Annotated in this window: 55 protein-coding genes, 1 tRNA gene and 2 pseudogenes (1 of these 58 only partly in view); 32 read left to right on the plus strand and 26 right to left on the minus strand. The window is 72.1% G+C overall.

Annotated features, from left to right (window positions below):
• Window positions 1-307 precede the first annotated feature (307 nt).
• Together ACFYVL_RS21595 and ACFYVL_RS21600 are read left to right on the plus strand one after the other, a co-directional pair.
• Window positions 308-976 carry an endonuclease domain-containing protein gene (locus ACFYVL_RS21595; protein ID WP_389247140.1) on the plus strand — a complete coding sequence of 223 codons (669 nt, stop codon included), beginning with the start codon at window positions 308-310 and terminating at the stop codon, window positions 974-976.
• Between the two features lie 454 nt (window positions 977-1,430).
• Entirely contained in the window at window positions 1,431-2,294 is an 864-nt protein-coding gene (locus tag ACFYVL_RS21600) for a nuclease-related domain-containing protein (protein WP_389247142.1), read from the plus strand.
• Between the two features lie 11 nt (window positions 2,295-2,305).
• Here ACFYVL_RS21600 and ACFYVL_RS21605 read toward each other — a convergent pair whose 3' ends face one another.
• The 4 genes from ACFYVL_RS21605 to ACFYVL_RS21620 all read right to left on the minus strand — a co-directional run bounded on the left by ACFYVL_RS21605 (window position 2,306) and on the right by ACFYVL_RS21620 (window position 4,633).
• A complete protein-coding gene (locus ACFYVL_RS21605) occupies window positions 2,306-2,794 on the minus strand; it encodes an NUDIX domain-containing protein (protein WP_389247144.1) in 489 nt (162 codons plus the stop codon).
• Window positions 2,795-2,813: 19 nt separating this feature from the next.
• Complete coding sequence (locus tag ACFYVL_RS21610) at window positions 2,814-3,533, minus strand: hypothetical protein (protein ID WP_389247146.1); 720 nt, start codon at window positions 3,531-3,533, stop codon at window positions 2,814-2,816.
• A 5-nt stretch (window positions 3,534-3,538) separates the two neighbouring features.
• Entirely contained in the window at window positions 3,539-4,027 is a 489-nt protein-coding gene (locus ACFYVL_RS21615; protein WP_389247148.1) for a helix-turn-helix domain-containing protein, read from the minus strand.
• 234 nt (window positions 4,028-4,261) lie between these two features.
• A complete protein-coding gene (locus ACFYVL_RS21620) occupies window positions 4,262-4,633 on the minus strand; it encodes a GntR family transcriptional regulator (protein WP_389247150.1) in 372 nt (123 codons plus the stop codon).
• A 150-nt stretch (window positions 4,634-4,783) separates the two neighbouring features.
• Here ACFYVL_RS21620 and ACFYVL_RS21625 point away from each other — a divergent pair.
• The 15 genes and pseudogenes from ACFYVL_RS21625 (at window position 4,784) to ACFYVL_RS21695 (ending at window position 12,693) form a co-directional block, all read left to right on the plus strand.
• Window positions 4,784-5,140 (plus strand): annotated as a pseudogene (locus ACFYVL_RS21625) (hypothetical protein).
• Window positions 5,141-5,164: 24 nt separating this feature from the next.
• Window positions 5,165-6,499 (plus strand): FtsK/SpoIIIE domain-containing protein, encoded by a 1,335-nt coding sequence (locus tag ACFYVL_RS21630; RefSeq protein ID WP_389247152.1) that lies wholly within the window; start codon window positions 5,165-5,167, stop codon window positions 6,497-6,499.
• 86 nt (window positions 6,500-6,585) lie between these two features.
• Entirely contained in the window at window positions 6,586-6,777 is a 192-nt protein-coding gene (locus ACFYVL_RS21635; protein ID WP_389247154.1) for a hypothetical protein, read from the plus strand.
• An 82-nt stretch (window positions 6,778-6,859) separates the two neighbouring features.
• Window positions 6,860-7,030 (plus strand): hypothetical protein, encoded by a 171-nt coding sequence (locus ACFYVL_RS21640; RefSeq protein ID WP_389247156.1) that lies wholly within the window; start codon window positions 6,860-6,862, stop codon window positions 7,028-7,030.
• Window positions 7,030-7,722, plus strand: a complete 693-nt coding sequence (locus ACFYVL_RS21645) for a DUF2637 domain-containing protein (protein WP_389247158.1) — start codon at window positions 7,030-7,032, stop codon at window positions 7,720-7,722. The genes ACFYVL_RS21640 and ACFYVL_RS21645 overlap by 1 nt, the downstream gene beginning before the upstream one ends.
• A gap of 14 nt (window positions 7,723-7,736) precedes the next feature.
• Complete coding sequence (locus tag ACFYVL_RS21650; RefSeq protein WP_389247160.1) at window positions 7,737-7,925, plus strand: mobile element transfer protein; 189 nt, start codon at window positions 7,737-7,739, stop codon at window positions 7,923-7,925.
• A 21-nt stretch (window positions 7,926-7,946) separates the two neighbouring features.
• Window positions 7,947-8,102, plus strand: coding sequence for a hypothetical protein (locus tag ACFYVL_RS21655; RefSeq protein ID WP_389247162.1), 156 nt, complete (start codon window positions 7,947-7,949; stop codon window positions 8,100-8,102).
• Between the two features lie 21 nt (window positions 8,103-8,123).
• Window positions 8,124-8,435, plus strand: coding sequence for a SpdD protein (locus tag ACFYVL_RS21660; RefSeq protein ID WP_389247163.1), 312 nt, complete (start codon window positions 8,124-8,126; stop codon window positions 8,433-8,435).
• Between the two features lie 15 nt (window positions 8,436-8,450).
• Complete coding sequence (locus ACFYVL_RS21665) at window positions 8,451-8,681, plus strand: hypothetical protein (protein ID WP_389247165.1); 231 nt, start codon at window positions 8,451-8,453, stop codon at window positions 8,679-8,681.
• A 90-nt stretch (window positions 8,682-8,771) separates the two neighbouring features.
• Window positions 8,772-8,966 (plus strand): hypothetical protein, encoded by a 195-nt coding sequence (locus ACFYVL_RS21670; protein WP_389247167.1) that lies wholly within the window; start codon window positions 8,772-8,774, stop codon window positions 8,964-8,966.
• Window positions 8,966-9,151 (plus strand): hypothetical protein, encoded by a 186-nt coding sequence (locus tag ACFYVL_RS21675; RefSeq protein ID WP_389247168.1) that lies wholly within the window; start codon window positions 8,966-8,968, stop codon window positions 9,149-9,151. Before ACFYVL_RS21670 ends, ACFYVL_RS21675 begins: the two co-directional genes overlap by 1 nt.
• Window positions 9,148-9,855, plus strand: coding sequence for a DNA methylase (locus ACFYVL_RS21680; RefSeq protein WP_389247170.1), 708 nt, complete (start codon window positions 9,148-9,150; stop codon window positions 9,853-9,855). The genes ACFYVL_RS21675 and ACFYVL_RS21680 overlap by 4 nt, the downstream gene beginning before the upstream one ends.
• Window positions 9,852-11,237, plus strand: a complete 1,386-nt coding sequence (gene repSA, locus ACFYVL_RS21685) for a replication initiator protein RepSA (RefSeq protein WP_389247173.1) — start codon at window positions 9,852-9,854, stop codon at window positions 11,235-11,237. The genes ACFYVL_RS21680 and repSA overlap by 4 nt, the downstream gene beginning before the upstream one ends.
• A gap of 2 nt (window positions 11,238-11,239) precedes the next feature.
• On the plus strand, window positions 11,240-11,437 hold the full coding sequence (locus ACFYVL_RS21690; RefSeq protein ID WP_389247175.1) for a helix-turn-helix transcriptional regulator: 198 nt from the start codon (window positions 11,240-11,242) through the stop codon (window positions 11,435-11,437).
• The gene (locus tag ACFYVL_RS21695) at window positions 11,437-12,693 is read left to right on the plus strand and encodes a tyrosine-type recombinase/integrase (protein WP_389247177.1); all 1,257 of its coding nucleotides are present in this window, start codon (window positions 11,437-11,439) and stop codon (window positions 12,691-12,693) included. Before ACFYVL_RS21690 ends, ACFYVL_RS21695 begins: the two co-directional genes overlap by 1 nt.
• 306 nt (window positions 12,694-12,999) lie before the next feature.
• Here ACFYVL_RS21695 and infA read toward each other — a convergent pair whose 3' ends face one another.
• From infA to ACFYVL_RS21725, 6 genes and pseudogenes are all read right to left on the minus strand, one after another.
• The gene (gene infA / locus ACFYVL_RS21700) at window positions 13,000-13,224 is read right to left on the minus strand and encodes a translation initiation factor IF-1 (protein WP_389247179.1); all 225 of its coding nucleotides are present in this window, start codon (window positions 13,222-13,224) and stop codon (window positions 13,000-13,002) included.
• A complete protein-coding gene (locus ACFYVL_RS21705; RefSeq protein WP_389247181.1) occupies window positions 13,221-14,012 on the minus strand; it encodes a GNAT family N-acetyltransferase in 792 nt (263 codons plus the stop codon). Before ACFYVL_RS21705 ends, infA begins: the two co-directional genes overlap by 4 nt.
• A 253-nt stretch (window positions 14,013-14,265) precedes the next feature.
• Entirely contained in the window at window positions 14,266-15,723 is a 1,458-nt protein-coding gene (locus ACFYVL_RS21710) for a TQXA domain-containing protein (RefSeq protein WP_389247183.1), read from the minus strand.
• A 552-nt stretch (window positions 15,724-16,275) separates the two neighbouring features.
• Window positions 16,276-16,659 (minus strand): annotated as a pseudogene (locus tag ACFYVL_RS21715) (single-stranded DNA-binding protein); the annotation flags it as partial.
• Window positions 16,660-16,788: 129 nt separating this feature from the next.
• Window positions 16,789-18,699: a GTPase gene (locus ACFYVL_RS21720; protein WP_389247185.1), complete on the minus strand. Its 1,911-nt coding sequence runs from the start codon at window positions 18,697-18,699 to the stop codon at window positions 16,789-16,791.
• Complete coding sequence (locus tag ACFYVL_RS21725) at window positions 18,696-20,276, minus strand: dynamin family protein (protein WP_389247664.1); 1,581 nt, start codon at window positions 20,274-20,276, stop codon at window positions 18,696-18,698. The genes ACFYVL_RS21720 and ACFYVL_RS21725 overlap by 4 nt, the downstream gene beginning before the upstream one ends.
• Window positions 20,277-20,605: 329 nt before the next feature.
• Here ACFYVL_RS21725 and ACFYVL_RS21730 point away from each other — a divergent pair.
• A tRNA-Arg gene (locus ACFYVL_RS21730) sits at window positions 20,606-20,678 on the plus strand.
• A gap of 173 nt (window positions 20,679-20,851) precedes the next feature.
• Here ACFYVL_RS21730 and ACFYVL_RS21735 read toward each other — a convergent pair.
• On the minus strand, window positions 20,852-21,547 hold the full coding sequence (locus tag ACFYVL_RS21735; protein ID WP_389247187.1) for a hypothetical protein: 696 nt from the start codon (window positions 21,545-21,547) through the stop codon (window positions 20,852-20,854).
• Window positions 21,548-21,933: 386 nt separating this feature from the next.
• Between ACFYVL_RS21735 and ACFYVL_RS21740 the strand changes: the two genes are divergently transcribed.
• Window positions 21,934-23,151 carry a glycosyltransferase gene (locus tag ACFYVL_RS21740; RefSeq protein ID WP_389247188.1) on the plus strand — a complete coding sequence of 406 codons (1,218 nt, stop codon included), beginning with the start codon at window positions 21,934-21,936 and terminating at the stop codon, window positions 23,149-23,151.
• Window positions 23,152-23,205: 54 nt separating this feature from the next.
• On the opposite strand, the gene ACFYVL_RS21745 is transcribed toward ACFYVL_RS21740, so the two are convergent.
• The 3 genes from ACFYVL_RS21745 to ACFYVL_RS21755 form a co-directional block, all read right to left on the minus strand.
• Window positions 23,206-23,676 carry a DUF1772 domain-containing protein gene (locus tag ACFYVL_RS21745; RefSeq protein WP_389247190.1) on the minus strand — a complete coding sequence of 157 codons (471 nt, stop codon included), beginning with the start codon at window positions 23,674-23,676 and terminating at the stop codon, window positions 23,206-23,208.
• Window positions 23,677-23,749: 73 nt separating this feature from the next.
• A complete protein-coding gene (locus ACFYVL_RS21750; RefSeq protein ID WP_389247192.1) occupies window positions 23,750-24,640 on the minus strand; it encodes an ABC transporter permease in 891 nt (296 codons plus the stop codon).
• Window positions 24,637-27,402, minus strand: a complete 2,766-nt coding sequence (locus ACFYVL_RS21755; protein WP_389247194.1) for an alpha/beta fold hydrolase — start codon at window positions 27,400-27,402, stop codon at window positions 24,637-24,639. Before ACFYVL_RS21755 ends, ACFYVL_RS21750 begins: the two co-directional genes overlap by 4 nt.
• 141 nt (window positions 27,403-27,543) lie before the next feature.
• On the opposite strand from ACFYVL_RS21755, the gene ACFYVL_RS21760 reads away from it, so the two are divergent.
• From ACFYVL_RS21760 to ACFYVL_RS21775, 4 genes are all read left to right on the plus strand, one after another.
• On the plus strand, window positions 27,544-27,954 hold the full coding sequence (locus ACFYVL_RS21760) for a GNAT family N-acetyltransferase (RefSeq protein WP_389247196.1): 411 nt from the start codon (window positions 27,544-27,546) through the stop codon (window positions 27,952-27,954).
• Between the two features lie 201 nt (window positions 27,955-28,155).
• Complete coding sequence (locus ACFYVL_RS21765) at window positions 28,156-29,094, plus strand: putative protein N(5)-glutamine methyltransferase (RefSeq protein WP_389247198.1); 939 nt, start codon at window positions 28,156-28,158, stop codon at window positions 29,092-29,094.
• A 69-nt stretch (window positions 29,095-29,163) separates the two neighbouring features.
• On the plus strand, window positions 29,164-29,832 hold the full coding sequence (locus ACFYVL_RS21770) for a polysaccharide deacetylase family protein (protein WP_389247200.1): 669 nt from the start codon (window positions 29,164-29,166) through the stop codon (window positions 29,830-29,832).
• A 111-nt stretch (window positions 29,833-29,943) separates the two neighbouring features.
• Window positions 29,944-30,636, plus strand: coding sequence for a VC0807 family protein (locus tag ACFYVL_RS21775; protein ID WP_389247202.1), 693 nt, complete (start codon window positions 29,944-29,946; stop codon window positions 30,634-30,636).
• A 90-nt stretch (window positions 30,637-30,726) separates the two neighbouring features.
• Here the strand turns inward: ACFYVL_RS21775 and ACFYVL_RS21780 are convergent, their stop codons facing one another.
• The 4 genes from ACFYVL_RS21780 to iolC are packed head-to-tail and all read right to left on the minus strand — an operon-like array spanning window position 30,727 to window position 35,947.
• Complete coding sequence (locus ACFYVL_RS21780) at window positions 30,727-32,226, minus strand: CoA-acylating methylmalonate-semialdehyde dehydrogenase (RefSeq protein ID WP_389247204.1); 1,500 nt, start codon at window positions 32,224-32,226, stop codon at window positions 30,727-30,729.
• Between the two features lie 13 nt (window positions 32,227-32,239).
• On the minus strand, window positions 32,240-34,153 hold the full coding sequence (gene iolD / locus ACFYVL_RS21785) for a 3D-(3,5/4)-trihydroxycyclohexane-1,2-dione acylhydrolase (decyclizing) (protein ID WP_389247206.1): 1,914 nt from the start codon (window positions 34,151-34,153) through the stop codon (window positions 32,240-32,242).
• 28 nt (window positions 34,154-34,181) lie between these two features.
• A complete protein-coding gene (gene iolB / locus ACFYVL_RS21790) occupies window positions 34,182-35,021 on the minus strand; it encodes a 5-deoxy-glucuronate isomerase (protein ID WP_389247208.1) in 840 nt (279 codons plus the stop codon).
• On the minus strand, window positions 35,018-35,947 hold the full coding sequence (gene iolC, locus ACFYVL_RS21795) for a 5-dehydro-2-deoxygluconokinase (RefSeq protein ID WP_389247666.1): 930 nt from the start codon (window positions 35,945-35,947) through the stop codon (window positions 35,018-35,020). The genes iolB and iolC overlap by 4 nt, the downstream gene beginning before the upstream one ends.
• 185 nt (window positions 35,948-36,132) lie before the next feature.
• Here iolC and ACFYVL_RS21800 point away from each other — a divergent pair, with 185 nt between their 5' ends.
• The 5 genes from ACFYVL_RS21800 to ACFYVL_RS21820 all read left to right on the plus strand — a co-directional run bounded on the left by ACFYVL_RS21800 (window position 36,133) and on the right by ACFYVL_RS21820 (window position 39,793).
• Window positions 36,133-37,056 (plus strand): sugar phosphate isomerase/epimerase family protein, encoded by a 924-nt coding sequence (locus ACFYVL_RS21800; RefSeq protein ID WP_389247210.1) that lies wholly within the window; start codon window positions 36,133-36,135, stop codon window positions 37,054-37,056.
• A 221-nt stretch (window positions 37,057-37,277) separates the two neighbouring features.
• Entirely contained in the window at window positions 37,278-38,330 is a 1,053-nt protein-coding gene (locus ACFYVL_RS21805; protein WP_389247212.1) for a helix-turn-helix transcriptional regulator, read from the plus strand.
• Between the two features lie 111 nt (window positions 38,331-38,441).
• Window positions 38,442-38,864 carry a peptidase M23 gene (locus tag ACFYVL_RS21810; protein ID WP_389247214.1) on the plus strand — a complete coding sequence of 141 codons (423 nt, stop codon included), beginning with the start codon at window positions 38,442-38,444 and terminating at the stop codon, window positions 38,862-38,864.
• A gap of 54 nt (window positions 38,865-38,918) precedes the next feature.
• Entirely contained in the window at window positions 38,919-39,287 is a 369-nt protein-coding gene (locus ACFYVL_RS21815) for a peptidoglycan-binding protein (protein WP_389247216.1), read from the plus strand.
• A gap of 308 nt (window positions 39,288-39,595) precedes the next feature.
• Window positions 39,596-39,793, plus strand: coding sequence for a helix-turn-helix transcriptional regulator (locus ACFYVL_RS21820; protein ID WP_389247218.1), 198 nt, complete (start codon window positions 39,596-39,598; stop codon window positions 39,791-39,793).
• Between the two features lie 125 nt (window positions 39,794-39,918).
• Here the strand turns inward: ACFYVL_RS21820 and ACFYVL_RS21825 are convergent, their stop codons facing one another.
• Window positions 39,919-41,139, minus strand: coding sequence for a cation:proton antiporter (locus ACFYVL_RS21825; protein WP_389247220.1), 1,221 nt, complete (start codon window positions 41,137-41,139; stop codon window positions 39,919-39,921).
• Window positions 41,140-41,332: 193 nt separating this feature from the next.
• Between ACFYVL_RS21825 and ACFYVL_RS21830 the strand changes: the two genes are divergently transcribed.
• Entirely contained in the window at window positions 41,333-41,656 is a 324-nt protein-coding gene (locus ACFYVL_RS21830) for a heavy-metal-associated domain-containing protein (RefSeq protein ID WP_389247222.1), read from the plus strand.
• 124 nt (window positions 41,657-41,780) lie between these two features.
• A complete protein-coding gene (locus ACFYVL_RS21835; RefSeq protein ID WP_389247224.1) occupies window positions 41,781-44,051 on the plus strand; it encodes a heavy metal translocating P-type ATPase in 2,271 nt (756 codons plus the stop codon).
• 503 nt (window positions 44,052-44,554) lie between these two features.
• Here the strand turns inward: ACFYVL_RS21835 and ACFYVL_RS21840 are convergent.
• Window positions 44,555-45,850, minus strand: a complete 1,296-nt coding sequence (locus tag ACFYVL_RS21840; RefSeq protein WP_389247226.1) for a citrate synthase — start codon at window positions 45,848-45,850, stop codon at window positions 44,555-44,557.
• A gap of 133 nt (window positions 45,851-45,983) precedes the next feature.
• Entirely contained in the window at window positions 45,984-48,308 is a 2,325-nt protein-coding gene (locus ACFYVL_RS21845; protein ID WP_389247228.1) for an ATP-dependent RecD-like DNA helicase, read from the minus strand.
• Window positions 48,309-48,604: 296 nt separating this feature from the next.
• Here ACFYVL_RS21845 and ACFYVL_RS21850 point away from each other — a divergent pair, with 296 nt between their 5' ends.
• A complete protein-coding gene (locus ACFYVL_RS21850; protein ID WP_389247230.1) occupies window positions 48,605-49,132 on the plus strand; it encodes a DUF937 domain-containing protein in 528 nt (175 codons plus the stop codon).
• Between the two features lie 125 nt (window positions 49,133-49,257).
• Here the strand turns inward: ACFYVL_RS21850 and ACFYVL_RS21855 are convergent, their stop codons facing one another.
• The 3 genes from ACFYVL_RS21855 to ACFYVL_RS21865 are packed head-to-tail and all read right to left on the minus strand — an operon-like array spanning window position 49,258 to window position 52,417.
• A complete protein-coding gene (locus ACFYVL_RS21855; RefSeq protein ID WP_389247232.1) occupies window positions 49,258-50,109 on the minus strand; it encodes a sugar phosphate isomerase/epimerase family protein in 852 nt (283 codons plus the stop codon).
• Window positions 50,106-51,269, minus strand: a complete 1,164-nt coding sequence (locus ACFYVL_RS21860) for a dihydrodipicolinate synthase family protein (protein WP_389247233.1) — start codon at window positions 51,267-51,269, stop codon at window positions 50,106-50,108. Before ACFYVL_RS21860 ends, ACFYVL_RS21855 begins: the two co-directional genes overlap by 4 nt.
• Complete coding sequence (locus tag ACFYVL_RS21865; RefSeq protein WP_389247235.1) at window positions 51,266-52,417, minus strand: Gfo/Idh/MocA family protein; 1,152 nt, start codon at window positions 52,415-52,417, stop codon at window positions 51,266-51,268. The genes ACFYVL_RS21860 and ACFYVL_RS21865 overlap by 4 nt, the downstream gene beginning before the upstream one ends.
• 281 nt (window positions 52,418-52,698) lie before the next feature.
• Between ACFYVL_RS21865 and ACFYVL_RS21870 the strand changes: the two genes are divergently transcribed.
• Window positions 52,699-53,787: a LacI family DNA-binding transcriptional regulator gene (locus ACFYVL_RS21870; protein WP_389247237.1), complete on the plus strand. Its 1,089-nt coding sequence runs from the start codon at window positions 52,699-52,701 to the stop codon at window positions 53,785-53,787.
• Between the two features lie 128 nt (window positions 53,788-53,915).
• On the opposite strand, the gene ACFYVL_RS21875 is transcribed toward ACFYVL_RS21870, so the two are convergent.
• Window positions 53,916-54,683 carry an SDR family NAD(P)-dependent oxidoreductase gene (locus ACFYVL_RS21875; RefSeq protein ID WP_389247239.1) on the minus strand — a complete coding sequence of 256 codons (768 nt, stop codon included), beginning with the start codon at window positions 54,681-54,683 and terminating at the stop codon, window positions 53,916-53,918.
• Window positions 54,684-54,775: 92 nt separating this feature from the next.
• Window positions 54,776-54,939, minus strand: partial view of an ABC transporter substrate-binding protein gene (locus ACFYVL_RS21880; protein WP_389247241.1) — the end only. It continues 715 nt past the right edge of the window; 164 of the gene's 879 nt are visible here — the last part of the coding sequence; its start codon lies beyond the right edge, outside the window; the stop codon is at window positions 54,776-54,778.

Raw genomic sequence — 54,939 nt, forward strand, 5'->3', positions numbered from 1 at the left:
CAACCTGGCCAAGCGCATAACGGACGAGACCACACCAACCTGGCGAGGAACCTACTAGGACAGAAAGGGCAATCTGCCTAGATCAAATGCCCTCTCAGAGCTGCTTGCTACCTTGGCTGCGCTGTGAGCGGTCTAAAGCATCAAGTCGGCTCCGTTGTCAGCAGCAGAGACATGGAAGGCGTAGCCGCCAAGTATGAGTACGAAGGACTGTGAGGAGTGTGGGACAGCGTTCGATCCCACCGGACGAGCTCGTTACTGCGGGGACGAATGCCGCTCAGAGGTGCAAGCGCTGCAAATGACGGCAAGTATGTACGGACTGACCTTGGAACAGACCAGGGTCGTTCGTTCCATAGGTGCTTGCATGATCTGCTCATCTACCATCTCGGGATTCGAGTCCGGAATATTTGCGGCAGATCATTGTCACGATAGCGGAGTTGTGCGCGGCGTTCTCTGTCGATCCTGCAACTTCCTATTGGGTAACGCTCATGATGACGTCGACGTCCTTTTCGCTTCTGTTAAATACCTACTCAAAGACCACGGCGTTGAGCCTTGGAATCAAGGTATGCGTAGAGAGAAAATCGTCGCCGAACGAAAGGATCAACGTCTCACCGTCCGAGTTGAGCGAGCCGAGAGTGCTCTAGAGGTGGCTGAGCGGCGTGTTAAAGAACTTGAGGCCATCTTGGCGGAAGTAGCCGCAGACACGGCAGTTGCCGCTTTGCGTCGTGCTAGAGATGCCGATGCTGTTGAGAGGTTCGTCAGTGAGTTCATATCACCTGCTCCTCGCGGGAGCTCGCGAATTCAGGCAGGTTCCCTCCGAAGTGCTTGGGCGGAATGGACAGGAGGTGCCTCCTGCCCAGTGCAGAGTCTTCATGAGGCCCTACATAAACTAGGTGGCGTTCATCGTCGGTCTTCGACTGGGCGGTACTGGGATGGAATAGCCCTGAATTCTATGCCAAGGGGCGGTACCAGGGATTGAACAGTGCGAGCACGCGGGTGCTCGGGAGTGGCGGGGAGCATTGGCATCCAGTCGAGAGAGTAGGTCGGCGGAGCGGCTTTGGTCGGTGTCCTGCCCGGTTTGGGGTTGAGCATGATCAGGGGGCCGTACGCTGGCCGGCAACTCGGGCAGGCTGTGATCCTGCCCGGAATTTGAACGAGTGGCCCCCTGGTCTTGCTCGACGCGGGACCCGAACTGGGGAGGTGGGTAAAGCCGTGGAGCCGACCGCCCCAGCCACGAGCGGTGTTCCCTACCAGGGCCGGTTGCTCCGGCCCAGGCAGCGGGCGGGCGGCGCAGCCGCAGAGCCTGCAGCCAAGGGCCAGGCCCGCGTACGCGGGCCCTTGATGAAGTAGGGAAATTCTGACCGCAACGTGCTCTTGTGGGCTGCCCGGCGGGCTGCTGCTATGGCTGTACGGCACAGCCACTGGGGGGCGGCATGGGCGACGAGTTACAGATCAAGGCATGGCGGCGCTACGGGCATGATCGGCTCTACGTCATGCGGCCGGACGGGCTGGCCGTCGCGTGGATGGACCGTAGGACCGGAGAGGTCACCTTCCTTCGCCCGGAATACCGCGAAGCTGTCTTGGCCGCCCTTGCGGACTACCAGGACCCTCCACCTCCGACCGTTGCCAAGGTTCCACGCTCGTCGACACAGCCGCAGTACGAATCGCTTTCACCGCTCACTCCGGACTATGACCTCGCCCGCAACCGGGCAGGGGCAAGCGTGCGAGACAAGATCCAGAAGGAGAAACCCGCTCCGGTCACTCGCCTGCTCGACGTGGTGCTGCGGCGGCCGTCGCACCTGGACACATGGCGCACCGGCTATCGCGGGGAGCAGCTTGTCGGAGCCGAACTGGCACGGCTGACTTCTGGTGGTTGGCATGTGCTGCACGCTGTACCGCTACCGAGAGAAGTGGATATTGATCACCTGCTGATCGGCCCCGGCGGAGTCTTCAGCATCAACACCAAGCGGCACCCTGACAAGGCCGTTTGGGTCGGCAACGACGCAGTTCGGATCAACCATGGGCCGCCGCACCCGTACCTCCGCAAGAGCCGTGCCGAAGCCCGGCGCGTTCAGCGAGTGCTGACCCGGTACTGCGATGTTGCTGTCCAAGTTCAGCCGGTTCTTGTCTTCGTCGGAACGGCCGAACTCGTCAGGGAGCCGTCGCTCCTCGACGTTCGGGTCTACCGCGAGCGGGAAGTATCAGCGCTCGGTCCGTTGGAAGGTGTACTGGACCCCGAACAGGTGGAGCGGGTCTTTGCCGTCGCTCGGCACCGGCTGGCCTGGAAGCAAGCGTAGGGGGTGGGTACCTATGCCGCCGCTGAACGTGGCTCCTGCCCGTGTTCGAGATAGACCGGGGCTGATGTCTCCCGCGCCTGGATCGCTGCCGCGATTCGCCGGGCAAGCCTCGGGATTGTGCGGGCGCTGATCTCGGTGACTTCCACGTACGCGAAGCTCTTCAGCTCCTCGGCCTGCAAGGTGATCTGCTCGTGTTGCTCGGGTGCGATCTGGCCTCCGTCGAAGAGGTACAGCACCTTGTCACCTTCGCGGTCGCTGGGAGCCCAATCGACGGCCAGAAGGGCCCCGAGCGGCGGCGTGATGCCGAGTTCTTCGCGGACTTCCCGACCGGCTGCCTGCAATGGCGATTCCCCGGTTTCGACGTACCCGCCGGGGATGTCCCAGTAGCCCTTGTAGGTGGGCTCCACCATGAGCAGTCGTCCGGCCTCATCAAAGAAGAGCGCACCCGCAGCCATACGCGGGTGCGCCATCTTCGCTTCGTGCTCGTTCATCGCCGTCATGCGCCCGAGCGTACCTACGTCAAACGACGTGCAGCCGGTCAGCCAGTTCTGCCATGGGGCGACTCGGACGGCCGCGCTGGTTGCGTACCCACGACAGGACGAGTTCCCGTGCCATGTAGTGGCTACGTACTTGTTCAGGTGCCCAGCTCTCGGCTTGCAGGACCATGGCGAGCGCTTCGTCCACGCGGTTGAACGCGCTCAGCGCGCGTGCCACTTCGAGGTTGTGCCGGGTTCGACGTTCAGTCGGCAGACCCGTCGTGTCGATGCCTGGACCTAGGTCTACTGCGATCTGCATGTCACCGAGTTCGCCAGCGGTCGCCACTCGGTGAATGTCCACGTTGGTTGGTCCGAACGCGGTCCATACGTAGTTCGCGTCTTGCCCGAGGCGTTGGGCAGATCGGTCGGCCTCGGCCAGGAATTCCTGCGTCGCCTGCCGGTCATCCCCTCGCGCAGCGGCCATTGAGCCCGCGAGGAAGAGAGTCCCGTAGATCGACAGGAACTGCGGGGTGGCGTCAGCGAGTCCCGGACGAAGGTAATCAGACGCGTCGCCAACGAGCTGGACAGCGGCACTGTAGCGGCCGTTGGAAAGCAGGCAGTGGGCCACCGATCGGAAGAGAGAGCCGGTGACGACCATGTTCCCGGCTTGCTGAGCTGCTGCGAGACCTCGATCGGCTGCGATCCACGCGAGATCCGTTTCCCCAAGCTTGGTGAGGACCATCGCGGCGCTCTGGTAGGTCATTGCCGTCAACTCGTGTGCGCGCTCGCGGTCATGGCCCTCGTCGCCTGGCAAGCGATCAAGGCGTCGGCTAGCAGCAGGGGGAGACGACGGGTTGCGAGCCCATAGCGAGAGTCCTGGTAGGCGTCCCAGACGTCGGCGACGCTCGATCGCAGGTCGTTCAGCGGGGTGGGCTCACCCTCGGTCGGAACTCCGAGAATCGGCGTGAGCTGGCGGTAGTTCATCAGGGCAGATCGCAGAGCCGGGACAGTCCGGGTGCCGCTCTCGTTCGTCCAGTCCATGAGCGTCGGCTCGGCTAGCAAGTCACCGAGGGAGACGTCCAGCGCGTCGGCGAGCGTCTTGATCACCGATAAGCGGTCCAGCTCCAGCCTGTTGTTCTCGGCCCTGCTGAGCCAGTCGACCGTACGCCCGACCAGGCCGGCCAACACCTCCTGTGACAGGCCCCGCCTGCGGCGGTACCAGGCAACTCGTTCACCGATCGTCAGGTTCGTCGTCATTCCTCGCATGGGATGAGCTTCTCCCCGTCTCTACACGGGACCCCGGAGGATTTTTCCGGGGTGCTTCTGCGAACCGGTCCTAGCGTTACTGCCAACCGCAGGGGCTGTCAGATCAGATGTGGGGCAAGGGGGCCACCATGGTGTTGACCTTGGAAGAACGGTCGATGCTGGCTGAGCAAGTCGAGCAACTTAGCGGAGAAGTAGCGGAACTTGCCCGGCGAGCCGAAAGGGTGATCAACGCTCTTTCGACTGCTGCCGGACAAGGTCCTCTAGCTGTTCCATCCGCTCCGTCAGTCGACGGACATCGCCCCGCACCTCGGTTAGAAACTGAGTGATCTGCTCGAACTCCGGGCTGTGCTGGGTGGAGGTTGCGTCGCTCGGGAGCGCGGCGAAGCTGCCCTTGCCCTGATGCGAGATTGCGAATCCGTCCTCACGAAGGCGCGAGATCGCCTGGCGGGCGACCGTGCGTGAGACCCCGTGCTGAGCCATCAACTCGGACTCAGACGGCAACTTCTCCCCGGGAGCCGTCTCGCCTTCCCGGATCTTCGCTTTGAACTCGTCGGCGATCTGCAAGTACGCCGGCTGCTTCCCGTTGAACTCGGCCATGACCCCTCTTCGCGGTTGTTGTACCAAGTGCAGCACATGGCACCGACACGAGTCGAGAACAACCACTTGACACACCAAGTAAGACAGGTTCATTCTCAAGAAGACATGACGTACTAAGTACGTCGAGTAACTCAACCTAGGAGCGCAGCTATGCGTCAGTTCCCCGTCGACACGTCCGCCGCCACGGTGATGGTGGCGAAGCCCCCGGAGACGAAGGTCTAGGACCGTCGGACCGGTGAGATCGCGGTTGACTCGCAGACCGGTGCCCAGATGATGACGTTGGGCGTGGTGTTCGCCGCGAACGGTGAGACGGACATGATGACCGTGTCGGTGCCGCAGACCGGTGTCTCCGACGAGCTGCCGATGGGCACGCTGGTGTCTCTAACGGGCCTGGTGGCGGTGCCGTGGGAGAACGAGTTCGGCGGTCAGAAGCGGCACGGGATCGCGTTCCGCTGCGTGGCCATCACCCCGGCTCACCTCCCGGCAGCCTCGAACGGCAAGGGCTGATCCCCGGTGAGTGGCGGACAGATCGTGTCGTTGATCGGCTTAGTGCTGATCGTGGTCGGGCTGGGGGTGCTGCGGTGGCGGCGTCCGGCCTGGTACTGGCTCGGCTTCGGCTCCCTGGTGGCCCTGATCCGTATCCGGGCGTCGTTCCGGTCGGTGATGGAAGCCTGCGGGCTGACCGAACCTCCCTCCCGCTCCCGGCTGTGGATCGCCGCTGCAACCCATCGTGAGCCGGTGCGGATTATGCCGGGCATCCGGTGGGTGAGGATCACCCGCTCCGGATTGGTCCTGCGGCTGCGGATGCGCCCGGGGCAGGAAGTCCAGGACTTCGAAGCGGCGACGGAACGCCTGCGGCATTCCTGGCGGATGCACGGCGTCCACGTCCGTGCCCTGAAGCCCGGATATCTGGAAGTTCGGCTGATCGGGTACGACGTGCTGCGCAGGGTCGTCATGCCGGGCAAGCCCGGTGCCGGTCTGCTGCGGGTGCCGGTGGCCGTGTGCGCCGATGGCTCCGCTCACCTGCGGGACTTCCGCGCCACGCCGCACGAACTCGTGGTCGGAGCCACCGAGTCGGGCAAGTCGGTGTATCTGCGCGGGCTGATCAAGGGTCTCGCCCCGCAGCGGGTCGCCCTGGTGGGGATTGACTGCAAGTGGGGTGTGGAGCTGGCCCCGTTCGCCCGCCGGCTCTCCGCCCTCGCGGTCACCCCGGATGAAGCTGGTGCCCTGCTGGATGCGCTGGTGGGAGAGATGACGAGCCGGTTCGAGCTGGTCTGCGCAGCCCAGAACCTCCCTGCGGACGCCCCGCTGGACGCGATCACCTCGGATATCTGGGGCCTGCCGGACGATATCCGGCCGGTGCCGCTGGTGCTGTTCGTGGACGAGATCGCCGAACTGTTCCTTCTGACGAGTAAGGCGGATGAGAAGCGCCGTGACCACCTGGTCACCCAATTGATCCGTCTGGCTCAGCTTGGCCGTGCTGCGGGCATGTACCTGGAGATCTGCGGGCAGCGCTTCGGCTCCGAACTCGGCCCCGGTGCCACCTCGTTGCGCGCTCAGTTGACCGGCCGGGTGGCACACCGGGTCAACGATGAAGGCTCGGCGAAGATGGCGCTTGGGGACGTGAGCCCGCGTGCGGTCGGCGTGGTTACCGCGATCGCCCCGACCCGCCCCGGCACCGCTGTTGCCGCACTGCCGACTGGTGGCTTCGCCCGGATCCGCGCCCCGTTCACCTCGCTCCCGGATGCGGTGGCGGCCTGTGCCAAGCACGCGCACATGACGCCGGACCTGTCCGCCTTGGACGCCTTCCGCCCCGTCCCGGCCCCGGCCGGTGCCCTGGTGGAACTGGCCCCCGAACCGGCCTGACACACCCCCTGCCCCACGGCCGGCGCGACCGCCTCGCACCAGGTCCCTACCCCGCCCATGCCCGAAACCGAAGGGAGCACCACCCCATGGCCACGCCCGCCCGCAAGACGACCGCGAAGAAGAAGCCCGCCCCGGTCAAGCCGGTGCCGTGCAAGCCGTGCAAGGGCACCGGAGAAGTCTCCGCGCCCATCCGAGTCGGCCGCTCCCGCCGCCCGGCCGGTGAGCAGACCGGGATGTGCCTGCGCTGCTTCGGTGCCGGCGAACACGCCCCTCGCTGAGTGATCCCCGCCGGTACCGGGCGGCAGGACTGCGAGAGCCCCGCCCGGTGCTGGCCCCAATCCCTGAAGGGAGGAGACGGCCATGAAGGTACGCATCACGATCACCGTCGATGTCGACGCCGAAGCCTGGGCGCTGGACTACGGCCTGGACCTCAAGGACGTGCGATCCGATGTGAAGGAGTACATCGGCTACCTGATCGCCGGATCCCACCACGTCGAAGACCGGACGTTCACTGATCTGGGGTGGAAGTAGTGCCCCGCCCCACGGTCCGCCCGGACGCCCTGCTGGTGCAGGCCGTGATCGCCGGAGCGTTGTCCTTCGCCCACCTGCACGACATCGCCGCCGCAGCCGGACAGGATGGCTGGAAAGCCTGGGCCTACCCGATCAGCGTGGACCTGCTGCTGGTCGCTGCCTGGCGACAGCTCCGCATCCTGCGCACCGCCCACCGGCCGGCCGGGGCCGCCTGGACCTGGTTCCTGGTCGCGCTCGCCGCCTCCCTCGGGGCGAACGTCGCCACCGCCGGGCTCCTGGACCTGGCCGACGTACCGGCCTGGCTCCGCATTCTCGTCGCTGGCTGGCCCGCCCTCGCCTTCCTCGGCGGCACCCTCCTGGTCCACACCCCGAACCCTGCACCCGCCGCGGACCCCGCCCCCGTGCAAGGAGATGAGGATCCCACCCCGGTGGAGATCACCCGCCCCATGCCGGAGGAAACCCCGCCGGCCGAAGCGGCTCCGGCCCTGCCTCCGGCGACCGCCCCGGACCCGGCACCGGTACCGGCCGACATCCCTGCACCGGTGATCCCGGACGCGCTGCTGACATACGCCCGCAAGGTCGCCGACGAACACCAGACCCGCACCGGCACCCCGATCGCCCCGGACACCCTGCGCGCCCGCCTCGGTGTCCCCGCCCCGATGGCCGACGCCATCGCCGCCCAACTCGCCTGAAAGGAAGCCCTGTTATGACCCGCTACCGATTCCGCGACACCACCCGGATCGGCCCCGTCGAGATCGGCACCTACACCGACCGCTACGGCCGGGAGGCCCACGCCGCCGCCTGCACCGCCCCCGGCTGCGACTGGTCCGCCTCCTACCTGTCCCGTCCGGCCGCTGAACTCGCGGCCCGCGCCCACCGCTGCAACCCCCGCTGACCTCAAGGGAGATCACTCGTCATGGACGTTCCGCTCTGGCTTGCCGTGATCGTCGTCGGCTGGCTCGGGATCAAGCTCACCCGCCCGCCGATCTGGCTCGTCGCCCTGCTCCTCCTGGGCGGGTTCCTCCTCGCCGACAGCATCATCGCCCCCGCCCTCGACTCGCTCGTCAAGTAACCCGCAGACAGGAGAAAACCCGTGTTCAAGCCTCGCTTTCCCACCCCGGACACCCCGGTCCTGACCGCTCACACCCCGGCCGCCCCGCCCACCGACTCAAGCCCGGTCCCCGCCTCGGTCCCCGCGCCGGCGGGTCTGGTCGCCCGGCTGCCGCGTTCGACCGGCGCTGCTGTCGCCCTCGCCGCCGGGGGCGTCGCCGGAGCCCTGGCGCTGGCCTCGATCGCCGTGTCGCTGCTGCTGGCGGTCGCCGTGACGGCTGTCGCGCTGTCGGTGTCCGGGCTCGTCGTGCTCTTCCTCGTCCGCACCCTGCGCGACGAGATCAACCACCACTGAAAGGAACAGATCGTCATGGGCCTCTTCAGCCGCAAGCAGGACCCCGCCCCGGCCGACCCGGCCGCCGCCGAACTCGGCCGCGAGTACGCCATCGCCAAGCGCCACGGCGACCGCAAGAAGGTCAACCAGATCGCCCGCCAGCTCGGCAACGGCACCACCGACCGCGAGTCCTTCGAGGCCGGACGCCGCGCCTACGACGACATCCCGCCGATCGACCCGCCGCGCCGCAACCGCCGCCGCCGCTGACCGGCCCCCGGGGCGGCCTCTACCGCCAAGTTTCCGCCGCCCCGGACGCCGTGCTCCCACCCGATCTCTCAACCGGAAGGAAGTTCCATCATGGCCTACCGCCCCGGCCCCATGGCACGCGTGTGCCCGGACTGCGACGGCTTCCCCATCGTCGCCATCACGACCGGCACCCTGCACGCCGACGGCTCCCGCCACGTCGTCCCCGCCATCTGCCGGGCCTGCCACGGCACCGGCACCCGCACCGCCCGCCGCACCGCCCCCGTCCCGGCCGGGAGGTGGGTGTGATGGGCACCCTCCTGAACTGGAACTCGCCCCAGCACTACGACCACACCGGCGACAAGCCCTGCGTCTGCTGCGGCAAGCCCACCCCGCTCCGCTCCGACCGAGGACGGCCCTGCCACAAGGTCTGCGCCGAAGAGTGGATCGACGCCCACACCCCCCACGACAACGCACGGGAGGAGCGGCGATGACCGAGACCCTGCGCAACGGGCTGCGGGTGCTCGATCTGTTCTCCTGCGCCGGCGGGGCCGCCATGGGCTACCACCGCGCCGGCTTCGACGTCGACGGCGTCGACCTCGCACCCCGCCCCAACTACCCCTTCCCGCAGTACCAGGGCGACGCACTCGCCCACCTGCAACGGCTCCTGACCACCGGCGACATCGGCCAGTACGCGTTCATCCACGCATCCCCGCCCTGCCAGGCAGGGTGCGCGCTGACGGTCGGCACCAACGCCTCACGCGGCTGGGGACGCGACCACGTCCAGCTCATCCCCGAACTGCGCACCCTGCTGGACGCAACCGGTCTGCCGTACGTCATCGAGCAACCCAACGGGCGTGCCCCCGTCCGCAAGGATCTGACCCTGTGCGGGGAGATGTTCGGGCTCGGCGTGCTCCGGCACCGGACCTTCGAACTCGGCAACTGGTCCACCGCCCAACCCGCCCACCCCCGCCACCGGGGATACGTGCGCGGCTACCGCCACGGCGTCTACCGGGACGGCCCCTACGTCGCCGCCTACGGAGCCGGCGGCGGCAAAGCCACCGTCACCGAAATGCAGCAGGCCATGGGCATCACCTGGACCGACGTCCGCGAAGAACTCACCGAAGCCATCCCGCCCGCCTACACCCGGTGGATCGGCGTCGCGTTCCTGACCTGCCGGCAGGAGGTGTGCGTGTGAGCAACACCGCCACCCTGGCGGGCCTCGACCCGACCACCCTGGGGGACCTCCTGCGGGTGGCCGGGTCCCCGGGCTTCGACCGCTGGCAGGACCAGATCCGCCGTACCGGCGGCTGTGCCGAACCCATCCACCTCACCGGCTGGACCCTGGCCAAGGACAAGACCACCGGCCAGACCCGGCACCACTACTCGACCGAGGGTGAGCCGGGCGGAAGGCTGCGGATCGCGTGCGGCAACCGGCGCGCCTCCCGCTGCCCCTCCTGCGCCTACACCTACGCCGGCGACACCTACCACCTGATCCGCGCCGGACTCGTCGGCGACCGCGGCAAGGACATCCCCGCCACCGTCCGGGACCACCCCCGGGCGTTCGCCACCCTGACCGCCCCGTCCTTCGGCCCGGTCCACAACCGGCCCGCCTCCGGCCGCTGCCGCTGCGGCACCACCCACCCCGACGGAGACACCCTGCTCGGCACCGCCCTCGACCCGGCCACGTACGACTACGCCGGCGCGGTGCTGTTCAACAACCACGCCGGGGAGCTGTGGCAGCGCTTCACCAACCGGTTACGCCGCGAACTCGCCGCCCGCGCCGGCCTGACCCAACGCGACTTCACCGACCGCGCCCGGCTGTCCTTCGGCAAGGTCGCAGAGTTCCAGAAACGCGGAGCCATCCACTTCCATGCCGTGATCCGCGTCGACGGACCCGACGGCCCGGACTCACCGCCCCCGGCATGGGCCACGACCGCCGTGCTGGACGACGCGATCAGGGCCGCCGCCGCCCACGGATACACGTCCGTCTCGGTCCCCGCCGCCGGAGAGCAACCGGCCCGTACCTTCCGATGGGGAACACAGATCGACGTCCGGCCGATCCGCGCCTTCGACAACGGCACCGACATCACCGAGCAAGCGGTCGCCTCATACGTGGCGAAGTACGCCACCAAAGCAGCCGAGACCACCGGCACCCTCGACCGACGCATCGGGGAACTCGCCGAACTCGACCGCCACCACGTCCCCGACCACGCCCGCCGCCTCATCCGCGCCTGCTGGGACCTCGACCCGCTCTACCCGGACCGGCGGCTGTGGGCGTGGGCGCACATGCTCGGCTTCCGAGGCCACTTCAGCTCCAAGTCCCGCCACTACTCAACCACCCTCGGAGCCATGCGGCAGGTCCGCGCCGACTACCGCGCCGCCCAGGAACACACCGCCCGTGGCCTGGACGACCGCGAACCGGACACCGTGCTCGTCCTCGCCGCCTGGCAGTACGCCGGCCACGGCCACACCCCCGGCGAATCCGCCCTCGCCGCAGGCATCGCCCGCAGCATCCAGCTCAACCGCGAAACCGCCCGCGAAGCCCTCGCCGACCTGCACGACGAACAGGAGTGGTGACCATGCAACGCACCTTGCCCGACCGGTACCTGACGCCGACCGACGTCGCCGATCTCCTCGGCGTGCCCATCGAGACCATCTACCAGTGGCGGCGCAAGCACACCGGCCCGAAGGGGTTCCGCGTCGGCAGGCACCTCCGCTATGACCCAGCCGACCTGCGCGCGTGGGTCGAATCCCTCATGGAAGTGGAGGCAGCCTGATGGCCGGACACATCCAAGACCGCTGGTACAAGACCACGATCAACGCCAACGGCAAGGAAGTCCGGGTCAGGAGCGACCGGTACGGCATCGGGCTGCGCTACCGCGCCCGTTACGTCGGGCCGGACGGCACGGAGCAGTCCAAGAGCTTCGCGGACCGGAAGAAGAAGCTTGCCGAGAAGTGGCTGACGCGCATTCAAGCCGACATGGATGCGGGCCAGTACATCGACCCGAAGGCTGGAGAGATCACGTTCGGGGAGTACGCCGTGAAGTGGTTGGGCGGGTTGACCACGGATCTGGGCAGTCAGGAAGTCGTGGATCGGCGTATCCGGCTGCACGCGGTGCCGTACCTGGGTTCGCGCCCGATGGGGTCCTTCAAGCCGGAGCACATGCGGACCTGGCTGAACGCGCTCAAGACGGCATTGCCGAATGCGACGTACCGCCGTGCCATTTACGACTCGGTGTCTTCGCTGTTCAACGCAGCGGTGGACGACGGGGTGATCCGGTCGAACCCCTGTCACGCCCAGTCGGTCAAGCCTCCGGAACCTGACCCCCGGCTAATCACACCGTGGCCTGAGTCCCGTGTGCTCGCTGTCCGCGCCGGACTGCCCGACCGGTACGCCGCCACCGTGGACGCGGCCGGCGGTGGTGGACTGCGGCAAGGGGAAGTGCTCGGCCTGGACGCTGAGAACATCGACTTCAACACCGGGTGGCTTCACGTACGGCAGCAGGTCAAGCGAGTGCGCGGGACCCTAGTGTTCGCCCCGCCCAAGCGGCGCAGGCTGCGGGACGCGCCGCTCAGCCCGGTAGTGGCGGACGCCCTTCGGCTCCACATGCGTCGGTTTCCGCCAGTGGAGGTCAAGTTGCCGTGGGAGACCCCGGAAGGGCCGCTCGTGGCACGGACCCTGGTGTTCACCAGTGGTGTGGGAAACGCGATCTGGCGCAGCTACTTCGATGACTACGTGTGGAAACCTGCGTTGGCCTCCGCCGGCGTCATCCCGCTGAGGAAGCCCGGGGAGAAGCGCTACGCCGCCGCGCCGGACGACGGGATGCACGCCCTGCGGCACTTCTACGCCTCGGTGCTCCTGGACGGCGGGGAGAGCATCAAGGCGCTGAGCGTCTACCTCGGGCACTCCGACCCCGGGTTCACCCTGCGGATCTACACCCACCTGATGCCCAGCAGCGAGGAGCGGACGCGTAAGGCCCTGTCGGCGGTGTTCCGGAGGATCAACCCGGAGGAACTGCCGGAAGCGGTCTGACGGCCTCCAGACGGCCCACGGCCCGTGCCCGGCCCCTGATCGGCGGTTCCCTCGCTGGTCAGGGGCCCTTTGCGTGATCGCACTCGGCAAAAACACCCCATCTTGCCTGACGGCCAGGGGCCGGGGGAAACGCGTATCGCCCGGCGCCCGTGACCTGGACGTTCCGGGGCCGTCGGGGTGACCGGGCCGTCACCGAGCGTCGATGTCCGGTGCCGGGGGCCGGGCCCGGAGTGCCGGGAGTCCCGGTCGCGGGGGTGCCGGGACCGGGACTCCGGGGTCAGGGGGCGGGGAGATGGGCCGCCGGGGTCAGTTGCGGTAGCGGAAGACGATGCGGCCGCGGGTCAGGTCGTACGGCGGGAGTTCCACCAGCACCCGGTCCGACAGCACGATCTTGATGTAGTTCTTGCGGATCTTTCCGCTGATGTGCGCGAGCACCTGGTGGCCGTTGTCGAGTTCCACGGTGAACATGGCGCTGCGCAGGCACTCGACGACGCGGCCCTCGACCTCGATGACGTTCTTGTGCTGGGTCATCGCACCAGCTCCAGGTTGCTGCTCACCGGGCGGGCGCCGACGCCCCGGAAGAGGGCCGAGGCCGCGTGGTTGGACTCGTGGACCTCGGCCCAGGCCTCGTCGAAGCCGGAGCGGTGCAGTGCGTGCAGGGTGTGGGCCAGCAGTGCCCGTGCGATGCCGCGGCGCTGTGCGCCGGACCTGACGGCGATCAGGCCGATGCGCGGCCTGATCGCCGTCACCACCCTGATCAGGCCCAGATAGCCGTCCGGCGTCGCGGCGGCCGCGTACTTCGACGGGTCGAGCAGGGTGTCGCCCGCGGGACGGGGGACCACCTCCGCTGGCATGTCCCGCCATCCGACGGTTGCCTCGACCTCGTCGCGGACCGCGCGGTCCACCGCCCGCAGCAGGTCCTCGTCGGCCCTCCCGGCGGGCACGACCGTCACGCCGGGAGGGGGCAGGACCGCGCCGAGGCCGGTGGTCCGGGGGTCGGTCGGTACGGCGTACTCCCACTCGCGGCGCCGGACCGTGAAACCGGCCCTTCGCCAGCGGGCCGTCAGGCCGGTGTCGGCCTCGTCGACCACCGCGTGCAGGGGGCGGGGCAGTGCGGCGAGCATGGCCGCGGCGAGTGCGGCGAAGGCGGCCTCGTGCCAGGCGTCGATGCTGACGAACAGGCGTCCGTCGGGCCGGCGCACCGCGTGTCCGCGGCCGGCCACCAGGTCGTCGTCGAGTGCGTGCCACTGGCCGTCGGCGACGCGGGTGACCGTCACCGCGTGCTCGCCGGGACCGGCCGTGAAAGGTGGGGTGTTCATCGGTGTCTCCTCGGGAGTGCCTCGATCGCAGGCGCTCCCGGCGACACCGAACGTCAGCCGCCGGACCGTGGCGGAGTGAGGGAGCACCCACGGGTAACTGGGTTCACGGGGCTCACCTCCCTACGACGACTTCACGGTCCACCGTGAAGGTAGCAGCGGGACTCCGGCTCGCTCCACCCCTTTTCCGCACACGCCACGGGCACCGGACTCCCTCCGAGGGGCGGGTGTCCGGTGCCCGTGGCGGCCGGTGCGGCTACTCCTCGTCCGGCGCGGGCTTCTTCTTGCGCAGCAGGAACACCACACCGCCGCCGGCCACGAGCATCCCGAGGGCGAGGTAGCCGATCATCGGGGTCGCGGCGGAGCCACCGGTGGCGGCCAGGTTCTGGTCGTCGGCCGTGGCGATCGGGGTGGGCTTTCCGGCGGTGGCCGGGGTGGGACGGTTGGCGGGGGCGTTCGCGGTGCCGATCGCCACCGTGCCGGCCGTCTCGCAGTCCAGTACGCCGGTGAAGTTCTTGCGGAGCCCGCCGGGGCCGGAGACCGTCAGGTCGTACGCCTGGTCCTCCTGCAGCGGGATGGTCACCGTGCGCGACGTGCGGGCCGCGATGGTGTGGCTGAAGCCGAGGAGTTCGAAGGTGAACGCGGCGTCGCCCGCGTTCACGGCCGTGATGCCGACACCGCTCTTGGCGCAGTCCTTCTTGGCGGAGAGCGCCGGGATCGCCCCGGTGGTCTTGCGGGCGGCCCAGGTGACGGTCGCGTCGGCGGTGACCGTGGAGGTGCTGGCCCCGGCCAGGATCTGGGTCTGGCTGTGGGTGTCGCTGACGAGGGCCCGCCCGATCGGCACCCGGGCGTCCGCCTGGACGCTGAGCGCGCTCGTGCCGCCCTCGGTGTCGCCCGGTATGTCGAAGTAGAGCTGGGCTCCGGCCTTGACGTCCGTGACGGGCCTGCCCGCCTTGTCGACGACGCGGACCCCGTACGGCGCGTCGGCGGCGAGGCCGACGGTCACCCGGTCCGCCTGGGCGCGCACGGTCACCGGGCCGACCCGCTCCCCGGCGCGTCCGGCCACCGCGGGCGGGTCCAGGGAGAGCGAGGCGGGCGGCTGCGGGGCGTCGCGCGCGGCCCGCGTCAGGTACTCGGCGAGCCGGCCCGCGCCGGGGTCGGCCGGCAGTGCCTCGACGTTGTCGGAGAAGCGCCAGATCGCGGCCTGGGTGCCCGCGGCGGCGGCCTTGTCGTCGAGCGCCTTGACCCCGGCCTTCCCGGCGAGCGCGGCGAGGTCGTTGACCTGGGGGTAGGAGTGCTCCAGGATCCAGCGGATCTTGCCGGCGTTGTTGTTGCGGTGCAGCGAGGACTGGTCCCAGCCGACTTCCTTGTACGTGGTGCCCTCGCGCGCCGGGGTCCGCAGGTCGACGCTGTAGCTCTGCAGGGCGCCGCCGCCGGTGACGGCCATCTCGAAGAGCCCCGCCTCGGCCTTCCACTCCTCGCCCGCGTCACGGATGGTCACCGGGCCGTGGACGGCCAGCCTGCCGAGGGTGGCGGCGGCCCCGCCGGAGCCGACCGGGCGCTCGTCCGCCGCGGCGCTTCCCGCGCCGCCCAGCGCTCCCGCCGCGAGCAGGCCCGGGGCGAGTGCGACGGCGATCAGCCGGCGTACCCGGGTCGGGCGATCGCGGCGGGCGGTGCGGCGCCCCCGGTCGGTGGCCGGTGGTTCGGCAGTCATGCAAGTCCCCTCCGGGCGAGGTTCGTTCGCATGATGCGTGTGTGGGGTGTGCCTCGCCTGCAACCTCAAGTGCCCCATGGGTATCCGGGAATCCTAAGGAAGCAATGCCGAACAACCCCCCGCCATGCGTCCTGACGTCCTATTCCGAATCGGAATCGTTATCGCCCGGGGCTCAACCCTCCTGACCTTGTCGACAAGTCACCTGCACATAAGGGATGTTCAGGACACTGCTCCCGCCGGTTCCGCCGTCGGCGCGGACGTCCACTCCGCCGTGCGGGCCGCCTTCTTCCGGGTGGCCGCCCGCTCCGGCTTCCGTTCGGGCTCGCGGTCGGCGGCCCCGACCGCGGCCCCGTCCGGGGTCGGGTCCGGGGTCGGGTCCGGGGTCCGGTCCGGGGCTCCCCTGGCCGCCCAGCTCACCGGGGTGTCCGCCGCCCAGCCCGGCGGCACCTCGGGCACCAAGGGCAGGGTGAGCACGGTCGTCGCCTCGTGCGCGGTCCGAGCGGCGTGGGCGGGGTGCGCGCCCTGCGCCCGGGGGTCCGCCGCCCGGACCGCGGCGGGCTCCACCAGACTGGGGTCCGCCTTCGCCACCCGGCGGAACGCCGATGTGCCGCGCGTCATGTCGTGGCCCACCGCGAGGGCGTCGACGTCCGCCGAGAACCGCCGCTCGCCGTCCCTGGTCTCGTCCTTGACGCGCAGTCGGCCGTGCACGACCAGCGGGTCGCCGACGTCGACCGAGGAGGACAGGTTCGCCGCCAGGGAGCGTCTCGCCCACACCGTGTAGAAGCTGGTCGGTCCGTCGGTCCAGGCCTGCTGCTCGCGGTCGAAGCGCCGGGCCGTCACCGCCAGCCGCAGTCTCACCACGTGCCCCAGTGCCGTCTCGGTGCCGATCGGACCGGTGGCGGCGTTGCCCACCAGGGTCACCATCGTCTCGTTCATCGCGGATCTCCCCTCCATGGCCAGCCGGGTCCCGGCTGGTGTTCTCCATGCTGGGCGGATCCCCGGTCTCCCGCTGGGCCTGTGGATCAGCGGGCCCTTGTGGAGAACTCCGTCACCCTCGACCCACCGTCAGCCGCTCCACGGCGGAACGGAGTCCACCGCGCGGGCCGCCCCCGTGACCGTCACGTACCGCTCCCGCACCTCCCGGTAGCGCAGCAGTTCCGCCGCCACCGGGTCGAGCACCTTCGCCCGGCCGCAGCCCGCCGCAGCCTCCCGCAGCCGCCGCTCGACGTCCTGGCCGTACCGCCGTGCGGGGCCGCGTGCGGCGGCCCAGCAGCCCCACTCGACCACCGGGCCGCCGACGACCCCGGCCAGCATCAGCAGGAACGGCGGCAGCAGGTCCGGTTCCAGTACGCCCAGCACCTGGCCCAGCAGCCACAGCCCGCCCAGGATCTGAATGAGTGTCATCGAGGCCTGGGCGAGCACCGCGACCGGCCACCACGCGGGCCGCGGCGGGTTGCCCCGCGGGGCCCCGGCGGTCACCGCCAGCGCGTCGAGTTCCTGCGGCAGGCCCTCGGCGCCGCGCACCGCGGACTCCCGTACGGCCTGTGCCCAGGGGCCGGGCAGCCCGGTGGTGGCCGCGTCGGCGACCGTGCGCACCGCCTGTTCGACCCGCTGGCGGGCCGTCACCTCGATGTCCTTGGCCTCGCCCGGCCGCTGTCCGGCCGGGACGCCGCAGCCCGGGGTGCGCCGGGCGTCGTACCAGCGCCACAGCCGCAGCCACGGCGTACCGCAGGCGCGGCCCGCGTGGCGCCGCCATTCGCGCTCGGCCGCCTCGCCCGCCGCCGCCGCGCCGACCGCCTCGGCCAGCCGGTCGCCGAACTCCTCCCTGGCCCGCTCCCCGAGCCCCGCCCTTCCCTCCGCCACGTACACCGGGCGCAGCCTGGCCGCCGCCGCGTCCACATCGGCGGCCAGCCGCCGCCCCGCGGCGCCCCTTTCCGTGACGAACGTGCGCAGCAGCTCGCGGAGTTCCTCCACCCCGTCACCCGTGAGGGCGGAAAGCGCGAGCACGGTCGCGCCGGGTTCGCCGTACTCGCCGAGCGCCATGCCGTCCTCGTCGAGGAGCCGGCGCAGGTCGTCGAGGACCAGGTCGGCGGCGTCGCCGGGCAGCCGGTCGGTCTGGTTGAGGACGACGAAGGTGACCTCCGCGTGCCCGGCGAGCGGGCGCAGGTAGCGCTCGTGCAGGGCGGCGTCGGCGTACTTCTCCGGGTCGACGACCCAGATCACCGCGTCCACCAGGGCCAGTACCCGGTCGACCTGTTCCCGGTGGGCGGTGACGGCCGAGTCGTGGTCCGGCAGGTCGACCAGGACCAGCCCGCGCAGCCCCTCGTCGCCGCTGGTCCCGGCGCCCGTCCCGGCCTGGAACGGGCGTCGGCGCAGCCGGCCGGGGATGCCCAGCCGGTCGAGCAGGCCGGCCGCCCCGTCGGTCCAGCTGCACGCGATCGGCGCGGAGGTGGTGGGCCGCTTGAGCCCGGTCTCCGAGATCCTCACTCCCGCGAGGGAATTGAAGAGTGTGGACTTGCCGCTTCCGGTCGCGCCGGCGATGGCCACCACGGTGTGCTGCGCGGAGAGCCGCCGCCGTGCGACGGCCTCGTCCAGCACCCGGCCGGCCTCGTGCAGCGTCCGCCCTTCGAGGCGGGCCCGCGAGAGCCCCACCAGTTCCCGCAGGGCGTCCAGCCGTACGCGCAGCTCGTCCCCGTACTCCCCGCCGCCGGGCGGTACGTCGCCGTGCTCCTGCGGCGGTTCCCCGTCCCAGGCCCGCAGTTCGCCGAGGGCGCCGCCGGCCTTCGCCGGGCCGCCCCGCTCGACCGCCCGACGGGCGATCAGCCCGTCGTCCCAGCCGCCGCGTTCCGACGCGTCCGTCCCGCCCGGCTCCCGGGCGTCCGGCGCGGTCGCCACGCCCACCCCGCCCGTTTCACCCGCCCCGCTCGCCGCGCTCGGCCCAGCGGCTTCCGTGGCCTTCGTGGTCACCGACGTCACCTCTCCTTCTTCGTCACGGACAGCGCGGCGATCAGCTCGGCCTGCGGCTCCGGCGTCACGTCCAGCGCGTCGATGGGCGCCAGCCGGCGGTCCCGCTCGGCGTGCAGCACCCGTTCGATGTACGTCGTCACCAGCTCGCCGCCCCGGTCGCGCAGCCGCAGCGCGCTCTGGGCGCCGATCCGCTCGGCCAGCCGCTCGCCCGCCGAACGGGCCCGCCGCCCGCCCAGCAGGGCCGCCGCGAGCAGGGCCGCCACGGCCTCCGGATCGGGTGCGGCGGGCCGCTCCAGCTCCCGTACGACCTCTTCGGCGAGTTCTTCCAGGACCCGGCGCCAGCGCCGTACGACCAGGCCGATCCGTTCGCCGGACTCCGGGTCGGGGCCGCCCGGCGCCACCGCGGAGGAGGCCGGTTCGGCCCGCCAGGCGGCGGTGACGCGTTCGTCGGCGGCGGCCACCGCGCACCTGAGCAGCGCGGTCAGGCTGTCGACCAGGGAGTCCAGCAGTTCGCAGTCGGTGGCGTCGGCCGGGTGGGCGCGCCACCGGGTGAGGGCGTCACCGGCCAGGACGGACCCGTTCCGCAGCCGGGTGCGGACCCGCTCGCCCTCCGCCGCGTACGCCTCCTCGACGGCGCCGGTCAGCCGTACGGCGGCGGCGTACTGCGCGGACACGGCGCCCGCCAGCTCCGGCATCCGGGAGTTGAGCGAGTCCATGGCGCCGCGCGCGGTGCGGGCGACGGCCTGCTGGCGGGCGGCGGGGTCCCGGACCCGGTGGGTGAGCCATTCGAGCAGCGGCGCGACGGCGGTGGACGGCAGCAGTCCGCTTCCGCCGCCTGCCGATTCGGGCAGTTCGGGGATAGTGAAGCGCGGCACGTCGCCGAGTCCGGCCCGGTCGAGCAGGGCGCCGTACTGGCGGGACACCTCGCCCACCACCTGGTGCGGCACCCGGTCCAGGACGGTCACCAGCATCGCGTCGTACTCCTTGGCGGCGCGCAGCAGGTGCCAGGGCACCGCGTCCGCGTAGCGCGAGGCGGTGGTCACCATCACCCAGATGTCGGCCGCGCAGATCAGTTCGGCGGCCAGCACGCGGTTCGCGGCCACCAGCGAGTCGATGTCGGGGGCGTCGAGCAGGGCCAGGCCAGGCGGCAGCGACTCGGAGGTCTCCACCCGCAGCACCCCGCTCTCGTCCTCCTCGGCGGCGTCCTCGCACCGTTCGGGGAGCCACACCCGGGTCAGCTGGGGCAGCACGCGCTGCCCAGCGAACCAGTGGTGGTCGTCCGGATGGCACACCAGCACCGGCGTACGCGTCGTCGGCCGCAGCACCCCCGCCTCACTGACCCGGCGTCCCACCAGCGAGTTGACCAGCGTCGACTTGCCGGCCCCCGTCGAGCCGCCGATGACGGCGAGCAGGGGCGCTTCGGGATCGCGCAGCCGGGGCACGAGATAGTCGTCGAGCTGCGCGAGGAGCTCCAGCCGTGTCTGCCGGGCGCGCGGGGCCCCCGGCAGCGGAAAGGGGAGGCGCACGGCGGCGACACGGTCGCGCAGGGCGGAAAGTGCGTCAAGCAGCTGAGGCCGTACGTCCAAGGTCACCACATACGAAGAATGCCCAACTATGCCCGCTTTTTGAAGCGTATAGACCGCCTCTGCGCGCCGATATCCCCCCAATCGGGGACAATGCGCACCCTGGGACACTTGGGACGAGTGGGGCGCAGGCATAACGAGTGCACAACACCCGGCGCGTGAGGCGCCAAAAGCGATGCGCGATTCGCACTCGCCTGCGATTATCGGGGGCGCTTCACCGAACCTCCACATCGTGCCACGCAGGTGAAGCAACCGGGCCACGGCGACAGGAGCCCTATCCTTGTCCCCGGCAACGGCCACACCGGCCGACCCGGGCCCCAGGCCCACCACCGGCCCCCGTAGCTCAGTGGATAGAGCAGGCGCCTTCTAAGCGCTTGGCCGCAGGTTCGAGTCCTGCCGGGGGCGCAGTACGCACGCACCGTCGGGCCCTTCCTCCGGGGAGGGCCTTCGTGCTGGTGCGGGCAGGCTAGCGAGGGGCGCATAGCGGTGACATAAAGGTCACCGGTGTCCGTACGGGCGGGAAGCGTGCGGGCGGTCGCCCCGCGACGGGGGCCGCCGGCCGCGCGCCGGTGTGAAGATCACAGGCGCCAGTACTGGTGCTTCTTCTCGTCCCGCACCACCACGCCCAGTCGGGCCAGTTCGGCGCGCAGTTCGCGGAGCTGTTCGTCGTCGGAGCCCTTTTCCAGGGTGGCCGCACGGGTCTTGAGCAGGGCGTGGGCGCCGTCGGGGAGGCCGGCCGCGCCGGGGATCCAGCGGCGGAACTCGTTCCTGTGGGGGTCCTCGTCGGCCCAGGCGTAGCCGTGCGCGGCGAGCGCGGCCGACAGCCGGGCGCGGGGCAGGTCGGTCCGCTCGCGGGCCAGTTCGGTGCCGTCGCGGGCGACCAGCACGAACTGCTTGTCGTCCCAGAGGGCCAGCGCGACGTCACGGCCCTGGAACTGCCAGCTCTTTCCCTTTCGGGTGAGGGTGATGTGCTCGGCGGTGATCTCGGCCGACAGTTCCTCGAAGTTCGCGACGAACGCCAGGACCAGGCCCGCCAGCGCGCCCAGCCCGATCATGGCGAAGGTCAGGCCGGGCTCGGGGATCGACGTCACCAGCTTGGCGGGGCCCTGGAACGGCGGCCAGTCCAGCGTGAGCAGCCACTTGGCCCCCAGCTTGACCAGCCAGCCGACGCCCGCGCCCAGCAGCAGGAACGCCGCCGCGATCCCCACCAGCGATCCGGTCGACTGCTTGAGGACGGTCGGCCCGTCCGGCGTTCCGCTCTTCTTGTCCAGCACCGTGGATCAGTCCCTCCGTGCGCCCTTGGGGGCCCTGTGGGTCCCGTGGCGGCCCCGGGGCTCCGTGAGTCCCCCCGGGGGTCCGAGTCGTACGGGGAAAGCGTGCCCGTCCGGTGGACGGCGGCGCGTCGGTCGATGGGATACGCCGGGTTGCCGAAAGTCTCGATCGCGGAGTGAGGGGCGATGGGGGTGACGGGCGACAGGCCCACGGCCTCCCACCCTCCCCCGATATTGATATCGGTTTGGGTAGATTTCCAGGGAAATGGGGCGCCGGTGAACCGGGCCACGCACGTCGGCCGCTCGGCTCCAGGCCCCCGGCACCCGGCACCCGGCACCCGGCACCCAGCACCCGGCCCCGCCCTCCGTCACTCGACTCGGGAACGCACTTGGACCTCTTCCTCGTCTCCGGCAGTACCGACACCCGCTTCGGCCCCGCTCTCCGGTCCCGGCAGCTGGCCGGACTCTTCGCCGGGGCGGGGCACCACGTCCACCTGATCGGCATCGCCCCGGGCGCCGAGGAGCGGCGGGCGGCGGACGCGGCCCCCGGCGACTCGGGCGGCCCGGACTGCTCGGGCGGCGGACCCGCGTACCGGGTCAGCACCCTGTACGACGGGCCGCCGCCGGCCGCCCCCGGCAGGGCCCGCCGCCGGGCCGGCCCCGTCGGCAGGCTGCGGCGGCGGGCGCACGAGCGGGGCATGCGGGCCAAGGCCGAGGAGCTGTCCGCGCTGTTCCGGGAGCGGCCCGGCGGCCCCGGGTCGGCCGGGGTCGTGGTCGTCACCGAGGGGTGGGCGCTGGAGTGGGTGGCGCTCGCCGACACCGCGGGGCTGTCCGTGGTGGTGATGAGCCACGAGCCGTACGCGGTCACCAAGCGCTCCGGGCGCTACCAGCGGCTGCGCTGGCTCTACCGGCAGCACGCGGACCGGGTGCTCGCCCCGACCCGGCAGGACGCCGACTGGTGGATCCGCAGCTGGCTGAACAACGTGGGGGTGATGCCCAGCCCGCTGATCGGCCGCCCCGAGCTGCCCTCGCCGCGCACCGGCCGGTGCGTCGTCTTCGTCGGGCGGCTCGACCACGACAAGGGGACGGACATCCTCCTCGACGCCTGGGCGCAGCTCGCCCCGCACCACCCCGGCTGGCTGCTGCGGCTGTACGGGGACGCCACGGACCGGGCGGGCGGCACGGGGGCGCGGGCACGGGCGGACGCGCTGCACAAGCAGTGCGCCGAACTCGGGATCTCCGCGTCCGTGGAGTGGATGGGGTACGCGGCGGACGTGCCCCGGGTGCTGGCGGAGAGCGCCGTGTTCGTCCTGCCCTCGCGGCAGGAGGGCTTTCCGCTGGCGCCGCTGGAGGCGATGGCGGCCGGGCTGCCGTGTGTCGCCTTCGACGTGTCGCCGGGGGTGCGGGAGTTGGTCACGGACGGCGTCGACGGGCTGCTCGCCCGGCCGGGCAACGTCGACGAACTCGCCCGCCAGCTCGCGCGGCTGTTGACGGACCGGGAGCTGCGGGAGCGGCTCGGGGACGCCGCCCGGGAGAAGGCGCGGCGGTACGCGCCGGAGGTGGTGGCGGAGCGCTGGGAGGAGCTGTTCGCCCTGCTGCGGAAGTGAGCGCCGGGGCGCGTCCCGGCACCCGCGCCGGCCCGCGCCCGGCCCGCTCCCCCGCTACACCAGCGCGCTCGCCGTCACCAGGCCGAACGCGGCCAGAGCCAGCAGGGTGCGCACCGCGTGCAGCCGGTTCCAGCGGGACTCGAAGGCGGCGCGGGCCGCCGCGTCCGTGGTGCCGGTGCGTTCGGAGGCCGCCAGGGCGGTGTTGAGCGGCACGTTGCCGCCCGCCGTCACCGCGTGGTTGAGGAACGACAGGACCAGGCCGCCGATCAGCAGCCACTGCTGGGTGTCCGTACGGCCGCCGTCCGGGGCGACGAAGAGGGCGGCGACGGGGAATCCCACGGACGCGAACATGGTCAGTACGAAGATCCCGCGCGGCACGGCCTCGTTGAGGCGGCGCATCACCGGCACGAACTGCTCGTCCGGGACCCGTGCCAGCGCGGGCATGATGCCGGTCAGGAAGATCAGCATCATGCCCGCGTAGAGGCCGGTGGAGACAACTGCCAGTGCGAGCAGAAGAGTTGACATGCTGCTCATGATGTCCGGAGTCGGCGCGGAGCGCAGCTCCGTTCCGGACATCGGGCCGGTCGCAGGGGGCCCGTCAGGACACGATGTCCTTGCGGGCGAAGCCCCGGAAGGCCAGCGCGAACAGGATCAGCGCGTACGTCACCGAGACCGCCGACCCCTTGATCATTCCGCCCCACTCCAGCTGCGGCTGGAGCGCGTCCACCCACGCGAACTGCCAGTGCGCGGGCAGGAAGTCGCGCCAGTCGCCGAGCGCGGTGACCGCGTCCAGGACGTTGCCGACGATCGTCAGGCCGACCGCGCCGCCGACCGCGCCCAGCGGCGCGTCCGTCTTCGTGGACAGCCAGAAGGCGAGGGCGGCGGTGATCAGCTGGGAGACGAAGAGGTACGCGACGACCAGCGCGAGGCGCGGGGCCGCCGTACCGGCCGGCAGCGCACCGCCGGTGGGCATCTCCAGCGGGCCCCAGCCGTACGCCGCCGTCCCCGCGACCAGGGCGACCAGCGGCAGCAGCACCATCGCCGCCAGGCTGAACGTCAGCGCCACCGCCAGCTTGCTCCACAGCAGCCGCGCCCGGGGCACCGGGGCGGCCAGCAGGTAGCGCAGGGAGGACCAGTTGGCCTCCGAGGCGACGGTGTCGCCGCAGAACAGGGCGACCGGGATGACCAGCAGGAACCCGGCGGACACGAACAGGCATGTGGCGGCGAAGTTCGCGCCGGACGCGGTGGCCGTGTCCATCAGGTTGATCCGGCCGCTGGCGCTGCCGCCGCGCTCCTCGGGGGTGCCGCCGATGGCGAACGCGGCGATCAGGACGAACGGCAGCGCGCCCAGGATGATCGCCATGACCATCGTGCGGCGCCTGCGCCACTGCCGTTTGGCCTCCACCAGGAAGGGCAGGGTGCGGCCCGCCCGGTAGCCGGGGGCGGTGTCGGTGCCCGGCCCCGGGACGGGTGCGAGGGTGCTGCTCACGCGGAGCCTCCGATCAGGGTGAGGAACGCGTCCTCCAGGCGGCGGTGCGGTCCCACACCGGTCAGCGGTACGTCCAGGCGCACCAGTTCGGCGATGAGCGCGGTCGAGGTCAGGCCGTCGAGCCGGACCAGCAGCCCGCCCTCTGCCCGCAGCGCCGAGTCGACGCCTGCCAGCGCGCCGACCTTCTCCACGACCGCCTCGGACACCTCGCCGTCGACGGTGACCAGCAGGGTGTCGCCCGAGCCGATGATCTCGGCGACGGGACCGGCCTGCACCAGCTTGCCCCGGTCCATCACGACCAGGTCGGTGCAGGACTGCTCCACCTCGGACAGCAGGTGGCTGGAGACGATCACGGTGCGTCCGCCGGCCGCGTAACGGATCATCACGTCGCGCATCTCACGGATCTGCGGCGGGTCGAGGCCGTTGGTCGGCTCGTCGAGGATCAGCAGGTCCGGCATGCCGAGCATGGCCTGGGCGATGGCCAGGCGCTGCCGCATGCCCTGGGAGTAGGTGCGCACCGCGCGCTGGAGCGCGTCGCCGAGGCCCGCGATCTCCAATGCCTCGTCGATGTGCGCGTCCTCGGCGGGGCGCCCGGTGGCCTGCCAGTACAGGTCGAGGTTGGCGCGGCCGGAGAGGTGCGGGAGGAAGCCCGCGCCCTCGACGAACGCGCCGACCCGGGAGAGGACCGGTGCGCCGGGCCGGATGGCGTGCCCGAAGACGCGGATCTCCCCGGCGTCGGGGGTGATGAGGCCCATCAGCATGCGCAGGGTGGTGGTCTTGCCCGCGCCGTTGGGCCCGAGCAGTCCGAGGACCTGGCCCTTCTCGACGCGGAAGGAGAGGTCGCGGACGGCGTACCGGTCACTGGACTTGCTGTAGCGCTTGCTGAGCCCGGTGATCTGGAGGGGTACGTCGGCGAGTGCGGGGTCCGGGGCGGGGGCGGCGGCCCGGCGGCGCGCGCCGAGCAGCAGGACGCCCGCGACCAGGACTCCGGCCAGCGGCAGCGCCCACACCCAGGCGGGCAGCCCGGCGGCGGCGGTCGCCAGCCGCGGGTCGGTGGGCACCTTCAGCCCGCCGTCCAGGGAGACGGTGTACGTCGCGGGCTCGGCCGGGGAGGCGTAGCCGAGGTCGGTGGAGGTGAGCAGCAGCCGCATCCGGTGCCCGGCCTGGAACTTGTGGTCGATGGCCGGCAGCGTCAGCTCGACCGTCCTCCCCGCCTTGGCGCCGGTGATCCGGACCGGGGTGACGAGCTGGTGCGGGAGGGACTGCTGTCCGTTCGCGCTCGCGTCGTAGACCTTCGCGAACAGGACCATGTCGTCGCGGTCGGACTTCACCTTGACCTTGACGGTCGGCGATCCGGTGACCTGGAGGCCGGTGGTCAGCGGGGCGGAGTCGTAACGGGCGTACTGGCCGGGGAAGTCGAGGGAGAGCCCGACCCCGAGGCCGGAGAACTGGGAAAGCGCGCCGCCGATGCCGGGCACCCCGGAGATGGCGGGCGGGTTGGCCCCGGCCGGGTTGACGAAGGTCTGCTCGCCGCCGGGCCGGGCGGCGGCGCGGGCCGCGGCGGCGGCTGCGGCGGGCGGGGCCGCGGGTCCGGTGCCGCCCTCCTCGTCGGGTGTGCCGTCCCCGCCCGGGAACAGGCCGCCCGCCGGGCCCGCTCCGGCGCCCTTGAGGGGGACGTCCCTGAGGTCGTTGCGCAGGCCCGGGTAGCGGTCGGCGTCCGCGCCGCGGAGCTGGGCGCTGCCGTTGGTGGAGTCGACGCCGCCGGTGCGGCTGACCCGGAAGGCGGGGCCGGTGTCGGCCGCCTTCTCGCCCTTGAGGTACTTGTCGAACCAGCGTGCGATCCGGCCCTCGACGCGGGCGTCCTCGCGGTCGCCGCCGTCGTGGCCGCCGGCGATCCAGTCGACGGCGACGGGTGCGCCGTTGGCGCTGATCGCCTTCGCCATGGCGTCCGCGTGGCTCAGCGGGAACAGCGAGTCGCTCTGCCCCTGCACGATCAGCGCGGGCACCTTGATGCGGTCGGCGACGGCGGACGGGCTGAGTGCCTCCAGGGTCCGGCGGGCCGCCTCGTCGGGCTTCCCGTCGACCGCCACCCGTTCGTACAGCTCGCACAGCTTGGGCTCGAAGCGGGCGCAGCCGCCGCCGGTGGTGACGAAGATGCCCGCCCACAGCTTCTTGAAGACGCCGTCGGGGAACAGCGCGTCGGCCAGGTTCCAGTAGGTGATGGCGGGGGCGATGGCGTCGACGCGCTTGTCGTACCCGGCGGCCAGCAGCGAGATCGCGCCGCCGTACGAGCCGCCGGTGACGCCGACGCGCGGGTCGCCGTCCTTGTCGAGCTGTACGTCGTCGCGGGCGGCCAGCCAGTCCAGCAGCCGGGACACGTCCTTGACCTCGGCGTCGGGGTCGTTGAGCCCGATCTTCCCGCCGGAGGCGCCGAAGCCGCGGGCGGACCAGGTCAGCACGGCGTAGCCCTGCCTGGCCAGTTCCTCGGCCTGGGCCCGGACGTCCTGCTTGCTGCCGCCGAAGCCGTGCCCGATCAGCACGGCCGGCCTGCGCTTCTTCGTGCCGTCGGTGAAGAAGGAGGTGTCGATGCGCGCGCCCGGCATCGGGAGCACCTGGTCGGACCTGTGCACCGGGACCGGGTCGTCCGCGGCGGCGGACGCCCAGACACCACCGCCCACCAGCACGGCGAGCGCCGCGGTCACGGCGGCGAGCCGACGGCCGCGCGGGCGCGCGCCGGGCCGTCGGCGAAGGGGATTCTCCATACTCCCGACCCTAAGCGGCAGTTCGCCGCCCCTAGGATGCCGCCAGGCGGAACCCGCCCACCTCCTGAGGGAGTAGGTGCCCGGTCCGCCGTACCGCGGTCGGTGTACGCCCGGCCGCCGCCACGCCCCGGGAGGCCCCGCATGGAGATCCGCCGCGCCACCACCACCGCCGGACTCCTCGCCGCGGAGCACCTCTACGACGGTCCCGCCCGCGAGGAGTGGGCGGCCCGGTTCCTGGCCGCCCCCGGGCATCTGATGCTGATCGCCCTGGTGGACGGCTTCCCGGCCGGTTTCGTCTCCGGCATCGAGATGCTGCACCCGGACAAGGGCGCCGAGATGTGCCTGTACGAGCTGTCCGTCGACGAGGGGCACCGGCGGCGCGGCATCGGGTGCGCCCTGACGCGGGCGCTGGCCGCCGAGGCGCGGACGCGCGGCTGCCGCGGCATGTGGGTGGGCGTGGACACCGACAACGGGGCGGCGCTGGCCACCTACGCGGCGGCGGGGGCCCGGCCGGACGGCGTGTTCGCGATGCTCACCTGGGAGTTCGCGTAGCGCCTGATCCCCCTGTACGGGCGCTGACCAGCAGGGTAGGGTCTCCTCCAGCCGCTCCGCCGTCCGCGCGGGGCCCGGATCGAGGAGGTGGGACCCATTACCGCTGTCGCAGGTCGGGTGCTCTCGCCTCACGGTCGTACGACTCACGTGTAGTCGGTACGGGTCCGGAGAGTGCCCTCGGTCGTACCGAAAGGCTCTCCGATGTCGCTCTTCCTGACTGTTCCGTCCCCGGCCGCCCCCTCTTCGCAGGCCGCACCCCCTTCGCCCGCCTCCCCCGCCGCCGCTTCCCCGGACGCCGGGGGCCCCGGGGTTCCCGGCGCCGGTACCGCGCTGTCCCTCGCCGCCACCGTCACCCGGCTCAGGGCGGCCGGCTGTGTGTTCGCGGAGGAGGAGGCGGAGCTGCTGCTCGCCGCCGCGGGGACGCCCGACGAGCTGGCGGACATGGTGCGGCGGCGGGCCGGCGGGCTGCCGCTGGAACACGTGCTGGGCTGGGCGGAGTTCTGCGGGCGGCGGATCTCGGTGGACCCCGGGGTGTTCGTGCCCAGACCCCGCACCGAGTTCCTGGCCCGGCACGCCCTCGCGCTGGCGGGCGCCCGCCGGCCCGGTGCCGTGGTCCTCGACCTGTGCTGCGGTTCGGGCGCGGTCGGCGCGGTGCTGGGGGCGCTGCTGCCGGGGATCGAGCTGTACGCCGCCGACGTGGAGAGCGCCGCGGTGCGCTGCGCCCGGCGCAACCTGGCGGCGTTCGGCGGCACCGTCTTCGAGGGCGACCTGTACGCGCCGCTGCCCGGGTCGCTGCGCGGCCGGATCGACGTCCTGGTGGCGAACGCCCCGTACGTACCGACCGACGACATCGCGCTGCTGCCGCCCGAGGCGCGCGAGCACGAACCGCGGGTGGCCCTGGACGGCGGGGCGGACGGCCTCGACGTGCAGCGGCGGGTGACGGCAAAGGCCGTCCGGTGGCTGGCGCCGGGCGGCAGTCTGCTGATCGAGACCGGTGAACGGCAGGCCCGGTGGACGGCCCGTGCGATGGAGCACGGCGGGCTGCGGGCGCGGATCGTGACGGACGAGGAGACGGGGGCGACCGTCGTCATCGGCGTCCGCGCCGCCCGCCCGGCCGACGGTGCGTCAGCGGTACGTTGACGAGCCGACCGGGTGACCTGCGGCGGGGCCCGCGTTTTGCCGGGTGCCCCGCGCTGGTACCGGTCTGCGGTGACGAAACGCAAGCGTTCCCTGGTCTCCGCCGTCGCGCTGGTCGGCGCCGCCCTGCTGAGCGCTGTCGCGGGCAGCTCGGCGGACACCCAGGTGGACTGCCGGGCCGAGAAGTGCGTGGCGCTGGTCTTCGACGGCGGACCGGGGCCGCACACCGCTGAGCTGCTCGACGTGCTGGCCGACGAGGCCGTTTCGGCGACGTTCTTCGTGACGGGCCGGGAGCCGGCCTTCCGTCACCACGAGGTGGTGCGGCGGATGGCCGACGAGGGGCACGAGGTCGGCAACGGCACCTGGACCCGGCCCCGGCTGACCGAGGTGCCCGCCCGGGAGGCGCGGCGGCAGCTCGTGCAGACCCAGCGGGTGCTCGCCCAGATCACCGGGCGCGCCCCCACCCTGGTCCGGCCGCCGCACGGGGTGTCGGACCGCCGGGTGGCGGCGCTCTGCCGGACGCTGGGGCTGACGCAGGTGCTGGGCGGGGTACGGGCGGCGGGGCACGGGGCGACGGACCCGGACGCCGTGGTGCGGCGGGCCCTGGACGGGGTGGTGCCGGGCGGGAGCGTCCTGCTGGACGACAGCAGTCCGGCGGTGGTCGCGGCCCTGCCCGCCCTGCTGGACGGGCTGCGCGAGCGGGAGTACCGGTTGGTCCCGGCCTCGCCCCGGCACCCGTGACAAATGTCCTACGGAGCTCGGTACAGGCGGCACTGCCGCCACAACTGCCGCTCCCGGCATGCTTCTTCGTACCGGAGCACGACACCAGTCGCGGGACGAGGAGACAGACGGATGAGCAGCAGCAAGCACGACACGATCGCGGGTCTGAAGCCGCTGGCCCTGGACGCCGCTCTGCCGCTCGGGCTGTACTACGCCCTCTCCGCCGCCGGTCTCTCCACCTTCGCGGCGCTGGCCCTGAGCAGCGTCGTCCCGCTGGTGCGCACCGTGTGGAGCGCGCTGGCCGAGCGGCAGCTGAACGCGTTGGCCACGCTGATCCTGGTGGCCAACGCGGTCGGGTTCGGCCTGAGCGCGGTGACCGGTGACCCGCGGCTGATGCTCGCCAAGGACAGCGGCATCACGGGGGCACTGGGGCTGGTGGTGCTGGTGACGGCGCTGTGCGGCAGGCCGCTGATGACCTCGACGGTGCTGCCGGTGCTGCTGCGCGGCGATACGGAGCGGACCGCGGCGTGGCGGCGGCTGACGGCGGCGCCGGGGCCGATGCGGCGTCACGAGGCGCGGTTCTCGCTGATCTGGGGTGCGGGGCTGCTCTTCGAGTCGGTGCTGCGGGTGGTCGGCGCGTACACGGTGCCGGTGCACGTGATGGTGGGCCTGGGCGGGGCCATCGCGGCGGTGGTCCTGTCGGCGACGTTCGTGGTGTCGGGCAGGGCCGCGGTGCTGCCGATGAAGAAGCTGCTCGGTGCGGAGACGGACCGGGCCGCCGCGGAGCGGGTGCTCCCGGCGAAGGAGCTGACGACGGCCGCCTGAGGCCCCGTCGCACGGGCAGCGGCCCGTACCGGACCCCGGGGGGCGGTACGGGCCGCTTCGCGTCGCCCCGCGGGGCGGCGCGCGGGTGGATCAGTGGTTGCGCGGGAAGCCCAGGTCGACGCCGGAGGGGGCGTCGGCCGGGTCGGGCCAGCGGGTCGTGGTGACCTTGCCGCGGGTGTAGAAGTGGATGCCGTCGTTGCCGTAGATGTGGTGGTCGCCGAAGAGGCTGTCCTTCCAGCCGCCGAAGGAGTGGTAGCCGACGGGGACCGGGATGGGCACGTTGACGCCGACCATGCCGGCCTCGATCTCCAGCTGGAAGCGGCGGGCGGCGCCGCCGTCGCGGGTGAAGATCGCGGTGCCGTTGCCGAACGGCGAGGCGTTCATGAGGGCGACGCCCTCCTCGTAGGTGTCCACGCGCAGGACGCACAGCACCGGGCCGAAGATCTCGTCGCGGTACGCGTCGGAGTCGGTCGGCACGTGGTCGAGGAGGGAGAGGCCGATCCAGTGGCCGTTCTCGAAGCCCTCGACGGTGTGACCGGTGCCGTCGAGGACGACCTTGGAGCCCTGGGCGGCGGCGCCGGTGACGTAGCTCGCCACCTTGTCGCGGTGGGCGGCGGTGATCAGCGGGCCCATCTCGGACGTCGGGTCGTTGCCCGGACCGATCTTGATCTTCCGGGCGCGCTCGACGATCTTCTCGACCAGTTCGTCGCCGATGGAGCCGACGGCCACGACGGCGGAGATCGCCATGCAGCGCTCGCCCGCCGAGCCGTACGCCGCCGAGACGGCCGCGTCGGCAGCCGCGTCGAGGTCGGCGTCCGGGAGGACCAGCATGTGGTTCTTGGCGCCGCCGAGCGCCTGGACGCGCTTGCCGTTGGCGGAGGCGGTGGCGTGGATGTGGCGGGCGATGGGGGTGGAGCCGACGAAGGAGACGGCCGCGACGTCCGGGTGCTCCAGGAGGCGGTCCACGGCGACCTTGTCACCGTGCAGGACGTTCAGGACGCCGTCCGGCAGACCGGCCTCGGTGGCCAGCTCCGCGAGGCGCAGCGACGCGGAGGGGTCCTTCTCGGAGGGCTTCAGCACGAAGGTGTTGCCGCACGCGACGGCGACCGGGAACATCCACATCGGCACCATGGCCGGGAAGTTGAACGGGGTGATGCCCGCGACGACACCGAGCGACTGCCGGATCGAGGAGACGTCCACACGGTTGGAGACCTGCGTCGACAGCTCGCCCTTGAGCTGGGTGGTGATGCCGCACGCCAGCTCGACGATCTCCAGACCGCGGGCCACCTCGCCGAGCGCGTCCGAGTGCACCTTGCCGTGCTCGGCGGTGATCAGGGCGGCGATCTCGTCGCGGTGCGCGTCCAGCAGGGCGCGGTAGCGGAAGAGGATCGCGGTGCGCGCGGAGAGGGAGGAGGTGCCCCAGGTCGCGTAGGCGGCCTTGGCGGCGGCCACGGCCGCGTCGACCTCCTCGACGGAGGCGAGCGCGACACGGGTGTCGGCGGCGCCGGTGGCCGGGTCGGTGACCGGGCCCCAGTTGCCCGACGCACCCTCGACGGTCTTGCCACCGATCCAGTGGTTGACGGTCTTCATGTACTGCACTCCTTCAGAGGTGGTGGCGTCGGGCTGCGACGTGCCGGTCGTACTGCTCGCGTGCCCGGACCGCCGACGGGCGGGTCGCGGTCTCGGCCACGGGAACATCCCACCACGCGTCCCCCGCCGGGGGGCCCGACACTGTGTCTGCGGTTTCGGTCTCGGCGTAGACACATGTGGGAACGCTGCTCCGGCGCGCCTCTTCGAGAGCTTCTCGCAGGTCACCGAGGGTGCGGGCGCGCAGGGTGCGCATTCCGAGCGAGGCCGCGTTGGCTGCCAGGTCCACGGGGAGCGGCTCTCCTCGGTACGTGCCGTCGCCGGCCCGGAAGCGGTAGGCGGTCCCGAAGCGCTCGCCGCCGACGGCCTCGGAGAGGCCGCCGATGGAGGCATACCCGTGGTTGTCGAGGATCACCACCTTGATCGGCAGCCGCTCCTGCACGGCGGTGACGATCTCGGTCGGGTTCATGAGGTACGTCCCGTCGCCGACCAGCGCCCACACGGGCCGGTCCGGCGCGGCGAGCTGGACGCCGAGGGCGGCGGGGATCTCGTAGCCCATGCAGGAGTACCCGTACTCGACGTGGTACTGGTCCTCGGAGCGGGTCCGCCAGAGCCGGTGCAGGTCGCCGGGGAGCGAGCCGGCCGCGTTGATCAGGATGTCGTCGCCGGTGACCAGGGTGTCGAGCACGCCCAGGACCTGTGCCTGGGTGGGGACCGCCTTGTCGTCGGGGGCGGCGTAGGCGGCGGTCACGGCCCGCTCCCAGTCCTCCTTCGCCCGGCGGTACTCGTCCTCGTACGCCTCCTCGACGCGGTGGGCGGGCGGTTGCCCGCCGTCGGCGGTGCGGGCCGCCAGTTCCCGGCACAGCCGGTCCAGGCCCGCGGCGGCGTCGCCGATCAGGGTCAGGCCGCTCATCTTGTGGGCGTCGAAGCCGGTGATGTTGAGGTTGAGGAAGCGGACCTCGGGGTTCTGGAAGAGGGTGCGGGAGGCGGTGGTGAAGTCGCTCCAGCGGGTGCCGACGCCGATCACCAGGTCGGCGGTGCGGGCGAGACGGTTGGCGGCTGCGGTACCGGTGTGGCCGATGCCGCCGACGTCGGCGGGGTGGTCGTACGGCAGGGAGCCCTTGCCGGCCTGGGTGGACGCGACGGGGATGCCGGTCAGCTCGGCCAGCCGCCGCAGGGCGGGCCCGGCGCCGCTGTGCCGGACGCCGCCGCCCGCGACGAGCAGGGGGCGGCGGGCGGCCCGTACCGCCCGCGCGGCGTCGTCGAGGTCGCGCCCGTCGGGCTCGGGGGTCCGTACCCGCCACACCCGTTCCGCGAAGAACTCCTCGGGCCAGTCGTGCGCCTGGGCCTGTACGTCCTGGGGCAGGGCGAGCGTGACCGCCCCCGTCTCGGCGGGATCGGCCAGGACGCGCATCGCGGCGAGCGCGGCGGGGACGAGGGCCTCGGGGCGGGTGATCCGGTCGAAGTATTTCGACACGGGGCGCAGGCAGTCGTTGACGGAGATGTCGCCGCCGTGCGGGACCTCCAGCTGCTGGAGCACCGGGTCGGCCGGGCGGGCGGCGAAGGTGTCGCCCGGCAGCAGGAGGACGGGCAGCCGGTTGACGGTGGCCAGGGCGGCCCCGGTGACGAGGTTGGTGGCGCCGGGGCCGATGGAGGTGGTGACGGCGTGGGCGGAGAGCCTGCGGCACTGGCGGGCGTGGCCGACGGCGGCGTGCACCATGGCCTGCTCGTTGCGGCCCTGGAGGAAGGGCATGGCGCCGGCCCCGTGGCCGGTTTCGAGCAGCGCCTGCCCGAGCCCGGCGACGTTGCCGTGCCCGAAGATGCCCCAGGTGGCGGCGATCAGCCGGTGCCGGGTGCCGCGGTGCTCGGTGTACTGCCGGGTCAGGAAGGCGAGCAGTGCCTGGGCGGTGGTGAGACGGCGGGTGGACATGAACGGACTCCTCTCACGGGGCCACGCGTCACCGGTAGCCGTCCGGGTGGTCCGGGTGGAAGCGGATCTGCCAGGCGCGGTCGGGGCCCGGCCCCGCCATGACGTTCAGGTAGTACATGTCCTTGTCCGGCGGGGCGATCGACGGGCCGTGCCAGCCGTCGGGGACCAGGACCGTGTCCCCGGTGCGGACCTCGGTGAGCAGGTCGGCACCGCCCGGCCGGGACGGCGAGATCCGCTGGTAGCCGACTCCGCCGTCCTCGATCTCGTAGTAGTAGATCTCCTCCAGCACCGTCTCCTGCCCGGCCACCTCCTCGTCGTGCTTGTGCGGCGGGTAGGAGGACCAGTTCCCGCCGGGTGTCACCACCTCGACCGCGATCAGCCGGTCGCACTCGAAGGCGTCGGCGGCGGCGAAGTTGCGCACCTCGCGGGCGGTCGTCCCGCTTCCCCGCCGCTCGACGGGGACCTCCGGCGCGGGGCCGCGGCGGGCGGGGAGTCGTCGCTCGCACTTCGCCCCTGCCAGGGCGAACCGGCCCCCCGCACCGGAGGCGATCTGGGCGTGGGCATCGCGCGGAAGGTAGCCGAAGTCGCTGACCCCGGCGAACACCCCTTCCCTGCCCCGCAGTTCGATGATCCGTCCGTCGACCAGCACACTGCACGCCCCGGCCAGCGGCAGCACGATCCACTCGTGATCGCCGGTGGCCAGGTGGTGCGAGCCGCCGGGCCGCAGCCCGAGCACCCGCAGCGCGGTGTGCCGCCAGTCCTCGTAGGGCATGCCCGCGCGCCCGGGGCCGATGTCCGCCAGGTAGGGGCCGGGGGCCGTGCTGCCCGCCGCCACGTGCAGTTTCCCGCCGGGACGGGCCCCGCTCATGACGTGCCGCCGGTCGCCAGCAGGCCGTCGATCTCGTGCGCGTAGGGCATCGCGGACGAGCACTCCAGCCGGGTGGTCACCAGGGCCCCGGCCGCGTTCGCCCGGCGGATCGCCGGCTCCAGGGCAAGGCCGGAGACCAGCCCGTGGCACAGGGCGCCGCCGAACGCGTCCCCCGCGCCGAGCCCGTTGAGCACCTTCACGGGCAGCGGCGGCACCTCGGCGACCGTGCCGTCCCGGTGGACGGCCAGCACCCCCTCGGGGCCCCGCTTGACCACCGCCAGCTCGACGCCCGCCGCCAGCAGCCGGCGCGCAGCCTCGCCGGGCTCCCGCGTCCCCGTCGCGATCTCGCACTCCTCCAGGTTGCCGATCGCGACCGTCGCGTGGCCGAGGGCGGTGGCGTAGACGGGCCCGGGGTCGTCCGAGCCGTTCCAGCACTGGACGCGCCAGTCGAGGTCGAAGACCGTGTGCGCCCGGCGCGAACGGGCCGCCAGGGCGGCCAGCGTGGCGTCCCTGCTCGGCTGCGCGCACAGCCCGGTGCCGGTCATCCAGAAGACCTTGGCCGCGCGGATCTCCGCCAGGTCCAGTTCGTGCGGGTGGATCTCCAGGTCGGGCGCCTTGGGCTGCCGGTAGAAGTAGAGCGGGAAGTCGTCCGGGGGGAAGATCTCGCAGAAGGTGAGCGGGGTGGGGTCGGCGGCGACCTCGGTCACCCAGCGCGCGTCCACCCCGAAGGAGTCCAGCTCCCGGCGCAGATAGGCCCCGAAGGGGTCGGCCCCGGTGCGCGAGACGAGCGCGGTTCCCATCCCCAGCCGGGCCGCGGCCACCGCCACGTTCGCGGCGGAACCGCCGAGGAACTTCCCGAACCGCTCCACCCGGTCCAGCGGAACCCCCGCCTGAAGCGGATAGAGGTCCACACCGAGCCGGCCCATCGTGATCAGGTCGTACACGCGACTCTCCTCTCCTCCCGTTCCACCGGTACGCAACGGGGGCGGCGATCAGTCCGTCCGGTCTATCGGCGCGCGCCGAACACTGTCAATGCTTTGTCCTTACATACCAACTCCCCTTCCCCACCGCTCCCTTGACACCCCTCCCCGCCCGCCGGAAGGCTGCGCCCATGACCAGCGGAGCAGAGCGGACGCGCCTGAGGATCGGATCCGCCCCCGACTCGTGGGGGGTGTGGTTCGCCGACGACCCGCTGCAGGTGCCCTGGCAGCGGTTCCTGGACGAGGTCGCGGCGAGCGGTTACGAGTGGATCGAGCTGGGCCCGTACGGGTACCTGCCGGACGACCCGGCGCTGCTGGGGCGGGAGCTGGCGGCACGCGGGCTGCGGGTGTCCGCCGGGACGGTCTTCACCGCGCTGCACCACGGCGGGGCCGCCGCCTGGGAGGAGACCTGGGCGCACGTCTCCCGGGTGGCCGTCCATGCCGCGGCGGTCGGTGCCGGGAACCTGGTGATGATTCCGGCCTTCTGGCGCGACGACAGGACCGGGCAGCGGCTGGAGGACGACACCCTGACCTCCGCCCAGTGGCGCACCCTCGCCGCGCGGACCGAGCGGCTCTCGCGGCAGGTGCGCGAGGAGTTCGGGCTGCGGGTGGTGGTCCACCCGCACGCCGACACCCACATCGACACCGAGGAGAACGTGGTCCGGCTGCTCGACGCGACCGACGGCGACCTGGTCTCGCTGTGCCTGGACACCGGGCACTACGCCTACTGCGGCGGCGACAGCGTCAAGCTCGTCGAGACGTACGGGGAGCGCATCGGCTATCTGCACCTGAAGCAGGTGGACCCGGTGCTGCTGGCCCGGGTGCGGCAGGAGGACCTGCCGTTCGGGCCGGCCGTCGGGCTGGGCGTGATGTGCGAACCGCCGCACGGGGAGCCCCCGCTGGAGCCGGTGCTGGCGGCGGCGCGGGCGCTGGCCGAGCGGCGCGGCGCGGACCTGTTCGCGATCGTCGAGCAGGACATGTACCCGTGCCCGCAGGACAAGCCGCTGCCGATCGCACGGCGCACCCGGGAGTTCCTCCGCTCCTGCGGGGCGTGAGGGCCGCGTCCGCCGAGTGGCCGCGTCCGCCCGCGGGACGGGCCGGGAGTGGCCGCGTGAGCCCGCGGGTCGCACGGGGAGTGGCCGCGTCCGCCCGCGGCCGGGCGGGACGGGCCCGGTGACCGGAGCGGCTTCGTCCGCCTGCCGCCGGGTTGGCCGAAAGCCTGCGCACCCGCGGGCCGTCCGGAACCCCGCGCCGCGTCCGGCTCGTCCCGTGACCCGTGACTCCTCCTGACGCACTCGTTGCCCGAGAAGCACCCGTCGCCGAACTCGTCACCGCCGCACCCCACCCCCGGCTGTACCCCGCCGTGCTCGGCTACCGGGGGTTCCGGCTGGACCTGGGGGCACCGCGCCGCCGTCTCGAACTCCCGGTGGGGGCCGTGACCCTGCTGCTGGGCTTCGAGGGGCCGGTGACGATCCTCCGGCCGCACGGCACGCCGGACCGGGGCGACACGACGGACCCCGGCGGCACCACAGGCACCACGGGCACCGGCGGCACGCCGGACCCCGGCGCCCTGACGCTGACCTCCGGGGTCTCCGGGCTGTCCACCGGGCCGGTGGTCGGGGTGCACGGCGGGCGGCTCGCCGGGGTGGAGGTGCAGCTCGCGCCCTGGGCGGCGTACACCTGGTTCGGGATCGCCCAGCACGAGCTGGCGGACCGGTCCGCCGGGCCGGGGGCGCTGCCGCGGCAGGCCGGCCGCCGGGTCGCCGAACTGGCCGCCCGGCTCGCCCGGCTGCCCGGCTGGGGCGAGCGCTTCCGGGTGCTGGACGCGACGCTCGGCCGGTGGACCGAGGACGGCCGGCCCGCCGCCGCGCGGACCGTGGGCGCCTGGCAGGAGCTGGTGCGCGGCGGGGGCACGCTGCCGGTGCCCCGGCTCGCGGCGCACGTGGGCTGGTCGGTGCGGCAGCTGGAGAAGCGGTTCCGGGACGAGATCGGGCTGCGGCCGAAGGCGGCGGCCCGGGTGCTGCGGCTCCAGCGGGCCCGCCGGATGCTGGCGGCCGGGCATCCGGCCGCGCGGACCGCGGCGCACTGCGGCTTCTACGACCAGGCGCACCTGAGCGGGGAGTTCAGGGCCCTGACGGGGTGCACCCCGGGCGGCTTCGAGGAGCTGCGGCGGCTCCAGTCGGCGGGGGCGGCGGGCCGGGTGGGAACGGACCGCACCGACCGGCTGGCCGGTGAGGTGACCAGTGTGCTGCTGCCGCCCGCGCGGCCCGGCCGGCACCGCCCGGCCGCCTCCGTCAGCCCCGCCGGGTTCGGACGCTCGTACGAGTGAAGTGCGCTTTTTTCCAATACCCGTACGGCCGACCCCGGGCAGGCTTCTCGTACGGAGGGCCGACGACCAACGGCCCGTTCGGATGAGCTTTCCACACAGGGGGAACAGCACATGACGTACCAGCGCATCGCCACCGCCGTCGCCGCCACCGGACTCCTGGCCTCCGGCCTGCTGATGGCGCCCGCCGCCCAGGCCGACGACACCCACCGCACACCGGCCGCCGAGACCCAGGCGCAGGCCCAGACCGAGGCCCAGGCCCAGGCTCTGAAGGCCAAGCGCGTCTACCTCTACGCCAGCAACGTCAACCTCCGCGAGTTCCCGCGCACCAGCGCGCACGTCCTCGCCACCAAGTCGAAGATCTGGCTCCTCGACTACTGCCAGACGGACCGGAACACCACCCCGGTGAAGTCCCCCGACGGGACGATGAACCGCTGGTGGAGCAAGGTGACGCTGACCAGCGGCAGCGACTTCGCCTGGGTGAGCAACGTGTACCTCAGGGGCGGCAAGAAGATCGCCGGTGTCCCCGACTGCTGACCCGGCCGCCCTCCGGTCCCACTCCGTCCGAACCACTCCAAGGAGCACCGCATCGTGCCTCGTACGACACTGCGCACCGCCACCGCCGCGACCCTGACCGGCCTGGTCCTCGCCGGCGGCGTCCTGACGGGCACCTCCGCCTCGGCCGCCGCCGCGGACACAGCCGCCCGCGAGCCGGTCCGGGTGGCCGCCGCCTGCGCGTACTACCAGGGCAGCAAGCTCACGGTGTACGGGCAGAAGGGCGACCGGGTCAGCCAGGTCCAGTGCCTGCTGGCCAACCGCAAGTACCTGAAGTGGAGCGACCTGGACGGCGAGTTCGGCGCCAGGACCCTGGCCGCCGTGAAGAAGTTCCAGAAGAACCACGGCCTGACGGCGGACGGCAAGGTCGGTACGAAGACCTGGCACGCCCTCCGGTACGCCTGACCGGTGCCGGGCGCCGGCCCCGGAAACCGGCGCCCGCACTACACCCGACGACGGGCCGGGCCGAGCACATCGGCCCGGCCCGTCCGGCGTGTCCCGCCCCTCCCCCGCACCACTTGCGTCACACAGATGCCCCTTCCGTCACACATGTCGCCATTACGCGGGCCTTCCGTCACAGGCGCACCACAGCCGCAGCCCGCACCTCACCGGGCGTCGTTCACGGGGCAGAGGCTGAGTGATCGCCAGCGAACGCCGCAGCTCCCCCGACGGCCCCCCGGCCGTGGCTGCCGCGTCCGCAGGGAGGTGCACAGATGACGGACCGCAAGCTCTGGTCGTACAAGGAGATCGCCGCGCACATCCAGGTGCAGACGGACACCGTCCGCTCGTACCGCAAGCACGGGCTGCTGCCGCCGCCGGACCATGTGGAGGGCGGCAAGCCCTACTGGTACGCGGACACCGTCCGGCACTGGGTGGCGAGCCGTCCGGGCAACAGAGGCCGCAGGAGCTGACACCGCCCCCTGCGGCACCCCGGGGCCCCGCATCCGGCCCGGCCGCGACCCGGCCGCCGGAGCGGGGCCCCGCTCCGTACCGCCCGAGCCGGAAGCCACCGGTCACCGGCGGCCGGGGCCGCCCGTTACCAGGACTCCGCCTCCACCCGGCCCAGCTTCGGCATCGGGCCCGCGCCGGCCCGGCACTTGAGGGCCAGCAGCGGGAAAACCAGTACGGAGACCATGCCCGCCCCGACCAGGGCGGCCGCCTCGCTCGCGGCGAGCACCTTGTCGTCGAGGCCGATGGTGGTGATGGCCACGATCAGGGGCAGCGCGGTGGAGCTGAAGAGCATCAGGGCGGTGCGGTCGCGGCGCCCGAGGTCGCGCGGGGCCAGGACGTACACCGGCAGTCCGCGCACGAGCACGAACAGGGCGAGGAAGACCGGCAGCAGGAGCAGCGCCCGGCCGCCGTCCAGCAGGGAGCGCAGGTCGAACTCGACGCCGGTGACCACGAAGAACACCGGCACCAGGAAGCCGAAGCCCATCGCCTCGACCTTTTCGAGGATCTCGCCGCTGCTTTCGGGGGCCGCGCCGCCCAGGACGAGGCGGGTGATCAGTCCGGCGGCGAAGGCGCCCAGCAGCACGTCCAGCCCCAGGGCCTGCGAGGCCCCGAGCATCAGGGCGAGCAGCAGCACCACCAGGCGCACCGCGAACTGGCCGCTGGTGTGCAGGGTCCTGGCGATGATCCGGGAGAACCACGGCGGCTTGGGGCGCATCGCCCACAGGACGGCCGCCGCGGTCAGCACGGCGAAGGCGGCGAGCAGCGCCGTGGACTGCCAGGCGCTGCGTCCGCTGAGCAGCAGCGCCATCGCGATGATCGGCCCGAACTCGCCGATCGAGCCGAACGCCATCATCACCGTGCCGAACCGGCCGCCGAGTTCGCCCGAGTCGCGCAGGACCGGCAGGACGGTGCCCAGTGCGGTGCTGGTCAGGGCGGTGCCGATGAAGACGCCATGGTGGAAGCCGCCGTCGTCGCCGAGGTGGGTGAGCAGGGTGCCCAGGCCCAGACCGAGGCCGAGGGCGATCAGCCAGGACCACACGGATCGTTTCAGCGTGTCGCCGCGGACCTTGCCGAACTCGATCTCGTAGCCCGCGAGGAAGATCAGCATCGCGAGGCCGAGCTGCGAGAGCACGTCGATGACGTCGTCCCGGTGGGCCCAGCCCAGGACGTCCGGGCCGATCAGGATGCCGAGCAGGATCTCGAAGATGACGAGCGGCACCGGCAGCCAGCGGCCGAGCGCGTAGGCGAGGAGGGGTGCGAGCACCGCGATGGCCATGATGAGAATGAGGGTCCCCGACTGTGACATAAAGGTCATTTAACCCAGGCCGGGACGGCCGGGCCGCGAAGGACTTCGGGGGGAACTGGAATTGATACCCCCTAGGGGTATAGTGTGTGTCGTGTCAGGGAGTCACGGCAGCCCCGTGGAAAGCCCTGAGCACCATGGCCGCGTATGCCCAGTACGCCCTGAACGCCCGCAGTCTTCGAAGAGGAGCACCGACATGTCCGCTGAGACCCAGACCCCCGCCGCCGAGGCCGCCCAGACCTCCGGCTCCTGCTGCTCGCCGTCCGGTTCCTGCGGCTCCTCCGGTGCCGCCGAGGTGCAGGTCGGCGCCGTCACCACTGTCTACGAGGTCAAGGGCATGACCTGCGGGCACTGCGAAGGCGCCGTCTCCGCCGAGATCTCGGAGATCGCCGGTGTCGAGTCGGTCAACGCCGCGGCGGCGACCGGCCGGGTGACCGTCGTCTCGGCCGCCCCGCTGGACGAGGAGGCGGTACGCGCCGCCGTCGACGAGGCGGGCTACGAGCTGGTCGGCACCCTCTGACCGACCCCCGCGACCCCGCTCGCCGCAGTACCCGTTTCGGGCCGTATCCGCCGGTTACCCATACTGGTCGGGTACGGCCCGGTCCGTTTTCCGGGACCTTCCCGGTCCTTCCTGGAGCCCCACGATGAACAGCGCCACCCCCGGCCCCGCGCAGCCCCCCGCCGCTCCACCGGTGCTCGACGGCCACGTCGAACTGAGCATCGGCGGCATGACCTGCGCCTCCTGCGCGGCCCGCATCGAGAAGAAGCTCAACCGGATGGAGGGGGTGGCCGCCACCGTCAACTACGCGACCGAGAAGGCGAGAGTCGCGTACGACGAGGGGGCGGTCGGCGTCGCGGACCTCATCGCCACCGTGGAGAAGACCGGGTACACGGCCGAGGAACCCGCCCCCGCCGCCGTCACCGAGGAGCAGGCCGAACCGGAGGGCGACCGGGAACTGGCCGCGCTGCGGCAGCGGCTGACCGTATGTGCCGTGCTCGCCGCGCCCGTGGTCCTGCTCTCCATGGTCCCCGCGCTCCAGTTCGACAACTGGCAGTGGCTGTCGCTGACCCTGGCCGCCCCGGTCGTGGTGTGGGGCGCGCTGCCCTTCCACCGGGCCGCCTGGACCAATCTGCGGCACGGTGCCGCGACCATGGACACGCTCGTCTCGGTGGGCACCCTGGCCGCCTTCGGGTGGTCGCTGTGGGCGCTGTTCCTGGGGGACGCGGGGATGCCGGGGATGCGCCACGGCTTCTCCCTCGCCGTCTCGCGCACCGACTCCGCCTCCACGGTCTACCTCGAAGTGGCCGCCGGGGTGACCGTGTTCATCCTGCTCGGCCGCTGGCTGGAGGCCCGCTCCAAGCGCCGGGCCGGAGCCGCGCTGCGGGCCCTGATGGACCTGGGCGCCAAGGACGTGACGGTGCTGCGCGGCGGCCGGGAGGTGCGCATCGCGGTACGGGAACTGGGCGTCGGAGACCGGTTCGTCGTACGCCCCGGGGAGAAGGTCGCCACCGACGGCCTGGTCGTCGAGGGCAGCTCCGCCGTGGACGCCTCGATGCTGACCGGCGAGTCGGTGCCGGTGGACGTCGGCCCCGGCGACCCGGTGACCGGCGCGACCGTGAACGCGGGCGGCCGTCTCGTCGTCGAGGCCACCCGGGTCGGCGACGACACCCGGCTGGCGAGGATGGCCCGGCTGGTGGAGGACGCGCAGAACGGCAAGGCGCGGGTGCAGCGGCTGGCCGACCGCATCTCGGCGGTGTTCGTGCCCGTCGTGCTGCTGATCGCGCTCGGCACCCTGGCGACCTGGCTGCTGGTGACACGGGACGCGACCGCCGCGTTCACCGCCGCCGTCGCGGTGCTGATCATCGCCTGCCCGTGCGCGCTGGGCCTGGCCACGCCGACCGCGCTGATGGTCGGCACCGGGCGGGGCGCCCAGCTCGGCATCCTGATCAAGGGCCCCGAGGTGCTGGAGTCGACCCGCCGGGTGGACACCGTCGTGCTCGACAAGACGGGCACAGTGACCACCGGGCAGATGGAACTGGCGGACGTGCTGCCCGCCGACGGCGAGGACCGGGCGCGGGTGCTGCGGCTGGCCGGGGCGCTGGAGCACGCCTCCGAGCACCCGGTGGCACGCGCCGTGGCGGCCGGGGCCGCCGCCCGGGGCGAGCTGCCCGGCGTCACGGACTTCGTGAACGTCCCCGGGCTCGGAGTGACGGGAGTGGTCGAGGGGCACCCGGTGTGGGTGGGGCAGGAGAAGCTGCTCACCGACCGGGGCGTGGAGCTGCCGGCCGCGCTGGCGGACGCGAAGGCGGCGGCCGAGGCGGCGGGCCGTACCGCCGTCGTGGTCGCCTGGGACGGTGCCGCGCGCGGGGTGCTGACCGTCGCGGACGCGGTGAAGGACACCAGCGCGGAGGCGGTGCGGCGGCTGCGCGCACTGGGGCTGACCCCGGTGCTGCTGACCGGGGACAACCGAGCGGTCGCGCGGGCGGTGGCCGCCGAGGTCGGCATCGAGGAGGTGCACGCGGAGGTGCTCCCCGAGGACAAGGCGGCCGTGGTCGCACGGTTGCAGGAGGCGGGCCGGACGGTCGCGATGGTCGGGGACGGGGTGAACGACGCGGCGGCGCTGGCCACCGCCGATCTGGGGCTCGCGATGGGCACCGGCACGGACGCCGCGATCGAGGCGGGGGACCTGACGCTGGTGCGCGGGGACCTGCGGGTGGCCGCCGACGCGATCCGGCTGTCGCGGCGCACCCTGTCCACCATCAAGGGAAACCTGTTCTGGGCCTTCGGCTACAACGTGGCGGCGCTGCCGTTGGCGGCCGCCGGGCTGCTCAACCCGATGATCGCCGGATTCGCGATGGCTTTTTCGTCCGTCTTCGTAGTGACAAACAGCCTCCGGCTACGTACCTTCACATGATGTACACGAACACCTGACATACGCGAAGTGACGTAGATCACTGTGTTTGCGGGGTAACCATTGGCCGGGGTCGCGAGTCTAAGAGGCGATGCCACGAACGTCTTGGGGGACGTTCATCGCGGGATGTCTTGGGGGACGTCCCCGGCACAGCGATGGCCGGGACGCGTATACCGGGGAGCTTTGAGCGGCCCTCCCGTTCGTACGGGTCCCGGCAGACCGCGCAGCAGGGCCGGAATTCAGGAGCCGGCAACAGCAGGACCGCAGTGACGAGCAGTACCGCAGGACCGTGACACCAGCAGTACCGAGTCAGGGCACACAGACCTCTGGCGGCGCAAGCCGACAGACGCCCGGTTGGGATCCCGTGGGGGGAATCCGATCCGGGGAACAGGAAAGCGCCCCGTATCGTCGACCCGTGGGGGGATCGGCGGCGGGGCGCTTTTCCGTTGCGCCGTGGTGCTCGTGGTCTTCGTACGGTCAGCGGTCGCGACCGGGACGAAGTCCGGTCAGCGGTTCTCGACCGGGACGAAGTCGCGGAGGACCTCGCCGGTGTAGATCTGGCGCGGGCGGCCGATGCGCGAACCCGGCTCCTTGATCATCTCGTGCCACTGGGCGATCCAGCCGGGCAGCCGGCCGATCGCGAAGAGCACGGTGAACATGTCGGTGGGGAAGCCCATCGCCCGGTAGATCAGACCCGTGTAGAAGTCGACGTTCGGGTAGAGGTTGCGCGAGACGAAGTAGTCGTCGGAGAGCGCGTGCTCCTCCAGCTTGAGCGCGATGTCCAGCAGCTCGTCGGACTTGCCGAGGGCCGAGAGGACGTCGTGCGCGGCAGCCTTGATGATCTTGGCGCGCGGGTCGAAGGACTTGTACACCCGGTGGCCGAAGCCCATCAGGCGGACGCCGTCCTCCTTGTTCTTCACCTTGGTGATGAAGGCGTCGACGTCGCCGCCGTCGGCCTGGATGGATTCGAGCATCTCCAGGACGGACGCGTTGGCGCCACCGTGCAGCGGGCCCCACAGGGCGCTGATGCCGGCCGAGATCGAGGCGAACATGTTCGCCTGCGAGGAGCCGACCAGACGCACGGTGGAGGTCGAACAGTTCTGCTCGTGGTCCGCGTGCAGGATGAGCAGCTTCTCCAGCGCCGAGACGACGACCGGGTCCGGCACGTACTCCTGGGCGGGGACCGAGAAGGTCATCCGCAGGAAGTTCTCGACGTAGCCGAGGTCGTTGCGCGGGTAGACGAACGGGTGGCCGATCGACTTCTTGTACGCGTACGCGGCGATCGTCGGCAGCTTGGCGATCAGCCGGATCGTCGACAGGTGCCGCTGCTGCTCGTCGAACGGGTTGTGGCTGTCCTGGTAGAAGGTGGACAGCGCCGAGACCACCGACGACAGCATGGCCATCGGGTGCGCGTCGCGCGGGAAGCCGTCGAAGAACCGCTTGACGTCCTCGTGCAGCAGCGTGTGCTGGGTGATCTCGTTCTTGAAGGTCGACAGCTCGTCGTCCTTCGGGAGCTCGCCGTTGATCAGCAGGTAGGCGGTCTCCAGGAAACTGCTCTGCTCGGCCAGCTGCTCAATGGGGTACCCGCGGTAGCGCAGGATGCCCTGCTCACCGTCGAGGTAGGTGATCGCGGATTTGTAGGCGGCGGTGTTGCCGTATCCGCTATCGAGGGTGACCAGGCCGGTCTGGGACCGGAGCTTCCCGATGTCGAAGCCCTTGTCGCCGACGGTGCTGTCGATCACCGGGTAGGTGTACTCGCCATCGCCGTACCGCAGTACTACAGAGTTATCGCTCTCGCTCACGTCATCCCTCACCGACGTAGTGCCTCTTCTTCGAGGTGCCCTGACTGTCTCTACCATCCCCCACTTGGCTCAGCAGAGTGCACTCGGGGTCGGCCAACAGGCCCGTTCGCGGCACTGAGTGCCGCCAACCTGCTCATCCTGCCCCCTTCGCCCCGGTTCCGGAACCCCCAGGTGATGTTTCCCACCGATGGCTCCCCGTGGCTTGCGCCGGGAGCTGTACGTACGTGCTACCTGCGAGCCGATGGGCGAGTGCGGTGCACCTGCGACCGGCCGAAACGGTGCGCACCGCCTGCCCGATCGCCTTGCGCGAGCCGACCAGGACGACCAGCTTCTTGGCCCGGGTGACGGCCGTGTAGAGCAGATTGCGCTGGAGCATCGTCCAGGCGCCGGTGGTGACCGGGATCACCACGGCCGGGTACTCGCTGCCCTGGGAGCGGTGGATGGTGACCGCGTACGCGTGGGCCAGCTCGTCCAGCTCGTCGAAGTCGTAGGGGATGTCCTCGTCCTCGTCGGTGCGCACGGTCAGCGTCTGCTCGTCGGGGTCGAGGGCGGTGACGACGCCGACCGTCCCGTTGAAGACGCCGTTGAGGCCCTTCTCGTAGTTGTTGCGGATCTGGGTGACCTTGTCGCCGACCCGGAAGGTGCGCCCGCCGAACCGCTTCTCGGGCAGGTCGGGGCGGGCCGGAGTGATGGCCTGCTGGAGCAGCCCGTTGAGGTTGCCGGCGCCGGCGGGGCCCCGGTGCATGGGGGCCAGCACCTGCACGTCCCGGCGCGGGTCGAGCCCGAACCTGCGGGGGATGCGGCGGGCGGCGACGTCCACGGTGAGCCGCCCGGCCTCCTCGTTGTCGTCCTCGACGAAGAGGAAGAAGTCGCTGAGGCCCTGGGTGAGGGGGTGCGTCCCGGAGTTGATCCGGTGGGCGTTGGTGACCACCCCGGACTGCTGGGCCTGCCGGAAGATCTGGGTGAGCCGTACGTGCGGTACCGGGCCCTCGGGGCTGAGGAGGTCCCGCAGCACCTCCCCCGCGCCCACCGAGGGCAGCTGGTCGACGTCGCCGACCAGCAGCAGGTGTGCACCGGGTGCCACGGCCTTGACGAGCTTGTTGGCGAGCAGCAGGTCCAGCATGGACGCCTCGTCGACCACCACCAGGTCGGCGTCCAGCGGCCGGTCCCGGTCGTAGGCGGCGTCCCCGCCGGGCCTGAGCTCCAGCAGCCGGTGCACGGTGGAGGCGTCCGCCCCGGTCAGCTCGGACAGCCGTTTCGCCGCCCGCCCGGTGGGGGCGGCCAGCACCACCTTGGCCTTCTTCGCGCGGGCCAGCTCGACCACGGACCGCACCGTGAAGGACTTCCCGCAGCCGGGGCCGCCGGTCAGCACCGCGACCTTCTCGGTCAGCGCGAGCTTCACGGCGGCCTCCTGCTCGGGCGCCAGCGCGGCGCCGGTCCGCCGCGCGAGCCATCCCAGCGCCTTGTCCCAGTCCACCCCCGAGAAGCCCGGCATCCGGTCCTCCCCGGTGCGCAGCAGCCGGTTGACCTGCCCGGCGAGGGACAGCTCGGCCCGGTGGAAGGGCACCAGGTAGACGGCGGTCACCGGCTCCCCGCCGTCCGGCGCGGGCACCTTCTCCCGTACGACGCCCTCGTCCTCCTCCGCCAGCTCGGCGAGGCAGTCGATGACCAGGCCGGTGTCCACCTGGAGGAGCTTCACCGAGTCGCTGATCAGCTTCTCCTCGGGCAGGAAGCAGTGGCCCTGGTCGGTGGACTGCGACAGGGCGTACTGCATGCCCGCCTTGACCCGCTGCGGGCTGTCGTGCGGGATGCCGACGGCCTGGGCGATGCGGTCGGCGGTCAGGAAGCCGATGCCCCAGACGTCGGCGGCCAGCCGGTACGGCTCGTTCTTCACGACGGAGATCGAGGCGTCCCCGTACTTCTTGTAGATCCGCACCGCGATCGACGTGGAGACTCCCACCCCCTGGAGGAAGACCATCACCTCCTTGATCGCCTTCTGCTCCTCCCAGGCGGCGGCGATCATCTTCGTCCGCTTGGGGCCGAGCCCCGGCACCTCGACCAGCCGCTTGGGCTCCTGCTCGATGATGTCGAGGGTGTCGACCCCGAAGTGGGTGGTGATCCGGTCGGCCATGACCGGGCCGATGCCCTTGATCAGGCCCGAGCCGAGGTAGCGGCGGATGCCCTGGATGGTGGCGGGCAGCACGGTCGTGTAGTTCTCCACCGTGAACTGCTTGCCGTACTGGGGGTGCGACCCCCAGCGGCCCTCCATCCGCAGCGACTCCCCCGGCTGCGCCCCGAGCAGCGCGCCGACCACCGTCAGCAGGTCGCCCATTCCGGATCCGCGCCCGGTGTCGACCCGCCCGACCGTGTACCCGGTCTCCTCGTTGGCGTAGGTGATCCGCTCAAGGACCCCCTCGACCACGGCGAAACCGGCCGCCGCTCCACCTGAACTCGACATGATCCGACGTTACCGCCGGGGTCCGACAACGCGGACGGCCTGTGGACAACTCCCGTGCCGGGCCCCGTGAATGCCAAAGGACCCGGTCCGTCGACCGGGCCCCCCAGCGTCCCCTCCCCGTAAAGGCTTCCGCGAATCCCCCCAGATCCCCTCCCCCGGAAGCCTTGATGCCACGTATGACCCGCCGGGAAGCGGAAGGGTTGTACGTGGAAGAGGAAATTCTCGGCCGCCGGGGAAGGTGGACGGAAAGCGCTCACAAGGTGCCGACATTTGGTCACAGACGTAGCGTTTTCGCCATGGACAACGATTCCTTTCAGCAGGACGTGCTCAACGAGCTGGGCGACGACAGGCTCTCCGAGATCGCCGGTCTGCTCGGTACGGACGCGGCGGGCGCGCAGAGCGTCGTGGAGTCCACCGCCTCCGCCTTCGCGGGCGGGCTGAGCGAGAAGGCCGAGAACGCCACTCCGGAGGAGGCCGCGGAGGTCCGCCGCGCCATCGACGAGGCCGGCGACCCGCCGTTGCAGGGCGTGGCCACGCTGGGCGGCGGCCTGGGCGGGCTGCTCGGCGGCGGCATGATGGCCGGGGTGCTCGGCAAGATGGCGGGGCCGGTGGCGAAGGCGGTCGCGAAGAAGACCGGGCTCCCCGTGGCCTCGGTGACCCGGGCCATCGAGATCGCCCTGCCGGTGGTCCTCGCGGTCCTCACCAAGCGGGCCACCCAGCGGAAGAACGCCGGAGCGGCGGGCGCGGCCCCGGCGGGCGGCACGGCCGGCGGCGGCCTGGGCGACCTGCTGGGCCAGGTCCTGGGCGGCGGCCCCAAGAAGTAGCGGGCGGGGCGGGGCGGCAGACCTCCCGGCCGCACCGCCCTGCCCTCCGCCACCTCGAAGCCCGGCCAACCCAGCCCAGAATCGGCCCGGCCCCGCCCACCACAGCTCAGCTCAGCCCCGCTCAGCTACAGCACATGCGCCCGGAATCTCTCCGCGACCTCCGTCAGGACCTCCGCGCCGTCGCGTGCCCACAGCGCCTCGTTGAAGATCTCGACCTCGACGTGGCCGTCGAAGCCGGTCCGGTCGACCTGTTCGCGGAAGTCGCGCAGGTCGATGCTTCCGTCGCCCAGCTGGCCGCGCCCCAGCAGCACTCCGGCCGGCAGCGGGGTGATCCAGTCCGCCACCTGGAAGGAGTGGATGCGCCCGCCCGCGCCCGCCCGCACGATCTGTGCGGGCGCCAGGTCGTCCCACCACAGGTGGTAGGTGTCGACGACCACGCCCACCTCCTCGGCGGGGAAGCGTTCGGCGAGGTCCAGCGCCTGGCCCAGGGTCGAGACCACGCACCGGTCGGCGGCGTACATCGGGTGCAGCGGTTCGATCGCGAGCCGCACCCCCCGTTCCCGCGCGTACGGCGCCAGGACCGCGAGCGCGTCGGCGATGCGCTCCCTGGCCGCCACCAGGTCCTTGTCGCCGGGCGGCAGTCCGCCCGAGACCAGGACCAGGGTGTCGGTGCCGAGGGTGGCCGCCTCGTCGATCGCCGTACGGTTGTCCGCGAGCGCCTCCGCCCGCCCGGCGTCGTCCGGCGCGGTGAGGAAGCCGCCCCGGCACAGGCTGGTGACGGTGAGGCCGTGGTCGCGCATCAGCTTGGCCGCGGCTTCCACCCCGTACTCCTGGACGGGCGCCCGCCACAGGCCGACCGCGCCGATCCCGGCCGCCGCGCACCCCTCGGCCAGTTCGGGCAGCGACCACTGCTTGATGGTCTCCTGGTTGATGCTCAGCCGGGCGAGGTCCGGCCGGGCGGTCGGGCCGGTGCTCACTGGGCCACCCCCTGCACGTTCAGCAGCGCCCGCATCCGGGTCGCGGCGAGTTCGGGGTCGGGGAACAGGCCCAGCCGGTCCGCGAGTTCGTACGCCTTCGCCAGGTGCGGCAGCGAGCGGGCCGACTGGAGGCCGCCGACCATGGTGAAGTGCGTCTGGTGGCCCGCGAGCCAGGCCAGGAACACCACACCGGTCTTGTAGAAGCGGGTCGGCGTGCGGAACAGGTGCCGGGACAGCTCGACGGTCGGGTCGAGCAGCTTGCGGAAGCCGTCCGTGTCGCCCGTGTCCAGCACCCGTACCGCCTGGGCGGCGAGCGGGCCCAGCGGGTCGAAGATGCCGAGCAGGGCGTGCGAGAAGCCGCGTTCGTCGCCCGCGATCAGCTCCGGGTAGTGGAAGTCGTCGCCGGTGTAGCAGCGCACCCCCTCGGGGAGCCTGCGCCGCAGTTCGACCTCCCGGCGGGCGTCGAGCAGCGACACCTTGATGCCGTCGACCTTGTCGGGGTGCGCGGCGATGACGTCGAGGAAGGTCTCCGTCGCGGCGTCCAGGTCGGCGGACCCCCAGTAGCCGTCCAGCGCCGGGTCGAACATCGGGCCCAGCCAGTGCAGGATCACCGGCTCGCCCGCCTGGCGCAGGAGGTGTCCGTAGGTGGCGAGGTAGTCCTCGGGTCCGGTGGCGGCGGCGGCCAGGGCGCGCGAGGCCATCAGGATCGCCTGGGCGCCGGTCTCCTCGACGAGGGCCAGCTGCTCCTCGTACGCGGCGGTGACCGTCGCCAGGTCGTGCGCGCCGGCGGCCAGTTGGTCGGTGCCCACGCCGCAGGCGACGGCGCCGCCCACCGACTTCGCCTCGGCGGCGGAGCGGCGGATCAGCTCGGCCGCGCCCGCCCAGTCCAGGCCCATGCCGCGCTGCGCGGTGTCCATCGCCTCGGCGACCCCCAGGCCGTGCGACCACAGGTGGCGGCGGAAGGCGAGGGTGGCGTCCCAGTCGACGGCGGCGGGCGAGTCGGGCGAGGTGTCGGCGAACGGGTCGGCGACGACGTGGGCGGCGGAGAAGACGGTGCGGGAGACGAGGGGTCCCTCACCCACGGCGTACCGGGAGGGTTCGGTGCGCGGGGTGTACGGGTGGGTGCCGCCGCCCGCGTCCGGCAGGATCAGCGCGCTCACAGCGTCAGCTCCGGGACGTCGCAACGGCGGCCCTCGGCCGAGGACTTGAGCCCCAGTTCGGCGAGCTGCACCCCGCGCGCACCGGCCAGCAGGTCCCAGCTGTAGGGCTCGTCGAGGACGACGTGGCGCAGGAACAGCTCCCACTGCGCCTTGAAGCCGTTGTCGAAGACGGTGTTGTCGGGGACCTCGCTCCACTGGTCGCGGAAGGACTCGGTGACCGGGAGGTCGGGGTTCCAGACCGGCTTGGGGGTCGCGGAGCGGTGCTGGACGCGGCAGTTGCGCAGTCCGGCGACGGCGGAGCCGTGGGTGCCGTCCACCTGGAACTCGACGAGTTCGTCGCGGTTGACGCGCACCGCCCAGGAGGAGTTGATCTGGGCGACGGCGCCGCCCTCCAGCTGGAAGACGCCGTACGCGGAGTCGTCGGCGGTGGCGGCGTACGGCTTGCCCTGCTCGTCCCAGCGCTGCGGGATGTGCGTGGTGACCAGCGCCTGCACGGAGGTGACCCGGCCGAACAGCTCGTGCAGCACGTACTCCCAGTGCGGGAACATGTCGACGACGATGCCGCCGCCGTCCTCGGCCCGGTAGTTCCAGGACGGACGCTGAGCCTCCTGCCAGTCGCCCTCGAAGACCCAGTAGCCGAACTCGCCGCGCACGGAGAGGATCTCGCCGAAGAAGCCGCCGTCGATCAGGCGCTTCAGCTTGAGCAGGCCCGGCAGGAAGATCTTGTCCTGGACGACGCCGTTCTTGACGCCGGCGGCACGGGCGAGCCGGGCCAGTTCCAGGGCGCCCTCGACGCCGGTGGCGGTCGGCTTCTCGGTGTAGAGGTGCTTTCCGGCGGCGATGGCCTTCTTGAGGGCGTCCTCGCGGGCCGAGGTCACCTGGGCGTCGAAGTAGATGTCGATGCTCGCGTCGGCGAGCACCGCGTCGAGGTCGGTGGACCACTCGGTGAGCCCGTGCTGCTCCGCCATCGCGCGCAGCGCGTGCTCGCGCCGTCCGACCAGGACCGGTTCCGGCCAGAGCACGTCGCCGTTGCCCAGGTCCAGGCCGCCCTGCTCGCGCAGCGCGAGGAGGGAACGTACGAGGTGCTGGCGGTAACCCATCCGTCCGGTGACGCCGTTCATGGCGATGCGCACTGTCCTGCGTGTCACGTGAGTCCCCTCTTGTACAGCCACTGGCGAGTCGCGCGGCACATTTGCTTCCGGTACCGCGTAGAAAGCGCTTTCTATACGCTATGAAGCAAGAAGCTAGCCTGCGCAGAGCAATGCGGACAAGACCCGAAGGTGCATGGGATGCAGGCGCACGGCACGAAGGTGCATGGGATGCAGGCGCACGGCACGAAGGTGCATGGGATGAGGGCGTACGTGGGCAGAGTGGTGGACGGACCCGGGGCCGGGGCGGGCCGGGGCACGAACGGAGCGGGGGCAGTGGGATGTCGGTGACGTTGTCGGACGTGGCGGTCCGGGCCCAGGTGTCACCGGCGACGGTGTCGCGGGTGCTGAACGGCAATTACCCGGTGGCGGAGGCCACCCGCGCGCGCGTGCTGCGCGCCGTGGCCGAGTTGGACTACGTGGTGAACGGACCGGCCAGCGCGCTCGCCGCCGCCACCTCGGACCTGGTGGGAATCCTGGTCAACGACATCGCGGACCCGTTCTTCGGGATCATGGCGGGTGCCGCGCAGGCGCGGATAAGCGCGGCGGAGGGGGTGGCCAGGGCCGGCGGCGAGAAGCTGGCGGTGGTGTGCAACACGGGCGGCTCGCCCGCGCGCGAACTCACCTATCTCACCCTGCTCCAGCGGCAGCGCGCGGCGGCCGTGATCCTCACCGGCGGCGCCATCGAGGACCCGGAGCACTCGGCCGCGGTGGCGGCCAAGCTGACGAAACTGGCCGACGCGGGCACCCGGATCGTGCTGTGCGGCCGGCCGCCGCTGCCCGAGGGTGCGGGGGCTCCGGTAGCCGCGACGCTGTCCTTCGACAACCGCGGCGGCGCCCGGCTCCTCACCGAGCACCTGCTGTCGCTCGGCCACACCCGGATCGGTTACGTCGCGGGCCCGATGGAGCGCACCACGACCCGCCACCGGCTGGAGGGGCACCGCGAGGCGCTGCGCGCGGCCGGGATCGACGACGACCCCGCCCTCACCCTGCACGGCTCCTACGACCGGGCGACCGGCGTCTCGGCGGCGGAACGGCTGCTGGCCACGGCTCCGGACCTGACGGCCGTCGTCGCCGCCAACGACACCATCGCCCTGGGGGTGTGCGCCGCGGCCCGCGCCCGGGGGCTGCGGGTGCCCGAGGACCTGTCGGTCGCGGGCTTCGACGACCTGCCGTGCGCCACGGACACGGTGCCGGCCCTGACGACGGTACGGCTGCCGCTGTACGAGGCGGGGGCGCGGGCGGGCCTGCTGGCCACGGCCAGGGAGACCCCGGCGGGACCGGGCGGGGTGGAGCCGGTGGAGGCGGAACTGAAGGTCCGGGACTCCACGGGTCCGGCCCGCGGCGGGACCGGGGCGGGGCGGGGCTGAGGGTGCGTCACGGGGCGGGAGCGGGCTGACGGTACGTCACGGGGCGTGACGGGAGACGCGGTTCGGCGCCTCCCGTCACGGAGTGGGGCGGGAGACGCGGTTCGGCGCCTCCCTCGCCCCTGCGGCTGCTACCGGCCGCCCGCGATGCGCAGCACCGTGCCGGTCGTGTAGGACGCGTCCGGCGACAGCAGCCAGGCGATGCCCGCCGCGATCTCGGCGGGGTCGGCCGCCCGGCGCAGCGGGATGCCGGGGGCCATCCGGGCGGGGCGGCCGGGGTCGCCCATGGTGGCGTGCATGTCGGTGTCGGTGAGGCCGGGGGCGACGCCGTTGACGCGGATGCCGTCGGGGCCGAGTTCCTTGGACAGGCCGAGGGTGACGGTGTCGACGGCCGCCTTGGAGGCGGCGTAGTGGACGTACTCGCCGGGGCTGCCGAGGGTGGCCGCGCCGGAGGACACGTTGACGACGGCGCCGCCGCCGTTCGCCGCCAGGTCGCGGGCGGCGCGACGGCAGCACAGCAGGGTGCCGAGGACGTTGACGTCGAGGACGCGGCGCAGGTCCTCGGTCGTGGCCTCGGCGAGCGGGCTGAGCATTCCGGTGACGCCCGCGTTGTTGACCAGGCCGGTGAGCGGGCCGAGTTCGGCGGCGACGGTGTCGAAGAGGCGCTCCACGTCCGCCTCGTCGGAGGTGTCCGCGCGCACCACGAGGCAGCGCGCCCCGGCCGCCCGGACCGCCGCCGCGGTCCGCTCGGCCGCCGCCTCGTCCCGTACGTAGCTCAGGGCCACGTCGTGGCCGTCCTCGGCGAGGCGCAGACAGGTGGCGGCGCCGATGCCACGGCTGCCGCCGGTGACGAGGGTGACCGGCCGGGCGGTCCCCGCGGGCTGCGGGCTCTGGGACATGGGTGCCTCCTGGGGTTCGTGCGTCGCGCTGTGTGCATGATCCGCCAGGAGGCTCCGGGGTCCGCGGGCGGGGTCGCGGCCGGGCCGCGCCGTCAGCCGCCGAGGGCGTCGGCGACCGTGTCGTAGAAGAGGGCGTGCGCCGTGCCGGAGGCCGGGAGTTCCGGGTTCCAGGGGAGGGTGCGGACGCCGTCGCCGAGCAGGGCGGGGTCCAGTGGCGCGGCGTTGGCCCGTACGTCGGCGAGGACCAGGCGCGGGC

This window comes from Streptomyces sp. NPDC004111 (genome assembly GCF_042874215.1).
Classification (GTDB): Bacteria; Actinomycetota; Actinomycetes; order Streptomycetales; family Streptomycetaceae; genus Streptomyces.

Excerpts from the sequence above, each read along its gene's own strand:
- ACFYVL_RS21595 (WP_389247140.1), top strand. The coding sequence starts at position 308 with ATGTACGGACTGACCTTGGAACAGACCAGGGTCGTTCGTTCCATAGGT.
- ACFYVL_RS21600 (WP_389247142.1), top strand. The coding sequence starts at position 1,431 with ATGGGCGACGAGTTACAGATCAAGGCATGGCGGCGCTACGGGCATGAT.
- ACFYVL_RS21605 (WP_389247144.1), bottom strand. The coding sequence starts at position 2,794 with ATGACGGCGATGAACGAGCACGAAGCGAAGATGGCGCACCCGCGTATG.
- ACFYVL_RS21610 (WP_389247146.1), bottom strand. The coding sequence starts at position 3,533 with ATGACCTACCAGAGCGCCGCGATGGTCCTCACCAAGCTTGGGGAAACG.
- ACFYVL_RS21615 (WP_389247148.1), bottom strand. The coding sequence starts at position 4,027 with ATGACGACGAACCTGACGATCGGTGAACGAGTTGCCTGGTACCGCCGC.
- ACFYVL_RS21620 (WP_389247150.1), bottom strand. The coding sequence starts at position 4,633 with ATGGCCGAGTTCAACGGGAAGCAGCCGGCGTACTTGCAGATCGCCGAC.
- ACFYVL_RS21635 (WP_389247154.1), top strand. The coding sequence starts at position 6,586 with ATGGCCACGCCCGCCCGCAAGACGACCGCGAAGAAGAAGCCCGCCCCG.
- ACFYVL_RS21640 (WP_389247156.1), top strand. The coding sequence starts at position 6,860 with ATGAAGGTACGCATCACGATCACCGTCGATGTCGACGCCGAAGCCTGG.
- ACFYVL_RS21650 (WP_389247160.1), top strand. The coding sequence starts at position 7,737 with ATGACCCGCTACCGATTCCGCGACACCACCCGGATCGGCCCCGTCGAG.
- ACFYVL_RS21655 (WP_389247162.1), top strand. The coding sequence starts at position 7,947 with ATGGACGTTCCGCTCTGGCTTGCCGTGATCGTCGTCGGCTGGCTCGGG.
- ACFYVL_RS21665 (WP_389247165.1), top strand. The coding sequence starts at position 8,451 with ATGGGCCTCTTCAGCCGCAAGCAGGACCCCGCCCCGGCCGACCCGGCC.
- ACFYVL_RS21670 (WP_389247167.1), top strand. The coding sequence starts at position 8,772 with ATGGCCTACCGCCCCGGCCCCATGGCACGCGTGTGCCCGGACTGCGAC.
- ACFYVL_RS21675 (WP_389247168.1), top strand. The coding sequence starts at position 8,966 with ATGGGCACCCTCCTGAACTGGAACTCGCCCCAGCACTACGACCACACC.
- ACFYVL_RS21680 (WP_389247170.1), top strand. The coding sequence starts at position 9,148 with ATGACCGAGACCCTGCGCAACGGGCTGCGGGTGCTCGATCTGTTCTCC.
- ACFYVL_RS21690 (WP_389247175.1), top strand. The coding sequence starts at position 11,240 with ATGCAACGCACCTTGCCCGACCGGTACCTGACGCCGACCGACGTCGCC.
- ACFYVL_RS21695 (WP_389247177.1), top strand. The coding sequence starts at position 11,437 with ATGGCCGGACACATCCAAGACCGCTGGTACAAGACCACGATCAACGCC.
- infA (WP_389247179.1), bottom strand. The coding sequence starts at position 13,224 with ATGACCCAGCACAAGAACGTCATCGAGGTCGAGGGCCGCGTCGTCGAG.
- ACFYVL_RS21705 (WP_389247181.1), bottom strand. The coding sequence starts at position 14,012 with ATGAACACCCCACCTTTCACGGCCGGTCCCGGCGAGCACGCGGTGACG.
- ACFYVL_RS21710 (WP_389247183.1), bottom strand. The coding sequence starts at position 15,723 with ATGACTGCCGAACCACCGGCCACCGACCGGGGGCGCCGCACCGCCCGC.
- ACFYVL_RS21745 (WP_389247190.1), bottom strand. The coding sequence starts at position 23,676 with ATGTCAACTCTTCTGCTCGCACTGGCAGTTGTCTCCACCGGCCTCTAC.
- ACFYVL_RS21755 (WP_389247194.1), bottom strand. The coding sequence starts at position 27,402 with ATGGAGAATCCCCTTCGCCGACGGCCCGGCGCGCGCCCGCGCGGCCGT.
- ACFYVL_RS21760 (WP_389247196.1), top strand. The coding sequence starts at position 27,544 with ATGGAGATCCGCCGCGCCACCACCACCGCCGGACTCCTCGCCGCGGAG.
- ACFYVL_RS21765 (WP_389247198.1), top strand. The coding sequence starts at position 28,156 with ATGTCGCTCTTCCTGACTGTTCCGTCCCCGGCCGCCCCCTCTTCGCAG.
- ACFYVL_RS21775 (WP_389247202.1), top strand. The coding sequence starts at position 29,944 with ATGAGCAGCAGCAAGCACGACACGATCGCGGGTCTGAAGCCGCTGGCC.
- ACFYVL_RS21780 (WP_389247204.1), bottom strand. The coding sequence starts at position 32,226 with ATGAAGACCGTCAACCACTGGATCGGTGGCAAGACCGTCGAGGGTGCG.
- iolD (WP_389247206.1), bottom strand. The coding sequence starts at position 34,153 with ATGTCCACCCGCCGTCTCACCACCGCCCAGGCACTGCTCGCCTTCCTG.
- iolB (WP_389247208.1), bottom strand. The coding sequence starts at position 35,021 with ATGAGCGGGGCCCGTCCCGGCGGGAAACTGCACGTGGCGGCGGGCAGC.
- iolC (WP_389247666.1), bottom strand. The coding sequence starts at position 35,947 with ATGGGCCGGCTCGGTGTGGACCTCTATCCGCTTCAGGCGGGGGTTCCG.
- ACFYVL_RS21800 (WP_389247210.1), top strand. The coding sequence starts at position 36,133 with ATGACCAGCGGAGCAGAGCGGACGCGCCTGAGGATCGGATCCGCCCCC.
- ACFYVL_RS21810 (WP_389247214.1), top strand. The coding sequence starts at position 38,442 with ATGACGTACCAGCGCATCGCCACCGCCGTCGCCGCCACCGGACTCCTG.
- ACFYVL_RS21820 (WP_389247218.1), top strand. The coding sequence starts at position 39,596 with ATGACGGACCGCAAGCTCTGGTCGTACAAGGAGATCGCCGCGCACATC.
- ACFYVL_RS21825 (WP_389247220.1), bottom strand. The coding sequence starts at position 41,139 with ATGTCACAGTCGGGGACCCTCATTCTCATCATGGCCATCGCGGTGCTC.
- ACFYVL_RS21830 (WP_389247222.1), top strand. The coding sequence starts at position 41,333 with ATGTCCGCTGAGACCCAGACCCCCGCCGCCGAGGCCGCCCAGACCTCC.
- ACFYVL_RS21835 (WP_389247224.1), top strand. The coding sequence starts at position 41,781 with ATGAACAGCGCCACCCCCGGCCCCGCGCAGCCCCCCGCCGCTCCACCG.
- ACFYVL_RS21845 (WP_389247228.1), bottom strand. The coding sequence starts at position 48,308 with ATGTCGAGTTCAGGTGGAGCGGCGGCCGGTTTCGCCGTGGTCGAGGGG.
- ACFYVL_RS21850 (WP_389247230.1), top strand. The coding sequence starts at position 48,605 with ATGGACAACGATTCCTTTCAGCAGGACGTGCTCAACGAGCTGGGCGAC.
- ACFYVL_RS21870 (WP_389247237.1), top strand. The coding sequence starts at position 52,699 with ATGTCGGTGACGTTGTCGGACGTGGCGGTCCGGGCCCAGGTGTCACCG.
- ACFYVL_RS21875 (WP_389247239.1), bottom strand. The coding sequence starts at position 54,683 with ATGTCCCAGAGCCCGCAGCCCGCGGGGACCGCCCGGCCGGTCACCCTC.